At 64.5% G+C, this 57,671-nt stretch carries 50 protein-coding genes (2 of these 50 only partly in view); 18 read left to right on the forward strand and 32 right to left on the reverse strand.

All coding sequences use genetic code 11. The annotated features are described in order from the left end of the window. Positions 1–31: the 3' end of a hypothetical protein gene (locus tag LPB04_RS03260; protein ID WP_193687359.1), read on the forward strand. The gene continues 251 nt to the left of window position 1, outside the view; only the last 31 of its 282 coding nucleotides appear in the window; its start codon lies beyond the left edge, outside the window; it ends in the stop codon at positions 29–31. A gap of 3 nt (positions 32–34) precedes the next feature. Here LPB04_RS03260 and LPB04_RS03265 read toward each other — a convergent pair whose 3' ends face one another. Continuing rightward, complete coding sequence (locus LPB04_RS03265) at positions 35–2,446, reverse strand: sensor domain-containing protein (protein WP_227496602.1); 2,412 nt, start codon at positions 2,444–2,446, stop codon at positions 35–37. 238 nt (positions 2,447–2,684) lie between these two features. On the opposite strand from LPB04_RS03265, the gene LPB04_RS03270 reads away from it, so the two are divergent. The 3 genes from LPB04_RS03270 to LPB04_RS03280 all read left to right on the forward strand — a co-directional run bounded on the left by LPB04_RS03270 (position 2,685) and on the right by LPB04_RS03280 (position 6,601). Next, positions 2,685–3,083: a hypothetical protein gene (locus LPB04_RS03270; protein ID WP_193687361.1), complete on the forward strand. Its 399-nt coding sequence runs from the start codon at positions 2,685–2,687 to the stop codon at positions 3,081–3,083. A 96-nt stretch (positions 3,084–3,179) separates the two neighbouring features. Further along, a complete protein-coding gene (locus LPB04_RS03275) occupies positions 3,180–4,412 on the forward strand; it encodes an MFS transporter (RefSeq protein WP_193687362.1) in 1,233 nt (410 codons plus the stop codon). A 188-nt stretch (positions 4,413–4,600) separates the two neighbouring features. Continuing rightward, positions 4,601–6,601, forward strand: coding sequence for an MHYT domain-containing protein (locus LPB04_RS03280; protein ID WP_193687363.1), 2,001 nt, complete (start codon positions 4,601–4,603; stop codon positions 6,599–6,601). A 77-nt stretch (positions 6,602–6,678) separates the two neighbouring features. Here LPB04_RS03280 and LPB04_RS03285 read toward each other — a convergent pair whose 3' ends face one another. Continuing rightward, on the reverse strand, positions 6,679–8,196 hold the full coding sequence (locus LPB04_RS03285) for a coniferyl aldehyde dehydrogenase (protein WP_193687364.1): 1,518 nt from the start codon (positions 8,194–8,196) through the stop codon (positions 6,679–6,681). Positions 8,197–8,208: 12 nt separating this feature from the next. Beyond that, positions 8,209–9,441: an NADH:flavin oxidoreductase/NADH oxidase family protein gene (locus tag LPB04_RS03290; protein WP_193687365.1), complete on the reverse strand. Its 1,233-nt coding sequence runs from the start codon at positions 9,439–9,441 to the stop codon at positions 8,209–8,211. Positions 9,442–9,624: 183 nt separating this feature from the next. On the opposite strand from LPB04_RS03290, the gene LPB04_RS03295 reads away from it, so the two are divergent. The 4 genes from LPB04_RS03295 (at position 9,625) to LPB04_RS03310 (ending at position 13,720) form a co-directional block, all read left to right on the forward strand. After that, entirely contained in the window at positions 9,625–10,047 is a 423-nt protein-coding gene (locus tag LPB04_RS03295) for a MerR family transcriptional regulator (RefSeq protein ID WP_193687366.1), read from the forward strand. A gap of 167 nt (positions 10,048–10,214) precedes the next feature. Next, complete coding sequence (locus LPB04_RS03300; RefSeq protein ID WP_227496603.1) at positions 10,215–10,652, forward strand: hypothetical protein; 438 nt, start codon at positions 10,215–10,217, stop codon at positions 10,650–10,652. A gap of 158 nt (positions 10,653–10,810) precedes the next feature. Then, positions 10,811–11,275 carry a hypothetical protein gene (locus LPB04_RS03305; protein WP_193687368.1) on the forward strand — a complete coding sequence of 155 codons (465 nt, stop codon included), beginning with the start codon at positions 10,811–10,813 and terminating at the stop codon, positions 11,273–11,275. Positions 11,276–11,551: 276 nt separating this feature from the next. Next, positions 11,552–13,720 carry a putative bifunctional diguanylate cyclase/phosphodiesterase gene (locus tag LPB04_RS03310; RefSeq protein WP_193687369.1) on the forward strand — a complete coding sequence of 723 codons (2,169 nt, stop codon included), beginning with the start codon at positions 11,552–11,554 and terminating at the stop codon, positions 13,718–13,720. 66 nt (positions 13,721–13,786) lie between these two features. On the opposite strand, the gene LPB04_RS03315 is transcribed toward LPB04_RS03310, so the two are convergent. The 14 genes from LPB04_RS03315 to ssuE form a co-directional block, all read right to left on the reverse strand. Next, positions 13,787–14,560: an enoyl-CoA hydratase gene (locus LPB04_RS03315; RefSeq protein ID WP_193687370.1), complete on the reverse strand. Its 774-nt coding sequence runs from the start codon at positions 14,558–14,560 to the stop codon at positions 13,787–13,789. 156 nt (positions 14,561–14,716) lie between these two features. Beyond that, positions 14,717–15,913, reverse strand: coding sequence for an acetyl-CoA C-acyltransferase (locus LPB04_RS03320; protein ID WP_193687371.1), 1,197 nt, complete (start codon positions 15,911–15,913; stop codon positions 14,717–14,719). Between the two features lie 15 nt (positions 15,914–15,928). Continuing rightward, positions 15,929–18,325, reverse strand: a complete 2,397-nt coding sequence (locus LPB04_RS03325) for a 3-hydroxyacyl-CoA dehydrogenase/enoyl-CoA hydratase family protein (RefSeq protein ID WP_193687372.1) — start codon at positions 18,323–18,325, stop codon at positions 15,929–15,931. Positions 18,326–18,345: 20 nt separating this feature from the next. Continuing rightward, a complete protein-coding gene (locus tag LPB04_RS03330; protein ID WP_193687373.1) occupies positions 18,346–20,136 on the reverse strand; it encodes an acyl-CoA dehydrogenase C-terminal domain-containing protein in 1,791 nt (596 codons plus the stop codon). A gap of 65 nt (positions 20,137–20,201) precedes the next feature. After that, on the reverse strand, positions 20,202–20,813 hold the full coding sequence (locus LPB04_RS03335; RefSeq protein ID WP_193687374.1) for a TetR/AcrR family transcriptional regulator: 612 nt from the start codon (positions 20,811–20,813) through the stop codon (positions 20,202–20,204). 242 nt (positions 20,814–21,055) lie between these two features. Further along, positions 21,056–21,430, reverse strand: a complete 375-nt coding sequence (locus LPB04_RS03340; protein WP_193687375.1) for an RNA-binding S4 domain-containing protein — start codon at positions 21,428–21,430, stop codon at positions 21,056–21,058. A 13-nt stretch (positions 21,431–21,443) separates the two neighbouring features. Then, positions 21,444–22,604: a cardiolipin synthase ClsB gene (gene clsB, locus LPB04_RS03345; protein WP_193688842.1), complete on the reverse strand. Its 1,161-nt coding sequence runs from the start codon at positions 22,602–22,604 to the stop codon at positions 21,444–21,446. Between the two features lie 4 nt (positions 22,605–22,608). After that, entirely contained in the window at positions 22,609–23,421 is an 813-nt protein-coding gene (locus tag LPB04_RS03350; protein WP_193687376.1) for an endonuclease/exonuclease/phosphatase family protein, read from the reverse strand. A gap of 100 nt (positions 23,422–23,521) precedes the next feature. Then, entirely contained in the window at positions 23,522–23,725 is a 204-nt protein-coding gene (locus LPB04_RS03355) for a hypothetical protein (RefSeq protein ID WP_193687377.1), read from the reverse strand. 525 nt (positions 23,726–24,250) lie between these two features. Beyond that, complete coding sequence (locus tag LPB04_RS03360) at positions 24,251–25,003, reverse strand: ATP-binding cassette domain-containing protein (RefSeq protein ID WP_193687378.1); 753 nt, start codon at positions 25,001–25,003, stop codon at positions 24,251–24,253. Between the two features lie 19 nt (positions 25,004–25,022). Then, positions 25,023–25,808, reverse strand: a complete 786-nt coding sequence (ssuC, locus tag LPB04_RS03365; RefSeq protein WP_193687379.1) for an aliphatic sulfonate ABC transporter permease SsuC — start codon at positions 25,806–25,808, stop codon at positions 25,023–25,025. Further along, positions 25,808–26,959: an FMNH2-dependent alkanesulfonate monooxygenase gene (ssuD, locus tag LPB04_RS03370; protein ID WP_193687380.1), complete on the reverse strand. Its 1,152-nt coding sequence runs from the start codon at positions 26,957–26,959 to the stop codon at positions 25,808–25,810. The genes ssuC and ssuD overlap by 1 nt, the downstream gene beginning before the upstream one ends. A 10-nt stretch (positions 26,960–26,969) precedes the next feature. Then, positions 26,970–27,947, reverse strand: a complete 978-nt coding sequence (locus tag LPB04_RS03375; RefSeq protein WP_193687381.1) for a sulfonate ABC transporter substrate-binding protein — start codon at positions 27,945–27,947, stop codon at positions 26,970–26,972. A gap of 33 nt (positions 27,948–27,980) precedes the next feature. Beyond that, complete coding sequence (ssuE, locus tag LPB04_RS03380) at positions 27,981–28,532, reverse strand: NADPH-dependent FMN reductase (protein WP_193687382.1); 552 nt, start codon at positions 28,530–28,532, stop codon at positions 27,981–27,983. Positions 28,533–28,722: 190 nt separating this feature from the next. On the opposite strand from ssuE, the gene LPB04_RS03385 reads away from it, so the two are divergent. Genes LPB04_RS03385 through LPB04_RS03405 form a run of 5 tightly spaced genes read left to right on the forward strand, consistent with a single transcriptional unit; the run spans position 28,723 to position 33,649 of the window. Then, entirely contained in the window at positions 28,723–29,928 is a 1,206-nt protein-coding gene (locus tag LPB04_RS03385) for an acyl-CoA dehydrogenase family protein (protein ID WP_193687383.1), read from the forward strand. After that, on the forward strand, positions 29,928–30,740 hold the full coding sequence (locus LPB04_RS03390) for a methionine ABC transporter ATP-binding protein (RefSeq protein ID WP_193687384.1): 813 nt from the start codon (positions 29,928–29,930) through the stop codon (positions 30,738–30,740). The genes LPB04_RS03385 and LPB04_RS03390 overlap by 1 nt, the downstream gene beginning before the upstream one ends. Further along, entirely contained in the window at positions 30,733–31,395 is a 663-nt protein-coding gene (locus LPB04_RS03395) for a methionine ABC transporter permease (protein ID WP_193687385.1), read from the forward strand. The genes LPB04_RS03390 and LPB04_RS03395 overlap by 8 nt, the downstream gene beginning before the upstream one ends. A 29-nt stretch (positions 31,396–31,424) precedes the next feature. Continuing rightward, positions 31,425–32,249 (forward strand): MetQ/NlpA family ABC transporter substrate-binding protein, encoded by an 825-nt coding sequence (locus LPB04_RS03400; protein ID WP_193687386.1) that lies wholly within the window; start codon positions 31,425–31,427, stop codon positions 32,247–32,249. Further along, positions 32,246–33,649, forward strand: coding sequence for an LLM class flavin-dependent oxidoreductase (locus tag LPB04_RS03405; protein WP_193687387.1), 1,404 nt, complete (start codon positions 32,246–32,248; stop codon positions 33,647–33,649). Before LPB04_RS03400 ends, LPB04_RS03405 begins: the two co-directional genes overlap by 4 nt. On the opposite strand, the gene epsC is transcribed toward LPB04_RS03405, so the two are convergent. Then, positions 33,646–34,563: a serine O-acetyltransferase EpsC gene (gene epsC / locus LPB04_RS03410; RefSeq protein ID WP_193687388.1), complete on the reverse strand. Its 918-nt coding sequence runs from the start codon at positions 34,561–34,563 to the stop codon at positions 33,646–33,648. The two genes, LPB04_RS03405 and epsC, sit on opposite strands and share 4 nt — an antisense overlap. A gap of 478 nt (positions 34,564–35,041) precedes the next feature. Here epsC and LPB04_RS03415 point away from each other — a divergent pair, with 478 nt between their 5' ends. Then, positions 35,042–35,452, forward strand: coding sequence for a hypothetical protein (locus tag LPB04_RS03415; protein ID WP_193687389.1), 411 nt, complete (start codon positions 35,042–35,044; stop codon positions 35,450–35,452). Here LPB04_RS03415 and LPB04_RS03420 read toward each other — a convergent pair. The 10 genes from LPB04_RS03420 to ubiE form a co-directional block, all read right to left on the reverse strand. Beyond that, positions 35,449–38,166 (reverse strand): N-acetylmuramoyl-L-alanine amidase, encoded by a 2,718-nt coding sequence (locus tag LPB04_RS03420; protein WP_193687390.1) that lies wholly within the window; start codon positions 38,164–38,166, stop codon positions 35,449–35,451. The genes LPB04_RS03415 and LPB04_RS03420 overlap by 4 nt on opposite strands. A 164-nt stretch (positions 38,167–38,330) precedes the next feature. Continuing rightward, on the reverse strand, positions 38,331–38,795 hold the full coding sequence (nudB, locus tag LPB04_RS03425; RefSeq protein ID WP_193687391.1) for a dihydroneopterin triphosphate diphosphatase: 465 nt from the start codon (positions 38,793–38,795) through the stop codon (positions 38,331–38,333). A 100-nt stretch (positions 38,796–38,895) separates the two neighbouring features. Then, a complete protein-coding gene (aspS, locus tag LPB04_RS03430) occupies positions 38,896–40,689 on the reverse strand; it encodes an aspartate--tRNA ligase (RefSeq protein ID WP_193688843.1) in 1,794 nt (597 codons plus the stop codon). Between the two features lie 89 nt (positions 40,690–40,778). Beyond that, positions 40,779–41,366, reverse strand: coding sequence for a DUF502 domain-containing protein (locus LPB04_RS03435; protein WP_193687392.1), 588 nt, complete (start codon positions 41,364–41,366; stop codon positions 40,779–40,781). Between the two features lie 49 nt (positions 41,367–41,415). Further along, complete coding sequence (locus tag LPB04_RS03440) at positions 41,416–41,739, reverse strand: FmdB family zinc ribbon protein (RefSeq protein WP_193687393.1); 324 nt, start codon at positions 41,737–41,739, stop codon at positions 41,416–41,418. A gap of 439 nt (positions 41,740–42,178) precedes the next feature. Then, entirely contained in the window at positions 42,179–42,793 is a 615-nt protein-coding gene (locus tag LPB04_RS03445; RefSeq protein ID WP_193687394.1) for a methyltransferase domain-containing protein, read from the reverse strand. Next, positions 42,777–44,345, reverse strand: a complete 1,569-nt coding sequence (gene ubiB, locus LPB04_RS03450; RefSeq protein WP_407943894.1) for a ubiquinone biosynthesis regulatory protein kinase UbiB — start codon at positions 44,343–44,345, stop codon at positions 42,777–42,779. The genes LPB04_RS03445 and ubiB overlap by 17 nt, the downstream gene beginning before the upstream one ends. Positions 44,346–44,347: 2 nt before the next feature. Then, positions 44,348–45,013: a ubiquinone biosynthesis accessory factor UbiJ gene (locus tag LPB04_RS03455; protein WP_193687396.1), complete on the reverse strand. Its 666-nt coding sequence runs from the start codon at positions 45,011–45,013 to the stop codon at positions 44,348–44,350. A gap of 104 nt (positions 45,014–45,117) precedes the next feature. Further along, entirely contained in the window at positions 45,118–46,083 is a 966-nt protein-coding gene (locus LPB04_RS03460) for a Tim44 domain-containing protein (protein WP_193687397.1), read from the reverse strand. A 12-nt stretch (positions 46,084–46,095) separates the two neighbouring features. Beyond that, positions 46,096–46,830, reverse strand: coding sequence for a bifunctional demethylmenaquinone methyltransferase/2-methoxy-6-polyprenyl-1,4-benzoquinol methylase UbiE (ubiE, locus tag LPB04_RS03465; RefSeq protein ID WP_193687398.1), 735 nt, complete (start codon positions 46,828–46,830; stop codon positions 46,096–46,098). A 160-nt stretch (positions 46,831–46,990) separates the two neighbouring features. Between ubiE and LPB04_RS03470 the strand changes: the two genes are divergently transcribed. Together LPB04_RS03470 and LPB04_RS03475 are read left to right on the forward strand one after the other, a co-directional pair. Further along, positions 46,991–49,198, forward strand: coding sequence for a hybrid sensor histidine kinase/response regulator (locus tag LPB04_RS03470; RefSeq protein ID WP_193687399.1), 2,208 nt, complete (start codon positions 46,991–46,993; stop codon positions 49,196–49,198). A 232-nt stretch (positions 49,199–49,430) separates the two neighbouring features. After that, on the forward strand, positions 49,431–49,634 hold the full coding sequence (locus tag LPB04_RS03475) for a cold-shock protein (RefSeq protein ID WP_056345149.1): 204 nt from the start codon (positions 49,431–49,433) through the stop codon (positions 49,632–49,634). Positions 49,635–49,724: 90 nt separating this feature from the next. Here the strand turns inward: LPB04_RS03475 and LPB04_RS03480 are convergent, their stop codons facing one another. From LPB04_RS03480 to LPB04_RS03495, 4 genes are all read right to left on the reverse strand, one after another. After that, on the reverse strand, positions 49,725–50,150 hold the full coding sequence (locus LPB04_RS03480; RefSeq protein ID WP_193687400.1) for a gamma-butyrobetaine hydroxylase-like domain-containing protein: 426 nt from the start codon (positions 50,148–50,150) through the stop codon (positions 49,725–49,727). Positions 50,151–50,156: 6 nt separating this feature from the next. Next, complete coding sequence (locus tag LPB04_RS03485; RefSeq protein WP_193687401.1) at positions 50,157–50,588, reverse strand: HIT family protein; 432 nt, start codon at positions 50,586–50,588, stop codon at positions 50,157–50,159. Next, positions 50,585–54,595, reverse strand: a complete 4,011-nt coding sequence (locus LPB04_RS03490) for a DUF3683 domain-containing protein (RefSeq protein WP_193687402.1) — start codon at positions 54,593–54,595, stop codon at positions 50,585–50,587. Before LPB04_RS03490 ends, LPB04_RS03485 begins: the two co-directional genes overlap by 4 nt. Before the next feature lie 185 nt (positions 54,596–54,780). Further along, a complete protein-coding gene (locus LPB04_RS03495; protein WP_193687403.1) occupies positions 54,781–55,284 on the reverse strand; it encodes a YqaA family protein in 504 nt (167 codons plus the stop codon). A 181-nt stretch (positions 55,285–55,465) separates the two neighbouring features. Here LPB04_RS03495 and ilvA point away from each other — a divergent pair, with 181 nt between their 5' ends. Next, complete coding sequence (gene ilvA, locus LPB04_RS03500; protein ID WP_193687404.1) at positions 55,466–56,998, forward strand: threonine ammonia-lyase, biosynthetic; 1,533 nt, start codon at positions 55,466–55,468, stop codon at positions 56,996–56,998. 383 nt (positions 56,999–57,381) lie between these two features. After that, positions 57,382–57,671: the start of an NADPH-dependent 7-cyano-7-deazaguanine reductase QueF gene (queF, locus tag LPB04_RS03505; RefSeq protein WP_193687405.1), read on the forward strand. Its footprint extends 541 nt past the window's final position; the window shows 290 of its 831 coding nt (coding positions 1–290); the start codon lies at positions 57,382–57,384; its stop codon lies off the right edge, out of view.

Genomic DNA, 57,671 nt, shown 5'->3' on the forward strand with positions numbered 1-57,671 from the left:
ACGCGAACACGACGCCGGCGGCGCCCCCTGACGCCTAGCCTGCCGACAAGCGTTCGCGCAGGGCCGCCAGCGGCAAGGGCCGCGCGAAGTGATAACCCTGGGCCTCGTCGCAGTCGGCCGCGCGCAGGAATTCGACCACGTCGTCCGTCTCCACCCCTTCGGCCACCACGGCCAGTTTGAGGGCGTGCGCCATGTCGACGAAGGCCTTGACGAAGTCGAAGGCGCTGATGCGCTCGTCGTCCTGCAGCACGAAGGAGCGGTCGAGTTTGAGCACGTCGATCGGGAAGCTGCGCAGGTAAGCCAGGCCCGAATAGCCGGTGCCGAAGTCGTCGACCGCCAGTTTCACGCCCAGTTCGTGCAGCTCGCGCAGCATCAGCGCGGTGCGCTCGATATCGGCGATCAGCGCGCTTTCGGTCAGTTCCAGCTCCAGGCAATGCGGCGGGATGCCGGACTCCTGCAAGGTTTGCCGCACCTCGCCGACAAAGGTCGCATGCGCCAGCTGGCGCGCCGAGACGTTGACCGAGACGCGGATCTCGCGCTTGAACTCCGTCATCAGGCGCATCGTCTGCATGCAGGCTTCGTGCAGCACCCAGCGTCCGATCGGCGCGATCAGGCCGGTCTCCTCGGCGATCGGAATGAATTGCGCCGGCGAGACGAGGCCGCGCCCGGGATGGTTCCAGCGGATCAGGGCCTCCATGCCGACCATCTGCATGCTGCGCAGGTCGATGCGCGGCTGGTAGTGCAGTTCGAATTCACCGCGCGCCAGCGCAGGGCGCAGCGAGGTTTCCAGCGCCATCCGTTCGCGCGTGGCAAACGCCATCTCGGGCTCGAAGAAGCGGTAGCGGTTGCGCCCGGCCGCCTTGGCGCGGTACATGGCCGTATCCGCGGCCTGGAACAGCTGCTCCTTGCTGAGGCCGTCGAAGGGATACAGGCTGATGCCGATCGAGGCGCCGATGATCACATCCTGCCCGGCGATCGTGATCGGCGCGGTCAGCACGTCGAGCAGTTTTTCGGCGATGCGCGCGGCCGCGCCCTGGCCGCTGCTGCAGTGGGCCGCGATCACGAATTCGTCGCCGCCCAGGCGGGCGATGACGTCGCCCGGACGGATCACCCGGCGCAGGCGCGCCGCCACTTCGCACAGCAGGACATCGCCGAACTCGTGGCCGAAGGAGTCGTTGATTTCCTTGAAGCGGTCGAGGTCGAAGAACATCGCGGCCACCGTCGACTCGCGCGGGCAGGTATCGAGCAGGCGCTGCACGCGTTCGTTCAACAGCGCGCGGTTCGGCAGGCCGGTCAGCGTGTCGTGGGTGGCCAGTTCGCGCAGCCGGTTCTGGGTTTCCTCACGCTCGGTGACGTCGCGGATGATGGCCTGGTAATACTCCGCGCCGCCATCCTCGAAGCGCGAGATGTGCACGTCGGCCGGGAAGGTGCTGCCGTCCTTCCTGCGCTTGGTGATGCGCAGCAGCTGCGTTTGCCCCTCTTCCAGCGCCAGCGCTAGGCTGTCCGTATAGGTGTAGCCGCTGTCGATGTCGGGCACGCGCAGCCGCAGGAATTCTTCTTCGGTATAGCCGAAAACGCTGCACGCGCGGCCGTTGGCGGCGACGATGAACAGGTCGCGGTCGGCGATGACGATGCTGTCGGCCGCCTGCTGGAACAGGTTGCGGTAGCGCTGCTCGCTCTTCTTCAGCGCCTGCTCGGCGTGGTGCTTGAAGCTGATGTCGTGGAAGTACACGGACAGGCCATCCTCGCTCGGATAGGCGCGTACCTCGATCCAGACGCCGGACGGTTCCCAGAAGGTTTCGAAGGTACAGGCCTCGCCCGTTTCCATGGCGCGCTGATAATAGCCGAGCGAGGGAGAGTCGCGCAGGTCGGGCGCGACCGCGAGCAGGTCCTTGCCGATGCTGGCGTCCACGTCGACGTCGACGAAAGCGCCGGCCTTGCGGTTGGCATAGGTGATGCGCCAGTCGCGATCGACGGCGAAAAACGCGTCGCCGATGCTTTCCAGCATGACCTGCTGCAGCTGCCGCGATTTATCGAGTGCCTGGCGCGCCGCGTGCTGTTCGGTGACGTCGCGTCCCGTCGCATAGGTCACCTGGCTGAACGCGCACCAGCGCACCGAGACCGACATCATGATCACGCGACCGTCCTTGCGCACCCAGCGGCTCTGCAGGTCGTGCCGGATCGACATGCCTGCGCGCAGGTCCAGGCGCAAGGTCTCGAACAGCCCGCGCTCTTCGGCGCCCAGCAGCTCGGCGTAGCGGCGCCCCACCAGTTCCTCCGGACGGTAACCGAGGATGTCGAAGGTCGCCGCGTTCACGCGCAGGAAGCGGCCCTCGGCGTCGATGAGGGCGATCAGGTCGAGCGAATTCTCAATGAGTGCGGTGTTTTCTTCGGCCAGCCGTGCCAGGTCCGCCGTGGTTGTCTTGTCGTTCAATTCGAATCCCATGTGCTGCCGTGTCCGCCACTGAATGCGGCGAGCCGCTCAGGTTAGCGCACGCGCCCCGGAGACTAAATGGCATTCTGGTAACTGGCTGAAATATTCCTTTCTTTGTAGAAATTATGAGACGGTTTGCGTGGCGATGTAACAATTCTGATTGCCGGACACGCCTAACCAAGCGTGTTGGCAAGCGGGCGGGTGGCGGCGTAGACTGCTTCTCCAGATGGAATGCCGAGAGAGACAGCAAGTGCAAGCCGACAGACGAAGCGTTGAACGACCCAGGATCGCCCTGGCGGCCATCACGCGCGAGAGCGTGCGCGAACTGGTCGACACCGAAGCCGCCCACCTGCGCAATGCGGTGGCCCATGGCCGTAACCCTTACCAGGTGCGCCTCGACCAGCACGACCAGATCGTCGCCTACATGGCCACGCTCAATCCGCTCGACCTCGAACGCTTTTCCAGCCTGTACGAACAGGAAGCGGCCGCCGCGCGTGCCGCAGACGCCCGCCGCGACGAATGGCGCCCGATTTCCGGGCCGCTTGCCGTGCAGGCCGGGCAATCCGGCGAGATCATGCGCATCGGTCCCTGGGCAGTGGCGGCGGCCGGCGTGGTGGCGGCCATGGCGGCACTGATCCTCAAGCGCTAGCCTGCTCGTCTGCCGGTGCCGGCGGCCCAGTGGCAGACGGCCGATGCCGGAACGCGCTATGCTTCGGTTCGCGCATTTTTTTGGCAACGCCGAACCATGACAGCACCTCTCCCGAAAGCCGGCACGCCGGACGCCGCAGCTGCACCTTCCACTGCCGGGCAACAGCCGCACGGTTTCCTGCTGCCCATCGTCGGCGGCGCGGCGGTCGCCCACCTGCTCAACGACATGATCCAGGCGATGCTGCCTGCGATCTATCCTCTTCTTAAAACCAATTTCGCCCTGAACTTCGGGCAGATCGGCATCATCGCGCTCGTCTACCAGTTGACGGCATCGCTGCTGCAGCCCTGGATCGGCTTTTATACGGACAAGCATCCGAAACCCTGGCTGCTGCCCCTCGGAATGGTGATGACCCTGATCGGCATCGGGCTGCTGGCCACCGCCGGCAGCTATCCGATGCTGCTGGCCGCGGCCGCCACCATCGGCGTCGGTTCCGCCACCTTCCACCCGGAAACCTCGCGCATCGCGCGCCTCGCCTCGGGCGGCCGGTTCGGCACGGCGCAATCGACCTTCCAGGTCGGCGGCAACAGCGGCAGCGCCATCGGCCCGCTCGTCACGGCCGCCATCGTCATTCCCTACGGCCAGGCTGCTGTCGCCTGGTTCATGGTCGTCGCCCTGGCGGCGATCCTGCTGCTGTCGCGCCTGACGCGCTGGGTCATGCACCACGGCACAGCCAAGGCGAAAAGCCTCTCGCACGGCCACCATGAAGGCCTCGACCGCGCCGGCGTGATCCGCGCCGTGATCGTCATCTGCATCCTGATGTTCGCCAAATTCGTGTACATCGCCTCGTTCACGAACTATTTTACGTTTTACCTGATGGAGCGCTTCGGCCTCGGCGTCCAGCACAGCCAGATGTTCCTGTTCCTGTTCCTGGCGGCGGTGGCGGCCGGCACCTTTGCCGGCGGCCCCGTCGGCGACCGGATCGGCCGCAAGGCCGTGATCTGGATCTCCTTCCTCGGCGTCGCGCCTTTCGCGCTCGCGCTCCCCTATGCCAACCTGTTCTGGACGGCCGTGCTGGCCATCACGATCGGCCTGGTGATGTCGTCGGCCTTTGCGGCGCTCGTCGTCTATGCCCAGGAAGCGGTGCCGGGACGGGTCGGCATGGTCTCGGGCCTGATGTTCGGGCTCATGTTCGGCATCGGCGGCATCGGCGCCGCCTGCCTCGGCAAGCTGGCCGACACCTATGGCATCGTCTGGGTGTACGGCGTGATTTCCTTCCTGCCGCTGCTGGGCCTGGCGACGGCCTTCCTGCCCACTACCCGGAAGAAATAGACTGGACGGTGCAGGCGGAACAGCAGCCTTTACCCTGGCGCTGTTGCATCCCCGCGCCAGATTGCATCACAGCACGAATTGCCGATAGGAAATCTACTGCGGCCTGAGCCGTCGCCGTGTAGACTTGCTCCCTTGTCTTCATTTCCAACCTGGCGGGCAGTTTTGCCCGCTGAGCTATCGGGTTTGCCATGTCTCTTGGCCATTACGAACCGACACTGGTCATGGTGTCGATCCTGGTCGCGGTTTACGCATCGTACACGGCGCTGAGCCTGGCCGAGCGCGTGCGCCATTCGCACGGCCGCGCCACCTACTGGTGGATGGCGGGCGGCGCCTTTGCCATGGGTACCGGCATCTGGGCCATGCACTTCATCGGCATGCAGGCCTACCGCCTGCCTTTCCCGGTCGGCTACGACACCGGCATCACCTTCATTTCCTGGCTGCTGCCGGTGCTGGCCTCGGTGCTGGCCCTGTCGCAGATCAGCCGCCCGGCGCCACGGGCCTCCCATTTCGCGCTCAGCGCGGTGCTGATGGGCATCGGCATCAATGCCATGCATTACACCGGCATGGCGGCCATGCGCATGCGTCCCGGCATCGAATACGACCCGCTGCTGTTTGCCTTGTCGGTCCTGATCGCCATCGGCGCCTCGGCCGGCGCCCTCTGGCTCGCCTTCCACCTGCGCCATCGCATGCAGCACGCCGGACTGGCCCAGTTCGCGGCCGCGCTGGTGATGGGCGGCGCCATCGTCGGCATGCACTACACGGGCATGGAAGCGGCCCATTTCTCGCCGGGCAGCATCTGCCTGGAAGCCGACGTCGGCATCAGCCAGGATTTGCTGGCCGGGATGGTGACGGTGACCGCCCTGCTGCTGCTGACGATCGCCACCCTGGTCGCCGTCTACGACTCGCGCCTGGAAGACCGCTCGCGCATCCTGGCCGCGTCGCTCGCCACCTCGGCCGAACGCCAGACCCTGTACCTGCATGAACAAAAGGCGCGCGTGGAAGCCGAGCGCCTGTCCGACATGAAGGACGAATTCCTCTCCACCCTCTCGCACGAACTGCGCACGCCTTTGAACGCCATGCTCGGCTGGGCGCAGTTGCTGATGGACGGCGGCAAGGACGAAAAGATGCTCAAGCGCGGCCTGCAGACCATCGAGCGCAATGCGCGCGCGCAGTCGCAGCTGATTGAAGACATGCTCGACATGAGCCGCCTGATCGCCGGCAAGATCCGGATCGAGGTCGACCGCACCTGGCCGTCCGACTTCATCAGCGCCGCGGTCGAGACTGTGCGTCCGGTCGCCCTGGCCAAGGGCGTGCGCCTGGAAATGCTGATCGAAAGCCATGCCGGCCCGCTCGCGGCCGACGCCGGCCGCCTGCAGCAGGTGATGACGAATTTGCTGTCGAACGCGATCAAGTTCACGCCCGGCGGCGGCGCGGTGCGCGTCAGCTCGAAGCGCGCAGGAGACACGATCGTCATCGAGGTCACCGACACCGGCATCGGCATCAAGCCGGAGTTCATGCCCTACGTGTTCGACCGCTTCCGCCAGGCCGATTCCTCGTCCACGCGGCGCCACGGCGGCCTCGGCCTGGGCCTGTCGATCGCCCAGCAGCTGGTCGAACTGCAGGGCGGGCGCCTCAGCGCGGCCAGCCCCGGCGAGGGCGAAGGCGCGACCTTCACGCTGACCATGCCGCTCTCGAGCCAGGACGACACCCCGGCCGCGCCCGACTGCCTGCTCAAGCCGCACGACCTCGACGCCGTACGCGCCAGCAGCGGGGCCCTGGCCGGGCTGACGATCCTGGTAGTCGACGACGAGCGCGATTCGCTCGACATCGTGCACTACGTGCTGGCCGACATGGCCGCCACCATCGTCACCGCCTCGACCGCCTACGAAGCCCTGCAGATGATCGACCGCCTGAAGCCGGACCTGATGGTGAGCGACATCGGCATGCCGGGCATGGACGGCCTGGAACTGATCCGCCGCGTGCGCGCATCGAACAACCCGCAGGTGGCCGCCGTGCGCGCCCTTGCGCTGACCGCCTTCTCGCGCCGCGAAGACCGCCTGCGCTCGCTGGAAGCGGGTTTCGACGAATACCTGTCGAAGCCGGTGGCGCCGGCGGAACTGGTGCGCGCGGTGCTGACCTTGTGCGACAGCGCGCTGCACAGGCCGGCGCCGCAGCCGAAGCGGGTCTAGCCGGACGGCCGTCAAGAGGCTGTCATATTCCGGAGCGAAGATAGCCCTGTTCGCAAGAACACGGCAGCGTCGCTGCCCTACCGGCGCCGGCGGTCGGGAAACATACCGGCACCAGATTCCCCCTCCGTCACCTGGCGGGGCGCCGGCCGCTGCCGGCCCTTGCCGCCGCGGCCCAGGTACAGCGCCAGCATCCTGTCGGCAATGCGTCCGAAAGGGGCATGCAGCAGCCGTGCGAGACTCCAGCGTCCTTGCGCATAGACTCCCTTCCCATGGCTCATGGCCCTGAAGCCCTCGATGCCGTGATAGGCGCCGATGCCGCTCGGCCCCACTCCGCCGAAGGGCAAGTCGTCCTGCGCAACATGCATCAAGGTATTGTTGATGCCGACATTGCCTGAAGTCGTGCGCCGCAACAGGCTCCTGCAATTGCTGTCGTCCGGGCCGAAATAATAGAGTGCGAGCGGCCGCGGACGCGCGTTCACGTAGTCGACGACCTCGTCCAGGGTACGGTAGGAGAGCACCGGCAGGATGGGGCCGAATATCTCTTCTCGCATGATGTTCATGCTGTCGTCGACGTTCAGGACCAACGTCGGCGCGAGCGTCCGAATGCGCCTGGCCGCGCTGGCGGGATCGACCCCTGCTTCGATCACGGTGGCGCCCTTGTCCCGGGCATCGTCCAGCAGCCCGCGCAGCCGCGCGAGGTGGCGCTCGCTGACGATCGAGGTGTAGTCGGCGGCGGTCGGGCCCTCGGGATAGAAGGCGGACACCGCATCCTGGTAGCGCGCGACGAACTGCGCCAAATCGTCCACATGCACCATGGCGTAATCCGGCGCCACACAGGTTTGCCCGGCATTCGACAATTTGCCGAACACCAGGCTCGACACCGTACGCGCGTCGCACTGCCCCGGCGCGACGACTGCCGGGCTCTTGCCGCCGAGTTCGAGCGTGACCGGCACCAGGTTGTCGCTCGCGGCCTTCATGACCTTGCGCCCCACTTCCGTGCTCCCGGTAAAGACCAGATGATCGAAGGCCAGGCCGCTGAACTGCGCCCCGACCTCGGGGCCGCCCAGCACCACCGCCACTTCGTCCGTCGCGAAACCAGTAGCCAGCATCCGCTTCATCAGTTCGCTCGTGCGCGGCGTCAGTTCGGACGGCTTGATCATGGCGCGGTTTCCCGCGGCCAGCGCGGTTGCGAGCGGGATCATCGCCAGCGAGAAGGGATAGTTCCAGGGCGCCATGATGCCGATCACGCCTTTGGGCTGGTACGTCACATAAGCGCGGCCCGGCCGGTACGACAGGGCGACGTGCCTGCGCTCGGCCTGCATGAAGCGGCGCAGGTGGCGCAGCAGGTAATCGATGGCCCCGACCACCCCCATCAGCTCCATGAGACCGGTCTCATGGCGGGACCGGTGTCCGAAGTCGAGGCTGATCGCGCTCTCGAGTTCGGTCCGGTAATCGAGGACCAGGGCGCGCAGCCGCTTCAGGCTGTCCTTGCGTTCGGCGAGCGTGGGCGGCCCCTCCGCGAGAAAGGCGCTGCGCTGGCGCAGCAGCGTCATGTGCATCAGCTCCTCAGGGAGTATTTTGGGCATTGCGGTCATGGAAACTCCTGTTCAAGTCGCCTGGCGCCCGATCCAGCGGCGGTAGCGGCGCGTTTTAATCATCGTGTCGAGCTGCTGTTCGATGAAGGCAAATGCCGGCCCGACGCCGGGGTTCGTCGACTTCCCTTTGCTCAGGCGGCGCATCTGGTGCTTGACCATCGCCATGTAGGCCAGCGATGCCAATACCTTGCTCTTCCATGCGATCGCACGCAGCATCGGCGCGCTGGACTTGCCCGCTTGCCATTCGCGCGGCAGGTTCGGGTTCAGGGCCAGCGCGGTGCCGATCCCGACCATGGCGACGCCGCTGTCCAGCACCTGCTCGGCAACGGGCATGCGGCGAATCCCGCCGGTGACCATGACCGGCATGCGGGCGACCGCGGCGATGTCCCGGGCGAACTCGAGAAAATACGCTTCCCGCGCCAGGGTGCGGCCGTCGCGCGCCTGGCCGTGCATGGCCGGCGCCTCGTAGCTGCCGCCGGAAATCTCGATCAGGTCGACGCCGAGCGGATTGAGCAGCGAGACGACTTGCCTGGCGTCCTCGGGACTGAAACCGCCGCGCTGGAAGTCCGCCGAGTTGAGCTTGACCGAGAGCGCAAAGGCCGGACCGACGCGGCCGCGGATGTCCTTGACGATGTCGACCAGCAGGCGCGCCCGGTTCTCGAGCGCGCCGCCCCAGCGGTCGGTACGCCGGTTCGTGATCGGCGACAGGAACTGGCTGACCAGGTAGCCATGGGCCGCATGCACCTGCACCCCATTGAAACCGGCTTGTTCGGCCAGCACCGCCGCGTTGACGAAGCGCTCCCTGACTTCCTTGATCTCGCGCTCCGTCATTTCACGAGGCGCCGTAAACTGCTTCGAGAAATTCCCCATGTCCATAGGAACGGCAGAAGGAGCGACCGTATCCTGGCCCAGGGCGGCCGGCATCTGGCGCCCCGGGTGATTAATCTGCATCCAGATCTGGGCGCCGCGGGCGCGGGCAAATTCGGCCCAGCGCTGGAAGCGCGCCTGGTGTTCCCCGGATTCGAGCACGACGCCACCGGGTCCGGTCATGGCACGGCGATCGACCATGACGTTTCCGGTGATCATCAAGCCGACCCCGCCCTCGGCCCAGGTCCGGTACAGGCGGATCAAGTCGTCGGAGGGCGCATGGTCGGCATCGGCCAGGTTTTCCTCCATCGCCGCCTTAGCGAATCGATTCGGGATAACGGTGCCGTTTGGCAAAGTCAGTGGGGAAAATGGGTTCATTCGATGCTCCTTGTGTGCAATATGGAGCATCCTAAGGTTCAAGTGAACTTGAAGGTCAAGCGAAAAATTATTGTGTCGCGTAATCTCCACGCGACGCACTTCGCCGACCCTGTTGACATTCAAGTTAACTTCACGTGTAGAGTCGGCATGCACCGTTTTTCCGTTTTTCCCCACGAGACCCCCATGAAAATCAGCGAGCTCGCCAAACGTACCGGCCTCACCCCATCGACGATCCGCTTCTACGAATCGAAAGGATTGTTGAAATCGGTAGGCCGCCTGTCCAACGGTTACCGGGAGTATCCGCTCGAAGCCGTCGCCATCCTGTCGATCATCATCAATGCCCAACAGACCGGCTTTACGCTCGACGAAATCAGGCAGGTACTGCCTGCCAACTCCACCAACTGGCGGCATGACGAGCTGGTCGCCATGCTGACGAAGAAACTGGAGGACATCGAATCGATGGAGCTGCGGCTGGCGCAAAACAAGGCGCATCTGCGCACCCTCATCGAGCTCATCAACTCGAAACCGGACGACATGGCCTGCGAGGAGAATGCGGCCAGGGTCATGGACACGGTCGGCATTCCAGACCAGAAAAAACTTTCCTGAATTTTTCGCTTGACCTTCAAGTTTGCTTGAAGCCTAGGATCGCGTCCAGGGTGAACGATGGTGCCGCCTGGCGGCACACGACGACACCCGCGCACCATGAGTGAGGGGCCTTGGCCACCTCATGGAATCCACTGAAATCTTCATATCGATCGAATCCTCCCCTTTCCGTGATCCAGGCCGCGGCGCCGGAGCTGGACCTGGGCTGGTTCAGGACGCTTCCCAAGACCAGGGTCGATGTCGGCTTCGAGACGTATTCGCCCAATTTTGCCTTTGCCATTGCCGATAGCGGGACGGGCAAGACCGACGTCGTCTTCGAGGGCCGCAAACTGCCCGATCTGTCGAACGAGGTCACGCTCGTCAAAAACAGTTTTATCAATACCGATCGACAGGATCGACTGACTTCCGGCTACGCCGTTTCCCGCCAACTTCAGCATGCGTCGAGCAAGGAGAAAGAGGCCGTCACGCTGAGGCTGGGAGAGGGAAGCTTGTCGGCCTATATCAAGGCGCTGAAGCTGGGGAAGATGCTGAAGTACGAATATGTTCCTGATTTCCAGAGTGCCTTGTATGCACCGGCACCGCTGGCTCTTGCTTCTGAAGGGAAGTAGTTCGACTGGGCAGCGGACGCGCACTGCCTGTCGCGCCGCCTGGCGCCACTCCGTACGATATCGAACCGAAGCACGCGGCGCGGCGGGGTAATGTCGCAAGACAACCCCGGCAGTGCGGGCACCGCCGCCGTCGATTCAACTTTTACAGGAGAGCGTTCATGCAACGACAGATCGCCGCCATGGTAGGCGGAGTCATCGCGGGAGTGGTGACGAGCGCAGTGATGTTTGCGGGCCGCAAGAGCGGCGTATTGACCAAGACGCTGGACCGGGATGCCGTCGACTGGATCGACGACAAGACGGGTTCGCGCGCGGTGATCGGCGACACCGGCACCAGCGTCGTCGAGTTCGTCAATCACCTGGGCGCCTCGGCCGCCTTCGGTGCGGGCTACGCCAAGATCCAGGATCTCGCGCCTTCGGTCTCGCCGGTCGCACTCGGTGCGCTGTACGGCACGGCGCTGTACGCCGTCAACATCGGCGCCATCGCACCGGTGCTCGGCATCACGCAAGGCGAGATCAAAGCGGGCCCGCGCAAGGCCGGCGAGCGCTGGGCGATCCACGTGCTGCAGGCGGTGGTGACCGCCGTCGTCGCGGATCGCCTGAGCTCCGCTAGCACGGATTACTAGCCCCCAGGGCAGACCTGCCTGCGTACATGGGCGTTGGTGCCGGAAAGATTTCTTTTCGGGGTCAGGTTTTGTCACGCGGCAGTTTTGCCCCTTTTTGTTTCCTGGAACATCGCGCCTTTCGGTAGCACGATTCAGGCGTGCCTTGCCTTGTCTCTCCTATCCACTGCGGGTAGACTGGGGACGAGACATCAATGACTACGCTGCAATTGCGCTCGACCGAGTCAGGCATCGCGGCTCACTTCCTGCCGCCGATCGATCACCGATGCCGGAGCGCCCATGAATCTCATGCTGAACGAACCGGGACAGATGCAGTTGGTCCCCCTCGCATTTCTGCTGGCAGCGGCAATTTCCGCTTATACGGCCATGCAGGCTCTGCTCGTTGTCTTCTCCGGCTATCGTCGTGGCCTGTACAGTTTTTACGCTGCGATGAGTATCGCCGTAACGCTTTTGTTCCTGGTCGATCACCGCTTCTATATGGCAGACGCGCCCGCGGTCACGGCCCGGCTCACGCAGTGGCGCGTGGCGTTTGCGCTGGCATTTTATCCGGCCCTGTTTGGATTCATCGCGATCTATACCGGACAGGAACGCTACCGCCGCTGGCTGTTGCTGATGACGATCGCCAGCGCCGGTCTCGTCGCCCTCAATTTCGCCATGCCCTATAGCTTGCGCTTCGACTCCCTGGATAGCGTACGAGTGCAATCGATGCCCTGGGGGGAAACTTTCGCACTGCGTTATGGGAGCATCAGTCGCTGGAATATCGTTTCCAGGTGCCTGACGACGACGGTCCTGCTATGGGGCCTGGCCAGGTCCGCCCATCTCTACCGGCATGGCGCCCGACGCGCTGCAATCCTGCTGGGCCTGGCGCTACTGGCCATGCTGGCGGCGTCGGTATCGAGTTTGCTGGTCGACCTTGGGCGTGTCCAGTTTCTCTATTTGGGCGGCATTGCCTACTTCGGGCTGATCCTGTTCATGAACTTCTCGCTGGGAATGGATCTGCACGAAATGAACCGTGCATTGGAAAGGACTTCCAAACAGCTGCAGCACCAAATCACGCTACGCGAAAGGACCGAAGAATATATCCGGCAAATCGGCTTTCGCGACAGCCTGACCGGGCTCCCCAACCGCGCCAAGCTGGACGAACAGCTCGATCTGGTGTTGCGACAGGAAACCGGCAGCAAGCACGGCGCGCTGATCATGCTTGGCCTGGACGACTTCAAGACCATCAACAATGTGCTTGGACATGACGTGGGCGACACCGTCCTACAGCTGGTGGCACAGAGGCTGGGAGCTTCCGACATAGAAGGCGGATTACTTACTCGCTATGGTGGAGACGAATTCAGTTTCCTGTTTCCCGATCTTGCCTTCGATACACGCGAGCCGACGGAGGTGGCATGCGACATTGCAAGTCGCTGCCTGCATATCTTGTCCCAACCATTCGCGTTCAATGACAGGACGCTTGACGTTGGGGCATGTGCCGGCATTTCGGTATTCGCCTACCCCTCCCCGTTGGCAAAGAAGCCTCTGCAATGCGCGGAAATGGCGCTGGCGCGTGCCAAGTCCGCCGGGCGCGGCAGCATCCAGCTATATGAATCCGGGATGCAGACCGAACTGGCAGAGAAGCACGAGCTCGAGCGCGACATGCGCATTGGCCTGAAGCGAGGCGAATTCCAACTCTATTACCAGCCTCAAGTGGATTTTCAGGGCAATGTCCTCGGTGCCGAAGCATTGCTGCGCTGGCGGCATCCCGGCAAAGGGTTCGTTTCGCCCGCTGTCTTCATCCCGATCGCGGAACGGAGCGGCTTCGTTCACGACCTGGGAACATGGGTGTTACAGCAGGCGTGTGAACAGGTTGGACAGCTGGCCCGAAACGTCCCGGCCTTTGACGGCCACATTTCCGTGAATATCAGTAACTGGCAAATCAACCAGAGAGGTTTCGATAGCCACGTCCAGGACATCCTCGCGAACGCCGGGGCGGACGCCTCCCGCCTGACGCTTGAAATAACGGAAAGCCTGTTCATCCACGACCTGAACGACGCCATCGCGCGGATTAACGCCTTGCGCGCTCTCGGCTTACGCTTCAGCATCGATGACTTCGGCACCGGGTATGCGTCCTTGTCCTACCTGCGCCGGCTGCCGATCGATGAACTAAAAATCGACCAGAGCTTCGTCAAGAACCTGGGCATGAACGCCCGCGATACCGACCTGGTCGAGACGATCGTCCGCATTGCGCGCCACATGGACATGCAGGTGGTCGCAGAGGGTGTTGAAAACGAGACGCAACGCGCCACGCTGGCGAAGATGAATATCTGGGCGCTGCAGGGCTATTACATCGCGCGGCCGATGGACAAGGACGCGTTTCTGGCCTGGCTCACCGAACGCCGCGAAACAGTCTCACCGCCCGGCAGCAGCATCCCTGCTGGCGCCAGGTCCGACATTCGGACATGACCTCCGCCTCACTGCAGCGCTACAGTTGAGTGCGTGTCCGAATGTCATCCCTGTCCCTGATTTTGCTCAATCGAACTTCGAAAAGTCCGGCTTGCGCTTCTGGAAGAAAGCCGTGAACGCTTCCTTCGCCTCGGCACCGACCAGCATGGCGCCGAACTGCTTGTTTTCGACATTCATCGTCTCAGCGACGATGGCCGCGCGCGGACGGCGCATCAGGGCCTTGGTGGCGCGGATCGAGGCGGCAGGCAGCGCCACCAGTTTCATCGCCTGGCCCTGCGCGAAGGCGAGCAGCTCGGCGGCCGGAAGCACTTTGGCAACGATGCCCATCTCGAAGGCTTCCTGCGCCGTAAACGCTTCGCCCAGCATCAGCTTCTCGGCGGCGCGGGTGTAGCCGGCGGCTTGCGCGACGAGCAGGGACGAGGCGAATTCCGGGCACAGGCCGAGCTGGGTAAACGGCATCGAGAACCTGGCGTTGTCGGCGCAATAGACCAGGTCGCAGTGCATCAGCATCGTGGTGCCGATGCCGACCGCGGCGCCGGCGACGGCGGCGACGACCGGCTTGGTGCAGCCCTCCAGCGCTTTCATGAACTGGAAGACCGGACGGTCTTCGGTCATGGCGCCGTCGCCGGCGTTGTTCAGGAAGTCGTCGAGGTCGTTACCGGCGGTGAAAATCTCTGGCTTGCCGGTGATGAGGACGGCGCGTACTTGCGGGTCCTGCTCGGCGTCGAGGAGCGCCTCGGCCATGGTCGAATACATGGCGCCGGTGATGGCGTTCTTGCGCTCGAGGCGGTCGAATTCGATGGTCAGAACACCGTTGGTTTTGGTCGTTTGAATGCTCATGATGTTTTTGTCTCCCGGGTTTTCAGAAGCACGAAAACGCGTGGGCACAAGTGCCCACCCTACGTTACGCGACGGCCGTAGGGTGGGCACTCGTGCCCACGCGGTGATACGTGCCGGCCGCATCAACGAACACGCTGACACGGCCACTGTTCACAATTAAACGCGCTCGATGATACCGGCCGCGCCCATGCCGGCACCGACGCACATCGTCACCATGCCGTATTTCAGGTTATTGCGGCGCAGTGCGTGCACGACGGTCGCGGCGCGGATGGCACCGGTTGCGCCCAGCGGGTGGCCGAGGGCGATCGCGCCGCCCATCGGGTTGACCTTGCTGGTGTCCAGGCCGAGGTCGCGGATCACGGCCAATGCCTGCGCGGCAAAGGCTTCGTTCAGTTCGATCCAGTCCAGCTGGTCCTGGGTGATGCCGGCGGCGGCCAGCGCCGCAGGAATCGCGACCTTCGGGCCGATGCCCATGATCTCCGGCGGCACGCCGCGCACGGCGAACGAGGAGAATTTAGCGAGCGGAGTCAGGTTGTGCTCGCGCAGGATCTTCTCGCTGACGACGATCAGGGCGCCGGCGCCGTCCGACATCTGCGACGAGGTCGCGGCGGTGACGGTGCCTTTCGCCGCGAAGACGGGCTTGAGCTTGGCCATGCCTTCCGGGCTGGCGTCGGCGCGCGGGCCTTCGTCGAGGTCGACGGTGCGGCGCTTGACCGAGATCTCGCCGGTCGCCAGGTTCGGCGTGCGGGTGATGATCTCGACCGGGGTGATCTCGTCCTTGAACAGGCCTGCCTGCTGGGCCGCGATGGCGCGGCGGTGCGATTCCAGGCCGAATGCGTCCTGGTCTTCGCGCGACACTTTCCACTGCTGGGCGACCTTCTCTGCGGTCAGGCCCATGCCGTAGGCCAGGCCCACGTTCTCGTCCTTAAAGGTGTCCATGTTGATCGACGGGTGGTGGCCCATCATCGGCACCATCGACATCGATTCGACACCGCCGGCGATCATCACGTCGGCTTCGCCGACGCGGATGCGGTCGGCCGCCATCGCCAGGGCGGTGATGCCCGAGGCGCAGTAGCGGTTGACGGTCACGCCGCCGACCGTGTTCGGCAGGCCGGCCAGCACCACCGAATTACGGGCGATATTAAAACCCTGCTCCGCTTCCGGGAACGAGCAGCCGACGATGGCGTCGACGATCAGTGCCGGGTCCAGGTTCGGCACGGCGGCCATCGCACCGCGGATCGCGGCGACCAGCAGGTCGTCCGGACGGGTGGTCTTGAACATGCCGCGTGGCGCCTTGCCGATCGGGGTGCGGGTCGCTGCGACGATGTATGCGTCTTGAAGTTGTTTGCTCATGTCATTCGTCCTTGATTAGTTCCGCACTGGCTTGCCGGTCTGCATCATGCCCATGATCCGCTCTTGCGTCTTCGGGTTGTTCAGCAGTTCGATGAAGGCTTTACGTTCCATGTCGAGCAGCCACTGCTCCGACACCACGCTGCCCTGGTCGACGTCGCCGCCGGTCACGATCTCGGCGATCATGTCGCCCAGCTTGTAGTCGTGGGCCGAGATGAAGCCGCCGTCACGCATGTTGACCAGCTGGCCGCGGATCGTCGCCCAGCCGTAGCGGCCGGTCACGGTCACAGGGCGCTGCAGCGGTGCGCGGTAGCCGGCGTCGAACATCGCGCGCGCCTGGACCTTCGCCACGTGCAGCAGCTCGTAGGCGTTGAAGACGATGATGTCGTCTTCCTTCAGGTAACCCATTGCCTTCGCTTCCAGTGCCGACTTCGACACCTGCGCGGTGGCGGCGTTGGTGAAACCGGTCTTCAGGAATTGCAGGATGTCGTTGCCCTTGGCTTCCGTGAAGGCGCGCACTGCCGCTTCCTTCAGGCCGCCGCCGGCCGGCACCAGGCCGACGCCAACTTCGACCAGGCCGATATAGGACTCGATCGAGGCGACACGCTTCGACGCGTGCAGGGCCATCTCGCAGCCGCCGCCCAGCGCCAGGCCGGCGACAGCCGCCACGACCGGCACGTTCGAGTACTTCATCTGCATGAAGGTGTCCTGCAGTTCCTTGACGATCGGGTCCATCGCTTTCGCGCCGCCGGCCATGAAGGCAGGCAGGGCCGATTGCAGGTCCGCGCCGGCCGAGAAGGCGCCGCCTTCGGTGGCGTCGGTATTCCAGATCACCAGGCCCTTGAAGTTCTTCTCGGCCTCTGCGAGACCGCGCTTCAGGCCCTGGATCACGCCGTCGCCGATGACGTGCATCTTGGTCTTGAGCGAAATGATCAGGACCTCGTCGCCGGTGTGCCACAGGCGCACCGAGTCGTCCTCGAACACGGTGGTGCCGGCGGTTTTCGCGTCGGTGACGCCTGCGCCCAGCACCGGTGCACGGAAGGCCTGGCGCTCGTACACGGCCAGGGTCGAGCGCGGCACATAGCTGTTCGATGCGGCCGAGTACGAACCCTCGACGGTGTGCACGCCCTTCTCGGCGACTTGTCCCTCGAAGACCCATGCTGGCAGCGGGGTGTTGGTCAGCGCCTTGCCGCTATCGATGTCTTCCTTGACCCACTGCGCGATCTGGGTCCAGCCGGCGGCTTGCCAGGTCTCGAACGGACCGACGCTCCAGCCGAAGCCCCAGCGCATCGCGAAGTCGATGTCGCGCGCGTTGTCGGCGATGGTGTCGAGGTGCACTGCGATGTAGTGGAAGGCGTCGCGGTAGATCGCCCACAGGAACTGCGCCTGCGGGTTGGTCGATTCGCGCAGCGCCTTGAACTTCTTGACCGGGTCCTTTTCCTTCAGGATGCGCGCGACGATGTCGGCTGCCTTGCCGCCGCCTGCGACGTATTCGCCGGTCGCAAAATCGAGGCGCTGGATGTCCTTGCCGACTTTCTTGTAGAAGCCGCCGCCGCTCTTCTGGCCCAGGGCGCCCTTCTCGATCAGTTTCGACAGGACTTCAGGCGTCTTGTACACGCTGAAGAACGGATCGTCCTGCAGGGTGTCCTGCATGGTCTTGATCACGTGGCCCATCGTGTCCAGGCCGACGACATCGGCGGTACGGAAGGTGCCCGACTTCGCGCGGCCCAGCTTGGCGCCGGTCAAGTCGTCGACCACGTCCACCGACAGGCCGAATTTTTCGGCTTCGTGGATGGTGGCCAGCATGCCGAAGATGCCGACGCGGTTGGCGATGAAGTTCGGCGTGTCCTTGGCGCGCACGACGCCTTTACCGAGGGTCGATGTCAGGAAGGTCTCGAGCTGGTCGAGGATTTCCGGATTGGTCGACGTGGTCGGGATCAGCTCGACCAGGTGCATGTAGCGCGGCGGGTTGAAGAAGTGGACGCCGCAGAAGCGCGCCTTCAGGTTCTCATCGAAACCTTCGGCCAGCTTGTTGATCGACAGGCCCGAGGTGTTCGAGGCGAAGATCGCGTTTTGGGCGATGTGCGGCGCGACCTTGGCGTACAGGTCGTGCTTCCAGTCCATGCGCTCGGCGATCGCTTCGATGATCAGGTCGCAGCCGGCCAGCACGTCGAGGTTGTCTTCGTAGTTGGCGACTTCGATCAGCGATGCGTCATCCTTGTTGCCCAGCGGGGCCGGCGACAGTTTTTTGAGGTTCTCGATGGCGCGCAGCACGATGCCGTTCTTCGGGCCTTCCTTGGCCGGCAGGTCGAACAGCACGACAGGCACCTTGGCGTTGACGCAGTGCGCAGCGATCTGCGCGCCCATCACGCCCGCGCCCAGCACGGCGACTTTCTTGACGGTGAAATTGGTCATGGTTTTTATCCCTTGCGTTCTTAGAACAGGTCGGCGTCGAGCGCCATCAGGTTGGCGGAACCCGAGCGTGCCTGGCGGATCAGCATCGCGGTTTCCGGGTACAGGCGGGCAAAGTAGAAGCGCGCGGTGGCCAGCTTCGATGCATAGAACTTGTCATCGGAATCCTGCTTGGACAGCGCGATCTTCGCCATCTGCGCGAAGAAGTACGAGAACACCATGTGGCCCACGACGCGCAGGTAAGGCACGGCAGCGGCGCCGACTTCGTCCTGGTTCGTGAATGCCTTCATGCCGATTTCCATGGTCAGCTTGCCGACCTTGTCGCCGAGTTCGCCCAGCGGGGTCACGAATTCGGACATCGCCTCGTCGAGGCCGTTCTCTTCGACGAATGCCTTGATCTTCTCGCCGAAGGCGCGCAGCTTGGCGCCGTTGTCCATCAGGATCTTACGGCCCAGCAGGTCCAGCGACTGGATGGTGTTGGTGCCTTCGTAGATCATGTTGATGCGCGCATCGCGCACATATTGCTCCATGCCCCACTCGCTGATGTAGCCGTGGCCGCCGTAGACCTGCATCGCTTCCGAGGTGGCGATCCAGCCGTTGTCGGTGATGAAGGCTTTAACGATCGGGGTCAGCAGCGCGACTTCGCCGGCGGCTTCCTTGCGGACATCTTCGTCCGGGTGGTTCAGTTCGCGGTCGATCTGCAGCGCGACATACGAGCACACTGCACGCGCGCCTTCGGCGTAGGCTTTAGCAGTGAGTAACATGCGGCGCACGTCCGGGTGCACGATGATCGGGTCGGCTGGCTTGTCCGGTGCCTTCGGGCCCGACAGGCTGCGCATCTGGATGCGGTCCTTGGCGTAGACCAGGGCGTTCTGGTAAGCGACTTCGGTCAGGCCGAGCGACTGCATGCCGACGCCGAGGCGGGCGGCGTTCATGAACACGAACATCGCGTTCAGGCCTTTATGCGGCTGGCCGATCAGGGTGCCGACGGCGCCGTCCAGGTTCATCTGGCAGGTGGCGTTGCCGTGGATGCCCATCTTTTCTTCGATGGCGCCGCAGAAGATCGGGTTGCGTTCGCCCAGCGAGCCGTCCGCGTTCGGCAGGAATTTCGGCACCAGGAACAGCGAGATGCCTTTCGAACCTTCCGGTGCGTCCGGCAGGCGCGCCAGCACCAGATGGATGATGTTTTCGGCAACGTCGTGTTCGCCGGCGGAAATGAAAATCTTGGAGCCGGTGATTTTATAGGTGCCGTCGCCCTGCGGCTCGGCCTTCGAGCGCAAGAGGCCCAGGTCGGTACCGCAATGCGCTTCGGTCAGGCACATGGTGCCGGTCCACTCGCCCGAGACCAGCTTCGGCAGGTAGAACTGCTTCTGCTCGTCCGTGCCGTGTTCCTTCAGGCACTCGTAGGCGCCGTGCGACAGGCCCGGGTACATGGTCCAGGCCTGGTTGGCCGAGTTCAGCATTTCGTAGAACGAATTGTTCAGCGAAACCGGCAGACCCTGGCCGCCGTATTCCGGATCGCAGGCCAGCGCCGCCCAGCCGCCTTCGACGTACTGTTTATAGGCTTCCTTGAAACCCTTCGGGGTGGTCACGGTCTTGGTGGCGGCGTCGAAATGGCAGCCTTCGCGGTCGCCCGAGTGGTTCAGCGGGAACAGCACTTCCTGGGTGAACTTCGCGCCTTCTTCCAGCACCTGGTTGATGATGTCGGCGTCGATTTCCTGGTAGGCGGGCAGGTTCTTGAATTCTTCGGTGACGTTGAGGAATTCATGCAGCACAAACTGCATATCCCGGATTGGCGCGACGTACTGACCCATGGTGTTCTCCTGATGAAGGTGAGATTTGTTTGTAACTGAAGAGCGGGCGGCGAGGCCGGCCGCATTTAATCTGAATGCTTGCTGTGAACCGGATTGCGGTAATTCTCGATCAGCCGGGCGAAGCCGCGGTTGGCGCGGTCGAGCGCGCCGGGGACGCGCAGGAAACGTGCGTCGTGGTGCAGGGCCAGGATCAGCCCGTACATCTCGTAGACCAGTTGCTGCGGGTCGGCGCCCGTTTGCAGGTCGCCGCAGTCGATGCTTTGCTGCACGGCGCGCAGCAGTGCGCCCTGCCAGGCACGCACCATCGCTACCAGCGATTCGCGGATCGGGCCTGGCCGGTCATCGTACTCCACCGCGCCGCTGATATAAATGCAACCCGATGCGATTTCGACCGATACCCGCTTGACCCAGCGTGCAAACATCGATTCCAGGCGCGGCAAGCCGCGTGCTTCCTTGACGCTTGGGAAAAACACTTCCTGTTCGAAACGGTGGTGGTAGAGCTTGAGCACTTCCATCTGCAAATCTTCGCGCGAACCGAAGTGGGCAAACACGCCCGACTTGCTCATGTTCATGCGATCCGCGAGCAAGCCGATGGTCAGGCCTTCGAGGCCATTACGGCTGGCCAGCTCGAGCGCGACGTCGAGAATCGCCGCCCGCGTCTGCTCGCCCTTGCGCATGAATTTTGCTGAAGTGTTGATACGTTTCCCCTGGGTGAATCGAAAAATCCGAACGCTCGTACTATTATCTATCAGGCGTGGAATGTCAAACGGGAACTTAGAGGTGGGGTTCTAGTAGCATCGGCCCTCCGTGCCGATGCTACAGTAGGGTGGGCACTCCGTGCCCACGCGAACGGTCGAACCATGTTGGCTTCGCTTTGGGCGCCGCCGATGACATCACGTTCCGCGTGGGCATGCCCACCCTACTCGCTGGCCCGCGAAATCGCCCGGCGGTCCCGCTTGGTCGGCCTGCCCTTGATCGTACTGCCCGGCTCCGGAAACAACCTTCTCGCCTCCGAATCGTTCTCGCGGCGCTGGATGCTCTCCTCGGTCTCCCGGTACAACTCGCGCGCGATCGGCGCCGCGCCGCGTTGATCGGAAATCCCGAGCACCACCACTTCCCAGCGATCCGAACCATTGTCGATGGCAATCTTGTCGTCGACCTTGACGGCGCGCGCCGGCTTCACCGGTTCGCCGGCAATGCGCACCCGCCCGCGCTCGACGGCATCGGCCGCCATTGAACGGGTTTTGAAAAAACGCGCGGCCCACAGCCACTTGTCGATGCGTACGTTATCCATGTCTGGCTCTTCCTTATGCGTAACCGATAGCAAAAATGCGCATGGTCAGTTTATAGAGAAGGTAAGCCATTTCATAGCGCACGCGGCGCACCCATCCGATGCCCTCGAAGTCCTCCATGCGCACCACTTCGCCGTCGGCAATGCCGCGCTCGATGTGGGTACGCACGGCGCGCGCAAAGGCGGCGTTTTTCACGACGATATTCGCTTCCTGGTTCAGGAACAGGGACAGTCCGTCGCAATTGCTGGAGCCGACCGTCGCCCAGTCGTCGTCGACCACGGCGATCTTCGCGTGCAACTGCGTCTTGCGGTATTCCACGACGTCGATGCCGTCCGCGAGCAGCTTCGGATAGAAGGAACGCGCGACGGCATCCTGCATCTTGAATTCGCCGACACCGATCAGGAGCGTCACTTGTACGCCGCGCCTTGCGGCCTGGGCCAGGGCCTCGCGGAACTTGCGGCCCGGCGCGAAATACGGATTGGCCAGCAGCACGCTTTTCCTGGCCTGGCCGATCGCTTGTAAATAGGCGCGCTGGATGGTCCTCCGGTTGCGCAGGTTGTCGCGCACGACAAAGGCAGCGCGCATCGGGCGCGCGCCTTCGGTGGGCGGCGCTCGCCGCGTCTCGCGGAACAGCTCGATGCGGCTGAGCAGATCGAGGCGTCCGGCGCGCATCCATTGCGCCTGCGCTTCAAAGTGGATCTGGGCCAGCAGCGGCCCGCGTACCTGCACCGCGAAATCCCAGCGCGGGGCGGACAAGGGCCGGTAGGGCTCGTAGTCGCACAGCATGTCGTCGTTGATGTTGATGCCGCCGACAAAGGCAATTTCGCCGTCGACCACCGTGATCTTGCGGTGGGTGCGGGCGATGCCACGCTTGAACCAGGGGTTGAAGACGCGGTACTGGACGCCGGCCTGGGCAAAGGCTTCGGCGCGGCGGCAGCAGGCGCGGTGGCCGGTGCCGAACCAGTCGACCAGCACCCGCACCTTGACGCCGCGCCCGGCTGCGCGAATCAGCGCCGCTTCGATGCCGCGCGCGACGGCGTCCTCGGCAAAGATATAGGTTTCGAACAGGATGTCGTGCCGGGCGGCGTCGATCGCGGCGATCATCGCCGGGAACAGCTGTTGTCCGGTTTCCAGCAGGGTGATGTCGTTGTTCGCTACATAGGTAACGCTGCGCATCGCTTCAGGCCAGCTGCAATTCGGCGACGATGGGCGCATGGTCCGACAGCTTGGCCCAGATCGGGCCGGCCATCACCTGGGCGTTGTCGACCTTGAAGCCGCGCACATAGATGCGGTCGAGGCGGAACCAGGGCAGCGCGGCCGGGAAGGTGCGTGCCGGCGCCAGTCTCGGCTGGCGGCCGGCCCAGCCGCGCACCATGTCGCCCAGCGCCGATTTCGGCCCGAGTTCGTCGAACACCTCGACCACGCCGAGCGCATTGCGCAGGCGCTCGCTGAGGGTATTGCGCCAGTCGTTGAAATCGCCGGCGATGAGGACCGGCTCGCCGTTCGGCGCCGACTTGTTGACCGCTTCGATCAGCTGTTCGGTCTGGCGCCCGCGCCCGCCTTCGAACAGGCCGAGGTGGACGACATAGCAATGCACCTTGCCCGCCGGCGTTTCCAGCACGCAGTGCAGGATGCCGCGCTGCTCGTAGGCGTGGTCGGAGACGTCGTGGTTATGCGAGTTTTCGATCGGAAAACAGCTGAGCAGGGCATTGCCATGGTGGCCGTGGTCGTAGACGGCGTTCATGCCATAGGCGGAGTGATGCGACTCGCCGGCAAAGTATTCGTATTGCGCGGCTTCCGGCCAGATGCGGGTCTCGCGTTTATGCTGGCCGTAGCGTGCGTGATGGCGGTCGTGCCGCCCTTGCACTTCCTGCAGGAAAACGATATCGGCGTGAAACTCGGCAATCGCCTTCTTAAGCGCAAGCACCCGGGGGGTACTGCGCAGCGAGGAGACACCCTTATGGATATTGTAGGTAGCGACACGAATCTTCATGGGAACATTCTAACCCCATCAGTCCGTGTTCATTTTTATAACGTTTCCAATCGTGCGGCACGGGGTGCAGCCTTCTGGGAGCCACGACCCCGTGTGCAGCTTATTCAAATGCGGGAGCTGCTTCCCAATGCTGGCGCAACGCGGCATTGCGCGGCGCGGCCAGATTCTCTGCCTCGGACAGAGGAACGGAAACCAGACGCGGGCCGCTCAGGCGCAGTCCGCAGAGCAGGTCGATGTAGAAGCAATCATCGTCTACGCTCACTGCCTTCACTTTTTCCTCGTGCTTCGGTTCGAATTGTTCCATGTATTTTCTCCCAGAATCCGTTGGTTGGACGTGTTGCAGTTTAAAAACTTCGCTCGACGCGAATTGCTGACGATAGGGGACGAGCTCCCTCTTGTCAAACGCGGATTCTATTGTGCGCTACCTAACATAGCGAATTTCCTTCAGTAATTTTTCCCCGTGGAACTTGTTTCAATATGTAACAGGAAATGTTTCCATATATAATTTGTTTAAGCCAAGAGCATATTTGTATCAATTTGTATGCATGTTAGCCGGGTTTTCCGGGCAGTCTGACGAACTTTCACTGAGTCATTAATGACTATTGGTACCGAATGAACAGAATTTTTTCATTCAGACAATTTTTTGTACGTCTTCGTGAGGTAGTCGTGTAGGACAAAAGGAAGGGTACTGTTGTATTTGCGCCTACAGATAAAAAATTCCTTGACAAGGAATAAACTGCCTTATGATTTACTTAACGGAACAAAAATCGGCAACCTGAGATAGTGGAAAGCCTGAAGCTTGCCACCTGTCAATAAAACAGCTGTCGATCTAGGTCGGCGCACCCAATACCCGTCCCAGCAGTTCGCGTTCGAGCGCACCGAAAGCGGCACTCCCACGCTCACGTGGCCGGGACAAGTTGACCCGGATATCGTGCGCGACCCGCCCCTCTTCGAGCACCAGCACCCGGTCCGCCAGCACCAGCGCCTCCTGGACATCGTGGGTAACGAGCACGGCGCTGAAGCCGTGGCGCAGCCAGAGCGACTCGATCAATTGCTGCATTCCGATCCGGGTCAGCGCATCGAGGGCGCCCAGCGGTTCGTCCAGCAGCAGGATGCCGGGCGCGTGGACCAGGGCCCGGGCCAGGGCGACGCGCTGGCGCTGCCCGCCGGAAAGGACCGCAGGCCACTCGTCGGCACGCGCTTCCAGGCCTACCTGCGCCAGCGCCGCGCGCGCCGCATCGCGCCCGTCGCGCCCGGCCAGTCCCAGCGCGACATTGTCGAGTACGCTCTTCCAGGGCAGCAGCCTGGCCTCCTGGAACATCAGGCGCAGTGCATCGGCGCGCCCGGCGCCGTCGATCGCCACCGTGCCGCCGTCTGCCTGCTCGAGCCCGGCGACGAGGCGCAACAAGGTGCTTTTGCCGCAGCCGCTGCGCCCGACCAGGGCCACGAATTCGCCCGGAGCAATGCGCAGGTCGATGCCGTCGAGCACGTTGCGCCCGGCATAGCGCTTGGTCAGCCCGCGCAAGGCGACGGCGTCGCTGGCAGCGGCGACCCGCTGCGTTTCTTCGCTTGTGATCCGCATATGTCCTCGTTAACAGTAATCAAAGGTAAGCCGGATTCCAGCGCAGGAAATGGCGTTCGAGCAACCGCGCGCCGACGTCGGCGGCCTTGCCCAGCAGCGCGTACAGCAGGATGCCGACCAGCACCACGTCGGTCTGCAGGAATTCGCGCGCATTCATGGTCATGTAGCCGATCCCCTGCTGGGCCGAAATCGTCTCGGCCACGATCAGCAGCACCCAGACCAGGCCGAGCGCGAAGCGGATGCCGACCAGGATAGCGGGCAGCGCCGCCGGCAGGATCACGTCGCGGTACAGCGTCCAGCCCGACAACCCGTAGCTGCGTGCCATTTCGATCAGGCCGGCGTCGGCCGAGCGCACCCCGTGAAAGGTATTTAAATAGACGGGGAAGAACACCCCCACCGCCAGCAGGAAGAGCTTGGCGGTCTCGTCGATGCCGAACCAGAGGATCAATAAGGGCACCAGCGCCAGTGCCGGGATGTTGCGCAGCATTTGCAGGCTGGTGTCGAGCAGGGTTTCGGCGCGCCGCGAACTGCCGTTCAACAGACCCAGCAGCAGACCGGCGCCGGCGCCGATGGCAAAGCCGGCCCCGGCGCGCCACAGGCTGGTGCGCAGGTGGATCCAGAGTTCGCCCGAGACCGTCAAAGTCCAGAAGGCGCGCAGCACCGCCAGCGGCTCGGGCAGGATGCGGCTCGAGAGCCAGCCGGCCTGCGCCGCGACCTGCCAGGCCAGCACCAGCAAGGCCGGCAAGGCCCAGGGCGCCAGCAGCCCGGTTAGCCCACGCGGCGCCGGGTTTGCTCCGGCCGCCATCACGCCGCCTTCTTCGGCACGATGTCGCTGGCCATCATCTCGCCGAACGGCCCGGTGATCGATTGCTCGCCGCCCGTTTTTCCTTTGCCGAGCAGCGGGAACACCAGCTCGGCGAAGCGGTACGACTCTTCCAGGTGCGGGTAGCCGGACAAGATGAACGTCTCGATGCCGAGGTCCGCGTACTCGCGCATGCGGGCCGCTACCGTTTCCGGGTCGCCCACCAATGCGGTGCCGGCGCCGCCGCGCACCAGGCCCACGCCCGCCCACAGGTTGGGTGAGACCTCCAGCTTGTCGCGCCGCCCGCCGTGCAGGGCCGCCATGCGCTGCTGGCCGACCGAATCCATCTTCGCGAACGCGGCCTGCGCCTTGGCGATGACTTCGTCGTCCAGGTGGCTGATGAGTTCATCGGCGGCGCGCCAGGCTTCTTCATTGGTCTCGCGCACGATCACGTGAAGGCGGATGCCGAAGCGCAGCGTACGGCCGTGTTTCGCGGCGCGGGCGCGGATGTCGGCCAGCTTTTCCGCCACCGCCGCCGGCGGCTCGCCCCAGGTCAGATAGACGTCCATCTGTTCGGCCGCCAGTTGGTGCGCCGGCTCGGACGAGCCGCCGAAGTACAGCGGCGGATGCGGCGTCTGCAGCGGCGGATACAAGGTCTTCGCGCCCTTCACCTGGATATGCTTGCCCTCGAAATCGTAGCCGGCCGCCCCGCCCTCGCCTGCCAGACTGGCGCGCCAGACGCGGATGAATTCGTCGGAGATGGCGTAACGCTTCGCATGGTCGGCGAACAGGCCGTCCGCTTCCAGTTCTCCCTGGTCGCCGCCGGTGACGACGTTGATCAACAGGCGCCCGTTCGACAGGCGGTCGAAGGTCGCGGCCTGGCGCACGGCGAGACCCGGCGTCGACAGGCCGGGGCGGATCGCGACCAGAAATTTCAGTTGGCGGGTAGCGCCGATCAGCGAGGCCGCGACGATCCAGGGGTCTTCGCAGGAGCGCCCGGTCGGCAGCAGCACGCCGTCGTAGCCAAGGGTGTCGGCGGCGACGGCGATCTGGCGCAGGTAGTCGGCATCGACCGCGCGCGCGCCCTTCGCCGTGCCGAGATAACGGCTGTCGCCGTGGGTGGGGAGGAACCAGAAGATGTTGGGGGTGGACATGGTGTTTCCTTCAGAGCGGCGCCGCAGGCAGGGCCTCGGCCACATTCAGCGGTTTCGGGATCAGTTTCAGGTTGTGGAAGGCGTCGGCGATGCGCTGCTGCTCGCGCACGACCTCCGGCGAGATCTTCCTGACGCCATACGCATAGCGGCGCCCCGCCAGCTCGACGACGTTCGGCGGCAGGCCGGTCTGGGCGGCGAGAATCCGGGCCACCTCGGCCGGATTCTCCCGGCCCCAGTCGTCGACCTTCGCGATCTCTTCCAACAGGATGCGCGTCAGCGCCGGCTGCTGCTCGACGAAGCCGCGCGCGGCCAGATAGAACTGGTGGTTCGAGACCAGGCCGCGGCCGTCGGCCAGCACGCGCGCGCCCAACTGCTGCTCGGCGGCGGCCAGGAAGGGATCCCAGATCACCCAGGCGTCGACACTGCCGCGCTCGAAGGCGGCGCGCGCTTCGGCCGGCGGCAGGTAGATCGGCTGGATTTCGGCCCAGGGCACGCCCGCCTTTTCCAGGGCCCGCACTAACAGGAAGTGCACGTTCGAGCCCTTGTTCAGCACGATCTTCCTGCCGCGCAGGTCGGCCAGCGTGCGCAAGGCGGAGCCCTTCGGCACCACGATCGCTTCGCTGCCTGGCGAGGGCGGCTCGTGGCCGACATATACCAGGCGCGCGCCGGCAGCCTGGGCGAAGATCGGCGGCGCCTCGCCGACGGTACCGAAATCGATGCTGCCGACGTTCAGGCCCTCCAGCAGCACGGGGCCGGCCGGGAATTCGGTCCATCTGACGGCGATCTTCTGCGCGGCCAGGCGCTGCTCCAGCGTGCCGCGTCCCTTGAGCAGGGTGAGCGTCCCGTACTTCTGGTAGCCGATGCGCACTTCCTTCGGCGCCTGGGCCAATGCGCGGCCGGGCAGGCCGGCGGCCGCACCGGATGCGATTGCGGCCGCCAGCAGGCCGAGGGTACGGCGGCGCGCCGGCCGCGATGGGTGATCGTGCATGGTGTTCTCTCTTATATGAATGGGCGATGAAATTCAGGCCGCGAGCGCGGCGGCGTGCCGGGTGCCGAGTTCGGCGCCGAGCTGTTCGATACCGAGCGCCACGCGCGCGGCGATGCCGGGTGCCGGCGCCAGGCTGCCGTCGGGATGGCGTCCGAGCTGGTCGGAGGTGGCATAGATGCTCGGCAGGATCGAGCGCGGCGCCATCGACGCCAGCACCGGGCGCAGCGCGTAGTCGAGCGCCAGCATGTGCGACTGGCTGCCTCCCGTCGCCAGCGGCAGCACCAGCTTGCCGGCCAGGCCATCCTGCGGCAGCAGGTCGAGCACCGCTTTCAGCAGGCCGCTGTAGGCCGCCTTGTAGACCGGCGTGGCCACGACCAGCACCTCGGCCTGCGCCACCAGGTGCAGCAGGCGGGCGATACCGGGCTCGCCGCAGTCGGCCGCCAGCAAGGCCTGGGGATCGAGTTCACGCGCTTCGATCCGGGTGATGCGCCGGCCGAAGGGGGCCAGCTGGTTGCCGACGTGCTGCAGCAGGCGCGAGGTCGAGGAGTTCGGGGATGGGCTTCCGCCCAACAGGATGATGCTCATGGTGTTGTCCATTCGTTCACAGATGAGGACAGCCTAGAGCGGTCCGGGACGAAAGGACACGAATCGTTTTGCACATCCATATGCGTCCGGCGTTTTAAGGTTTTGCGCATATCGACGGGCGGATTTCTTCGTTCACGCGGCGCACACGCCGATGCACACTGTTTGTCATTCACTCATCAAGGCCCATCCGATGTCTTCCTCCGTCCTTCCGTTGCGCACTCCTGATTCCGGCAGATTCGCCGATCCGCTGGCCGTGGCGGCACAGCTGGCAGAACAATTCGCCGCCACTGCCGTCGAGCGCGACCGCGCCGGCGGCCACGCTGCCCACGAACGCAGCCTGATCCGCGACAGCGGCCTGCTGACGCTGTCGATTCCAACGGAATTCGGCGGCCAAGGCGCACCCTGGTCGACCGTCTACGCGGTGATCCGCAGCCTGGCCCGCGCCGACAGCGCCCTCGCCCACGTGTTCGGCTTCCACCACCTGCAGCTGGCCGGCATCGCGCTGTACGGCAGCGCGGTCCAGCAGCGCAACCTGTACAGCGCCAGCGTGCAGCAGGGGCTGTTCTGGGGGAATGCATTGAATCCCCTCGACCGCAGGACGACGGCGCGTGCCATCCCCGGCGGCTACGTCCTCGACGGCGTCAAAAGTTTCGCTTCCGGTTCGGTCGGTGCCGACTGGCTGACGATCTCCGCCTGGGACAACGAGGCTGGCGCCGCCCTGATCGCGGTGCTGCCCGCCGCCCAGCCGGGCGTGCAGGTCGAAGCCGACTGGGACGCCTTCGGCCAGCGCCAGACCGACAGCGGCAACGTCAGTTTCGAAAAGGTGTATTTGCCCGCGGCGCTGGTTTTGCAGGCACCGGGACAAACGCCCACCGCCCAGGCCACGCTGCGCTCGCAGGTGGCGCAACTGGTCATGACCAACCTGTATCTCGGCATCGCGCTGGGCGCCTTCGAGGCGGCGCGCGAATATACGCTGACCCAGGCCCGCCCCTGGTTCGCATCCGGCGTCGACGAAGCCACGCGCGACCCGTTTATCCAGCACCGCTACGGCGACCTGTGGCTCAAACTGCGCCCGGCAACCCTGCTGGCCGACCATGCGGCGCAGCTGCTCGACGCCGCATTCGCGAAGGGCGCGGCATTGACGGCGCGCGAACGCGGCGAGGTCGCGGTGGCCGGCGCCGAAGCGAAGGTACTGGCGCACCGCGCGGCCATCGAGATCGGCAACGAGATGTTCGAACTGACCGGCGCCCGCTCGACCTCGGCCCGTTTCGGTTTTGATCGCTTCTGGCGCAATGCGCGCGTGCATACGCTGCACGATCCGGTCGACTATAAATTGCGCGACCTCGGGCGCTACGCGCTGGAAGGCCGCCTGCCCGACCCGACCCCGTATTCGTGATGAACGCGCCCCTTCCTCCTCCCGCCGTCGCGATCCGGCTCGACGATGTGGCACGCAGCTTCGCCCTGCCCGGCGGCGGCACCTTCGCGGCCGTGCGCGGCGTGACGCTCGAAGTGCGCGCAGGCGAGATTGTCGGCCTGGTCGGCCGCAGCGGCGCCGGCAAGTCGACCCTGCTGCGCCTGATGAATCTGTTGGAACGCCCGGACCGCGGCAGCGTCACCGTCGACGGCGCCGAGCTGACGCGGCTCGGCAAGCGCGAACTGCGCAATGCGCGGCGGCGCATCGGCATGATCTTCCAGCAGTTTAATTTGCTGCAGAACGCGACGGTGTTCGAGAACGTCGCCTTCCCGCTGCGCATCCACGATGCGATGAACGCGCCGCGCCTGAAGGCGCGCGTCGAGGAGTGCCTGGCGCTGGTCGGCCTGGCGGACCGCGCGGCCAGCTACCCGGCCCAGCTCTCGGGCGGCCAGAAACAGCGCGTGGCGATCGCGCGCGCCCTGGCCAGCCAGCCGGCGGTGCTGCTGTGCGACGAGCCGACTTCGGCACTCGATCCTGAGACGACGCGCGAACTGCTGGAAACGCTGCGCGACATCAACCGCCAGCTGGGCGTCACCATCGTCATCGTCAGCCACGAACTGCAGGTACTCGGCACCCTGTGCGACCGCGTCGCCGTGATCGAACACGGGATCGTGGCCGAGGAGTTTTCGCTGGACGACCACAGCGCGCCGCGCAAGACCGCGCTGGGACGCGAACTGGCTTATTACGGCACCGAGGCCTTCGCGGCCGCCGCCTGGGGAGATGCACATGCCTGACCAACTCGTCGCCATCCTGCCGGAACTCTGGACCGCCTTCCTGCAGACGGCGCTCATGCTCGGCATCGGTTTGATCGCCGCGCTCGTCATCGGCGGCCCGCTCGGCGTGCTGCTGTTCCTGTTCTCCGACGGCCAGGCGCTGCACAACCGCAAGCTGGCGCTGGTGCTGGGCTGGTTCGTGAACACGGTGCGTTCCTTCCCCTTCATCATCCTGATGGTGGCGCTGGTGCCGATCACGCGCAGCCTGGCGGGCACCTCGATCGGGCCGCTCGCGGCCGCGGTGCCGCTGTCGTTTGCCGCCATCCCCTATTTCGCGCGCCTGGTCGAGCAGAACCTGCGCGACGTGCCGCGCGGCGTGATCGAGGCGGCGCAGGCGATGGGCGCCTCGGAACTGCAAATCGTGCTGCGCGTGCTGCTGCCCGAAGCGCGCGCCGCCCTGGTGCTCTCGCTCACCGTGCTGGCGATCAGCTTCCTCTCCTACTCGGCGGTTGCCGGCGTGGTGGGCGGCGGCGGCATCGGAGACCTGGCGATCCGCTACGGCTACTACCGCTTCGAAACCGACGTCATGGTGTTGACGGTCGTGATCCTGGTCGCGCTGGTGCAGCTGATCCAGCTGACCGGCACCCGCCTGGCGCGCCGCCTCGACAAACGCTGAATTCACTCACTACCGAAAGGACTACCCGCATGCGCCCTCCCCGCCGTACCTTGTTCGCCGCCCTGCTCGGCCTGAGCTTGGTCTTCAGTGCCCAGGCACGCGACCCGAAGGAAGTCGTCATCGGCACCAGCGCCGGTCCCTACGCCGACCAGGTCCGCCTCGGCATCAAGCCGATCCTGGAACGCCAGGGTTACAAGGTCAAGCTGGTCGAATTCAACGACTACATCCAGCCGAACTTCGCCCTGGCCGAAGGCGCGCTCGACGCCAACGTGTTCCAGCACATCGTCTACCTGACGCGCTTCGCGGAACAGCACAAGCTGGCCTTGTCGGAACTCGTGAAAATCCCGACGGCGCCGATCGCGATCTACAGCCACAAGCACAAGTCGCTCGACGAAGTACGCGCCGGCACCACGGTGGCGCTGCCGAACGACCCGACCAACCAGGCGCGCGCCCTGGTCATGCTCGATCAGCTCGGGTGGGTCAGGCTGAAACCCGGTATCGACCCGATCAAGGCCTCGGAAAAGGACATCGCCGCCAACCTCAAACAGATCAAGCTGCTGCCGCTGGAGGCAGCCCAGTTGCCGCGTTCGCTGCAGGATGCCGACTACGCTTTCGTGAACGGCAATTTCGCGCTCGCCTCCGGCCTCAAGCTGCGCGACGCGCTGCGCCGCGAGACCATCTCGCCGAGCTACGCCAACCTGGTCGCCGTGCGCACGGCCGACCGCGACAAGCCCTTCGCGCGCGACATCGCGGCCGCCTACCGCTCGCGCGAATTCCTCGAGGTGACGAACCGCCTGTTTGCGGATTACGCCAAGACCGACTACCAGCTGGCGCTGGAGAAGAGCGCACAATGAGCACCCTCAGGCCGATCCGCTTCAACGCCTTCCAGATGAACACGGCGAGCCACCAGTCGCCGGGACTGTGGCGCCATCCGCGCAGCGCCGCGTCCTACCTCGACGCCGCGTACTGGGTCGAGCTGGCGCAGCTGCTGGAAGCGGGCGGCTTCGACGCGCTCTTCCTGGCCGACGTGCTGGGCGCCTACGACGTGTATGCCGGCAGCGCCGACGCGGCGTTAAGACACGGCGTGCAGCTGCCGCTGAACGATCCGCTGGCGCTGGTGCCGCTGATCGCCGGGGCCACCACGCGCCTGGGCATCGGCGTGACGGCCGCCGTCAGCTACGAGCACCCGTACACCTTCGCGCGGCGCATGTCGACGCTCGACCACCTGAGCGGCGGACGGGTCGGCTGGAACATCGTCACCGGCTACCTCGACAGCGCCGCACGCAACCTCGGCCAGCAGCACCAGCTCGGGCACGACGCGAGATATGACCTGGCCGACGAATTTCTGGAGGTCGTCTATAAATTGTGGGAGAAGAGCTGGGAAGACGGCGCCGTGCTGCGCGACCGTGAACGCGGCATCTACACCGATCCGGCGCGGGTGCATCCGATCGATCACCAGGGAACGCACTACACGGTGCCCGGCATCCACCTGTGCGAGCCGTCTCCCCAGCGCACGCCTTTCCTGTACCAGGCCGGCGCTTCGCCGCGCGGACTGGCGTTCGCGGCGCGCCATGCGGAAGCGACTTTCGTCAGCGGACCGACGCCGGGCATCGTGAAACGCTATGTCGACAGCGCGCGCGCCGCCACCCGCGCCGCCGGGCGCGACGGCGATGCCCTGCTGGTGTATGCCCAGGCGCTGATCGTCACCGGCGCCACCGCGGAGGAAGCGCAGGCGCGCCTGCGCGACTACCGGCAGCACATCGACATCGAGGCCGCATTGACCCTGCTCTCGGGCTGGACCGGCGTCGATTTTTCGCGCTACGCATTGGACGACACCATCGACTACATCGACACCGATGCCGGCCGCTCGGCGCTCGCTTCGCTCAGCGTGGCCGATCCGGATAAACGCTGGACCGTGCGCGAAGCGGCGCAGTTCATCGGCCTCGGCGGCCGCGGACCGGTGCTGGCCGGCGATGCGGCGCAGGTGGCCGACCAACTGGAGACCTGGCTCGACGTGACCGGCATCGACGGTTTTAATCTTGCCTACGCGCTGCCGCATGAAGACATGCGCAATGTCGTCGAACTGGTCGTGCCCGAGCTGCAGCGGCGCGGGCGTTACCGGGTCGACAGCGGCGGCGCCACGTTGCGCGAACGCCTGCTCGGCGCCGGTCCGCGCCTGCATCAGACGCACCCGGGCCGCCAGGTGCGGATCGACGGGCCTGGCTCCCTTGCTTCGCTGCGCCCCGCAGCCTAGTCGTTGCACATCTTCGCCTGCGTCACGTTACTGCCCGGCGCCACGCTCTGCGTCAGCCAGACGTTGCCGCCGATGGTCGAGCCGGCGCCGACCGTGATGCGGCCGAGGATGGTGGCGCCGGCATAGATGACGACGTCGTCCTCGACGATCGGATGGCGCGGCGCGCCTTTGACCAGCGCCCCGGTCGCATCAAGCGGGAAGCGGCGTGCGCCCAATGTCACGGCCTGGTACAGGCGCACGTGCTTGCCGATGATGGCGGTCTCTCCGATGACGACGCCGGTGCCGTGGTCGATGAAGAAGCTGGCGCCGATCTGGGCGGCCGGGTGGATGTCGATGCCGGTCAGCGTGTGGGCGATGTCGGCCGCCAATCGCGCCAGGAAGGGCGCGCCGAGACGGTGCAGGCAATGCGCCAGGCGGTGGTAGAGGACGGCGATCGTGCCCGGATAGCAGAGCATGATTTCGGCGACCGAGCTGGCGGCCGGGTCGCCGGCCAGCGCCGCCTGCACGTCGGACACGAGTAAGGCGCGGATTTCGGGCAGGCTGGCGGCGAAGCGGCGCGTGATCGCCCGCGCCCGCTCGGCCAGTTCGGCCTCGGCGATGTCCTCCATTCCCGGAGTGAAGCGCAGTGCGCGCCGCACCTGTTCGACCAGGCGGTCGAGCGCGACATTTAAAGTGTCGCCGACGAAATAATCGATGCTCTCGTCGTTCAGGTCGGGACGGCCGTAATGGGTCGGAAACAGCGCCGCCGACACGCCTTCGATCACCTGGCGCAGCACGGTGCGCGAAGGCAGTTCGCGCACGCGCCCCTGGTGACGGATGTTGTGGGTCGATTCGCGCGAGGTGCGCAGCGCGTCGATGATGGGGCCGAGGTGCCAATGGCTGGAGCCGGCCTGCTCCGTGTCGTAGTTATCCATTCGACCAGATTACTCCAGGCGCCGGAGAAAACGAACGATTTTAAATACAGTTATTTATATGCGGCGGCCGCTTTCCAGCAGCCTGTTCCGCTTACGATGAGAAGGATTAATCTATTGCCGCCAATAAACTTCCGACCTACACTGCCGATTAGCCACTTGCTCTCGAAGATAAAGAAAGGAAGAAAATGCCGGCAAATCAAATGGCAGAGCATTATCTTGGCCCAGCAAGTCATCAGTACCGGCTTTTTCGAAGGCATCGATCACTACAAGCCGGTTGGTTTGCTGGACAAGTACCTGGACCGGTCGGCCTGACGGGACCGGCAATTCGAGAACCAACGCCCGCTGATACAGATTGAAACTTCTCTTACAGCGCCATCAACAGCTTTCGAAGCCATTCGCTGACACACTGTGGGCGTACGTACAGAGCGGGCACTAGCGGCACGCTAGCATCGACTCATCACTGAATCGGAGAACAACCATGCGATTTACTAACCAATCCATCATGCGCATCGCCGCCGTCCTGGCCCTGACCGCCGCTTCCACCTCGGCGTTCGCCCAGAGTGCCGAGTATCGCCGTGGCTACGAAGACGGTTTTGCCGCCGGCCAGCGCGCCGCCCGCGATGACGGCGGCCGCGGCTACGGCCGCAACCGCCTGCATATCGAAGAAGCGACTTATGGCGCGCGCGGCGCGATGTGCGACGCGCGCCAGGCCGTTCGCCAGGAAGTCGAGCGAGGCGGCGCCATCATCACCGCCAACAATCAGTTGTGCGGCGATCCGATCCGTAACGTCGAGAAGCGCCTGAGCATCGTCTACCGTTGCGGCGACGACGAACCGGTACGGGTGGTCGCGCGCGAAAACGAAACCCTGCGCCTGAGCTGCCGCCGTTAAGCATCCGCGCCCTCTCGACCGCGCGCGCGGCGCAAGGCTGCGTCGATCCGCTCGTCGAGCGCGCGGTCGGGCCCGATCCACTGTTCGGGCGCCGTTCCTGCGCTGCGGGCGGACAGGCGCAGCAGCACCGGGCGGTGGTCGGAGAAGCGCTTGAGGTAGTCGACCTGGCTCTTCTCCCTGGCGAGGATGAAGAAGTCCTGCGGCCCGTAGAGCCGCGACATGTTCGGCGACAGGAACACATGGTCGATGAGCGAGTGCGGGCTCTTGAGGTAGCTCACCGCCCCGGCCGCCTCGTCTTGTGCCGACAAGGGCTTGAAGTCGGCTTTGATGAGCGGGTCGAAATCCCCGCTCGCGAGTTCGGCATTGAAGTCGCCGCCCAGCACCCAGTCCTGGTCGGCATCGTGCCGCTCGATCATCTCCTTGACGGCACGCGCGAGGATCTGCGACGCCATGCGCCGGCGCTTCCAGCCCTCGGCCATCGCCTTGAGATGGAGCGGCACCAGGTTGAAATCGACGCCGTCGCCCGCATCCGAGCGTGCGCGGAAGCGAAATAGCGCCGGGTAGCGGTCGAAGATCTTGCCCGGCTTCGGCGCCACTTGCGACTCCGCCTCGAAGTCGCCGCTACGGAGACGAAACAGCGCGTCGATCCCGGCCGGCCAGGCGAGCTGCTCGCCGTCCACCGTGCCCGGGTTCCAGAGAACGGCGGTTGTCTGCTTCGACTCCGGCGAGTCGGGTTCGGAATGGAGGTAGCGCATTGGCAGCCCGAACTTGCGCTCGATGGTCTCTGCCAGCGCAGCCGTCGCCGGCGGCGAGGTCTCGACGAGTGCCCAGAGGTCGAGGCCAAGGTCGACGATCATGGTAGCGATCTCGTCGACCTTTTCGTCGTAGCGGTTGGCGAACCACTCGATGTTCCAGAAGCCGATGTCGATGTCCTGCGTGGTCGCGTTATACAGGTCGACCACCCGCTCGGCGCCAGGCTGGGCGGCGTCCACCTGGCGCCCGGCGGCGCCGAAGAAACCGCTGAGCGTGTCGGACCCGTACACTTCGCCCAGGATCACGTCGATCATGGCGTTCGCTTCGCGGCCGCGGCGTGCCTCCAGGTCGAGCGCGATGGCGGCCAGCTTAATGCCTTCGTTGACGTATTCCGGCCTGAGTCCGTCCGAGTCCTGGATGCCATCGCGGTTAGGTTGCGACGCATGATGGAGGGCGATGAGCCGGCCGCTGCGGTCGAACACGGGCGCGCCTGACGAGCCGGGCTCGGTATCGCTCGTATAGTGGAGGACGGCACCGTCGGGGCGAGCCGTGACGATGTCCGTGTCGTCGAGTGAAACGCGCTTGGGACGGCCACTCGGGTGATGGATGATGAAGGCCCGCTCCTCGGGCTGGATCGCGAAGGCCACCCGCTCCATGCGGATGAGCGCGCCATCGGCCAGCTGCACGTCTTCTATCCCGACGAAACTGTAATCGAGCCCGTCCTTGATCGGACTGGTCACGAACAGCCGGTCGGGGCGCAACCGATAGCGCCGTCCCGGCGCCGGCTCGGTCTTGCGCCCGCTCGCGAGCGCCTGGGCGCTCAGTTCGTAGTCGAAGGCGACTTCCGCAGCTTCGGCCACCTCCGGCGAGTTCAGCACGTGGTGATTGGTAAGCAGGATGTTGGGCGCCACCAGGAAGCCGGTGCCACTCCAGCGGCCGCGGCGGCCGAGAAAGTCGACTCCCTCGGTACGGACGATACCGACCGCCTGGCGCTGCCTGGCGAGCCGCTCAAGGAAGGCGGCCTCGAGCGACTCATCGCGGCCGATGATGATCTCCGGCCGGATGCCATCGCTGTCCGGCGGGCAGAGCCGTTCCTTGCGCCAGCCGCGCAACATCGCGCCGAGATCCTCGACGCCGGCCGCGCTGTTGATCGCGCGCTCGCGCGGGTTGGCGAGGAAGCCGATTGACAGGGACAGATCGCCGCCGTACGTCTCCCCGGCGGGACGCGGCGCGCCCGCGGGGTCCATCCGCGCCACCTCGCCCTGAGGGGCGCGTTCGCTCGTCTGCGCATCGTCGAGTTGAATCACGTCGTAGCCGTCCTGGGGTTCCGCTTCGGGCCTGGTGCGAGGGGTAGCGGTCGCGGCGAGCAGCTCGGGCCTGGCCATGCGTCCGTCAGCGACCAGCCATCCCTTGACGGCCCCGGCGAGCGCGGCGGCGATCTTGTCCTTGTAGGCGTCGGTCTCGAGGCGCGCCTCCTCGGCTGCGACGTCCATGAAGCTCACCTCGACGAGGCAGGCCGCTGTCGTGGCCGCGTGTTGTTCGGGTCGCAGCACGCCGAAGCCACTCGACTTCACTCCGCGATCCTTGAGCCCGGTCGCCTTGCAGACAGCCGTCTGCACGAGCGTGGCCAATGCCTTCGAGTCGCTCGAGGCCGACCTGTGGTGCCAGGTTTCGGTGCCTTGCGCCGAGTGGTCGAAGCCATTGAAATGGATCGAGACGAAGGCGTCCGCCCGCGCTTGCCGGGCGATGTCGGCGCGCGCTTTCAGGCCGAGGTTGCGATCGGCGTCGCGCGTCAGCCGGGCCTCGACGTCCGACCCATTGAGTGCCTTGCACACGCGGCGCGCGAGGTCGAGGGTGAGGTCCTTCTCGAGCAGCCCCATCGGCCCCTCGGCGTGGTTCGCGTCCGAACCTCCGACCTCGCTGGTCCCGCCGTGCCCGGGATCGATAACCGCAATCGCCATGCCGCCCTCCTGTCGGTGAACGTCATTCACACACCGGCTCGCGCTGAAAGCCGACAGCTTGATGATGTGTTAGACACCGCTGAGAAGCAGAGTTCAACCGCCAGCATGGCAGCGCAGCGCCAGGGGAGGACGTCCGCGCATCTGGCCGACAAATTCCGGCCTTGTCAGGTGTCGGCCCCACCCGATCGCGCATGCCTGGGCAACTGCAGAATGGCTTCCGCATTCGACGACGAAAAACAGCGGTCCGCCGCTTCCAGCAAGGGGAGCCAGGCGTGGCGCAGGTGTTCGCGCGGGCTCAGGATAATCGGGATATCGCGCGGCACGCAGACTGAAAACACGTGCTCGGTGTTGTGGGTGACGCCGGGCGCGTAGCGATGGCGCCAGGTCGGATAGATCTCGTAGATGTTCGACAGGTTCCAGTCCTGCAGGCGGATGCGCTCGCCGTCGGCCACGATCCCGGTTTCCTCGAACAGTTCGCGCGTAGCGGTGGTCAGCAGCGGCTCGTCCAGCGCGTCGAGCGAGCCGGTAACGGACTGCCAGAAGCCGGGCCGGTCGGCGCGCTCGATCAGCAGCACTTCCATTTCACGCGTGTGGATCACGACGAGGACCGATTCAGGAATCTTGTGCACGCGGGACTTCTCCGTGGGAAAACTAAAAGCGAAAATAAAAGGGCCGGCGCATCGTCGATGCGCCGGCCCCTATTCTACCCAGCCATACGGCCGAGCGTGATTACCCGACTTTCGGCTCGTTGCGCAGGCGGATGTGCAGTTCCTTGAGTTGCTTCTCGTCGACTTCGGACGGCGCGTTGGTCAGCAGGTCTTGCGCGCGCTGGGTCTTCGGGAAGGCGATCACGTCGCGGATCGATTCCGAACCCGTCATCAGCGTGACCAGGCGGTCCAGGCCGAAGGCCAGGCCACCGTGCGGCGGCGCGCCGTATTGCAGGGCGTCGAGCAGGAAGCCGAACTTCAGCTGCGCTTCTTCGGCGTCGATCTTCAGGGCGCGGAAGACCTTGCTCTGCACTTCTTCGCGGTGGATACGGATCGAGCCGCCGCCCATTTCCCAGCCGTTCAGGACCATGTCGTAGGCCTTGGCGATGCAGGCGCCCGGATTGGTTTCCAGCATGTCTTCATGGCCGTCTTTCGGGGCCGTGAACGGGTGGTGGGTCGCGGTCCAGCGGTTCGACTCTTCGTCGTGCTCGAACATCGGGAAGTCGATCACCCACAGCGGGCTCCAGGTGTCTTCGAACAGGCCGGCCTTCTTGCCGAATTCCGAGTGGCCGATTTTCACGCGCAGGGCGCCGATGGCGTCGTTGACGACCTTGGCTTTATCCGCACCGAAGAAGATCAGGTCGCCGTCCTGCGCGCCCGTCAGTTCCAGGATCTGGGCCAGCACCTCGTCCGAGATGTTTTTCACGATCGGCGACTGCAGGCCTTCGCGGCCCTTGGCCTTCTCGTTGACCTTGATGTAGGCCAGGCCCTTGGCGCCGTAGATGGCGACGAACTGGGTGTAGGCGTCGATTTCCGAACGCGGCATCGAGCCGCCTTGCGGCACGCGCAGGCCGACGACACGGCCGCCGGTCATGTTGGCGGCGCTGTTGAAAACCTTGAACTCGACCGACTTCATCAGCTCGGTCAGTTCGGTGAATTCCAGCTTGACGCGCATGTCCGGCTTGTCCGAGCCGTACATGCCCATGGCGGTGGCGAAGTCCATGACCGGGAACGGGTTCGGCAGCTCGATGTCGGCGGCGTTCTTGAAGACGACACGCATCATGTCTTCGAACAGGTCACGGATTTCCTGTTCGGTCAGGAAGGAGGTTTCGCAGTCGATCTGCGTGAATTCCGGCTGGCGGTCGGCGCGCAGGTCTTCGTCGCGGAAGCACTTGGTGATCTGGTAGTAACGGTCGAAGTTGGCGACCATCAGCAGCTGCTTGAACAGCTGCGGCGACTGCGGCAGCGCGAAGAAGTTGCCCGGATTGACGCGCGAAGGGACCAGGTAGTCGCGCGCGCCTTCCGGGGTCGACTTGGTCAGCATCGGGGTCTCGATGTCGATGAAGCCCAGGTTGTCGAGGTATTTACGCACTTCCATCGACACTTTATAACGCAGGCGCAGGTTGCGCTGCATCTGGCCGCGGCGCAGGTCGAGCACGCGGTGGGTCAGGCGGGTCGTTTCCGACAGGTTGTCGTCGTCCAGCTGGAACGGCACCGGCACCGAGGCGTTCAGCACTTCGACCGAGGTGGCGTTGATTTCGATCTTGCCCGACTTCAGGTTGGCATTGGCGGTCCCTTCCAGGCGGTTGGTCACGGTGCCGGTGATGCGCAGGCAGTACTCGTTGCGCACGTGCTCGGCGGCCTTGAACACATCGGCATTGTCCGGATGGCAGACGACCTGCACCAGGCCTTCGCGGTCGCGCAGGTCGATGAAGATGACGCCACCGTGGTCGCGGCGGCGGTGTACCCAGCCGCACAGGCTGACGGTTTGGCCCAGCAGTTCTTCGGTGACGAGGCCGCAATAGTTGGTACGCATGGAGGACATATTTTCTCTATTCCAAGTTGGTGTATCGGTTGCCGCCAGCAGCGGCTTTGATTTTGCTTATTGTAGTCCGCTCGGGAGGCTTATTCGGGTGCTACCACGCCCATCGACACGATGTACTTCAGCGCAGCATCGACCGTCATGTTCAGCTCGACGACTTTGCTGCGTTCCATCATCAGGAAAAAGCCCGAGGTCGGGTTCGGGGTGGTCGGCACGTAGACGCTGACGTACTCGCCGACCAGGTGATTCTTGACGTCGCCGCCGGGAATGCCGGTGAGGAAGGCGATCGTCCAGGAATCGGCGTGCGGATACGGGATCAGCACGGCCTGGCGGAAGGCGTTGCCGGAAGACGAAAACAGGGTATCGGACACCTGCTTCACGCTGCCGTAGAGCGAGCTGACGACCGGGATGCGTTTCAGCAGCCGTTCGCCGATGCGCACGATGTACTTGCCGACCAGGTTATTCGTCAGCAGGCCGGTGACGAAGACGATCGCCAGCGTCAGGATCGCCCCGATACCGGGGATGTCGAAGCCGATCAGGGTGCGCGGCTGCCAGCGCTGCGGGACGAACATCAGCGACTGGTCGAGGGTGCCGATGACCATGCTCAGCACCCAGGCGGTGATCGCCAGGGGCACGAGGATCAGTAAGCCGGTCAGGAAATATTTGCGCATCGAATTCTCATTATTCTTATTGCTGCGGCGCGGGGGCCGCAGGGTGGCGTCAGGACGCGCTCGGCTCGCTCTTCGCAGGCGTTGCCGGTGCCGGGGTGGCCGCCGCGCTGCTGCCGGTCGAGGCGCTTTCCGCAGTCGGGGCGGCGGTAGCTGCACCGGCGGCAGGCGCGGTGCCGGTAGGCGGCGCTTTGCCGCCGCGGAAGTCGGTGACATACCAGCCGGTGCCCTTGAGCTGGAAACCGGCGGCGGTGACCTGCTTCTTGAACGCATCCTTGCCGCACGACAGGCAGGTCGTCAGGACCGGGTCGGAAATTTTTTGCAGTACATCTTTGGAAAAACCGCATTCATCGCAGCGGTAAGCGTAAATCGGCATTGTGATACTCCGCAAAAATCTTCAAAACCCTGAATTATAAAGGTTTTAGCGGGCTCTGACGGATTGATGGCCCCGCCGGGCATACACTGGATTGCCCACGAAAGCAGCAACTCCGCGAACTGTTGTTTTTAATCAGCATTTCAGCCAATTCATTTGCCCAAAATCAACTCAGCTGTTTAAATAGCATCTTCGACAGCGCAAGCTGCCGCCGGGCGTCAAGCCAGCGGGACTAGGTCCAAGAAACAGAAGTTGGCGCGATGTCTCATCGCCGCCTGGCCGTACAAGAATGCTGCAGTTACCAGCCCGCGTATGCGGGCATTTTTTTTGCCTTGCTTACCGGGCTGTGCATGCGTTGTACCGCGTGGGCACGGAGTGCCCACCCTACAAGGGCGAGGCCGCGAAGTTGTAGGGTGGGCACCCTGTGCCCACGCGGTCACACTCAACGCCGGCGCCACACCATCCAGCGCTCCTGTCCGGCAAAGACGGGCAGCGAATCGACGACCTCCCCTTCTTCCACCAGTTCGAAATCGGGCGCTAATAAAGCTTCCAGCTCCGTGCGCGCGATGCCGAACGGCGGTCCCTTCGGAGAGTGGCCGAAAAAGAAGAAGCCGGCCAGCTCCCCGCCCGGCGCCAGCAGGTCGGCCCAGCGCGCCGCCACGTGCGGCCGCATGGCGGGCGGCAGTGCACACAGGAAGGCACGCTCGTAGATCAGGTCGAGCGGACGCGCCGCCTGCCAGGCGAAGAAATCGGCTTCCACCACGCGCGGCGCCCAGGGCCCGACCAGCCGGCGTGCGCGCAGCACGGCGGCCGGCGAGAAATCGATGGCAGTGGCTTCCCACCCGGCTTCGGAAAAACAGACAAGTTCGTAGCCATTGCCGCAGCCGGGGATCAGCACCGTGCGCGGCGTCTTGTTGCGCCCCACGAAATCGCGCAGCGCCTGCGGCACCCCGCCCAGGTCCCAGGGCGTGAATGCGCCTTCAAACCGTTCGTCCCAGAAGTCCGGGCTCAGCGGATCGCGGCTTTTAAAAGTCGGAATGTCAGAGGTGCTGGCCATAGCGCGCGAACAGGGCGGCGAAGATGATGCCCGATGCAATGCCCCCGGCCAGCCAGGCGACAAAACCGATCAGGCGGTTGGTGCGGCGCTGTTCCAGCACCAGCATGGTCAACAGATCCTGGGTGGCCGCGTGCGGTTGCGCATGCTGTTCGAGCGCGCGGTGCGCCAGGCGCGGCAGTTGCGGGAAGATGTGGGCGTAGCGCGGCGCCTCGGCCTTTAAACGCTCGACCAGGCCGCGCCAGCCGACCTGCTCGCCCATCCAGCGCTCCAGATACGGCTTCGCGGTCTTCCACAGGTCGAGGTCCGGGTCGAGCTGGCGGCCGAGTCCCTCGATGTTGAGCAGGGTCTTTTGCAGCAGCACCAGTTGCGGCTGGACCTCGACATTGAAGCGGCGCGAGGTCTGGAACAGGCGCAGCAGGATCTGGCCGAAGGAAATGTCCTTCAATGGACGGTCGAAGATCGGCTCGCAGCAGGCGCGCACGGCTGATTCGAGTTCGTCGACGCGGGTATTGCGCGGCGCCCAGCCCGATTCGATGTGGGCCTCGGCCACCCGCTTGTAGTCGCGCCGGAAGAAGGCGAGGAAATTCTGCGACAGGTAATCCTTGTCGAAATCGTTCAGCGTGCCGACGATGCCGAAGTCGAGCGCGATGTAGCGGCCGAAGGTGGCCGGATCGATGGACACCAGAATGTTGCCGGGATGCATGTCCGCATGAAAAAAGCCGTCCCGAAAAACTTGCGTGAAAAAGATCTCGACGCCGTCGCTCGACAGCTTTTTCAGGTCGACCCCTTCGGCCGCCAGGCGGTCGATCTGCGACACCGGGATGCCGTTCATGCGCTCCATGACGATCACGCTGCTGGAGCAATAGTCCCAGTACATTTCCGGGACCATCAGCAATTCCGAATCCGCGAAATTGCGGCGCAGCTGGGCGGCGTTGGCGGCCTCGCGCATCAGGTCGAGTTCGTCGTGCAGGTATTTGTCGAACTCGGCCACGACTTCGCGCGGTTTGAGCCTGCGGCTTTCGGCCCAGACGCGCTCGATCAGGCCGGTGGCCATGTACATCAATGCGATGTCTTCGTCGATGGTCTTCTTCATGCCGGGACGCAGCACCTTGATCGCCACTTCCTTGCCGTTCTTGAGGGTCGCGAAGTGGACCTGGGCGATCGAGGCCGAGGCGACCGGAACCGGATCGAAACTGGCAAACAATTGATCGGGATGCGCGCCGAGCGAGGCCGTGATCTGGGCGATGGCCTGGTCGGATGGGAAGGGTGGGACCCGGTCCTGCAGCCGCGACAATTCGTCCGCGATATCGGGCGGCATCAGGTCGCGCCGGGTCGACAGCACCTGGCCGAATTTAATGAAAATCGGCCCGAGTTCCTCGAGGGCGAGGCGCAGCCGGATCCCGCGCGGGGTCGTGATCCGTTTGCGCCAGAAGAACATACCGCTGACGAAGCGCGCGGTGCGCGGCGCGTCGAAGCCGGACATTGCAATTTCATCGAGGCCGTACTTGGTTGCGACCGTGAAGATTTTAAGCAGGCGCAGGAATTTCAATATCATCAGCTGTCCAGGGTGGGGTCCCCGCTCGGGCGGGTTGTCGGAATGGGGGCTTGCTTGAGCAGTTGTTCCAGCCGGGCAACGCGCTTGGCCGTGCGTTCGACATCGTCGCGCAGGCGCACCACGTCGGCACCGAAGGCATCGACCTCGCCGGGACGGATCAGCACCGGCCGTTCCTCGACCAGGAATTCGGCCAGGTTCTCGGCCAGGCGCCGTCCGGTGGCATTCACGTTGGCAAAGGCGCTGCGAACACCGCCGGCCAGGCGGTTCGCGCCGATCGGGCCGAACAGGCGCTCCAGGTCGTGCTCGGGCTCCCAGCGCAGGCTGCGGCTGAGCTGGGAAATCGTGTTGGCGAACTCGGCATCGCCCTCGATGCGCACATAGGAAAAGGCGCGCTCGCGGTTCTGCGCGATCAGCGGCAGGTCGGCCAGCTTGACGTGGATGGTGACGTTCGGCACCGCATCAGGGAGCCCCGCTTCGAGCAGGCCGTCGGCGCCCACGCGCAGGCGCAATGCCAGATGGCCGGTATCGATGACGGCGATCTTGCCGGCGTGGCGCTGCAGGGACGCGCGTGCCCAGGCCTCGTCAGCCAGCAAGTGGTTGATCGTGGCGACGGCGGAGGCGCTCAAGGCGCGTTGCGGCGACAAAAATAAGGGGCTCGGTGACATAAAATGGGTCGCTAAAAAACAAAACCGCCCGTTGTGACGCGGGCGGCTTCGATCTTACCAGTTTGCCGGGGTCAAACCCGGGCGCACGGGAAACTTTACAGAAATCACGCCAGCTGCTGGATACCAGCCAACACCCAACCAGTATTGCCCGACAGCGGCTTTTCCATGTTCCAGACTTCAGCCATGGGCTCGGCCGGCGCGTTCGGGGCGGTGCGGATCATGGCGTTGAACTGGACGCTGGCCAGGTAGTCGGTGGCCGTCGTTTCGATGCCGAGCAGCTGGGCCTCGATCGAGACGACATCCGTGAAATCGGCATTCGCGCCGCGTTCGGCGATCTGCATTTTCAGTTCGGCGAACACTTCCGGCGTCGTGAATTCGCGCAGGTCGGCGACATCACCCTTGTCCCAGGCGGCCTGCATCCGGATGAAGGAGGATTTCGCATGGCGCAGGAAGGCCTCGGTGTCGAAGTCGGCCGGCACGCCCCACGGGGTGTGCGCGGCAGGGCCGGCCTTGTTCAGCGAGACGCCCGATGTTGGCTGGGAATTGCCGAACGACTGAGGCTGGTATGGCTGCTGCAGGCCCGAACCGATTTCCGGCGTCATGCCGGCCGGCACCGGCTGGTTGAAATCGCCGCCCTGGAACTGGGCATTGGCCGGCGTGTCCTTGCGGCGGAACATGCGGACGATGAACATCACGGCAAAGGCGAGCAGGGCCAGCATCAGGAGGGTCGACAGCATCGAGGCCATCGCGCCGCCGATACCGAGGTGCGAGAACAGCGCGCCCAGGCCGAGGCCGAGCAGCGCGCCGCCCAGCAGGCCTTTCCACATGCTCGGACGCTGCGGCTGCATGCCGCGCGCACCGGCGGCACCGGCCATCGGCGCGGCCGGCGCAGGCTGGGCAGCCTGGCGATTCATCGGCGTCATCGGCGCAGGTGCCGGGGCCGGCATCTGGCGCACGGTCTGCGACTGGCGGCCGATCGAACGGCGCCCGCCCATCGGACGCGCAATCGCCTCGGAAATCATGGCGGTAGCGGTCAGCGCCAGCACCATCGTGACCAGGAATTTTTTCATGCGAATGTCCCCTTAAAGTTTGATACCGGTGTGCAGTGCCGCCACACCCGCCGTCAGGTTGAAGTACTGCACGCGCTCCAGCCCTGCCGTTTCCATCATGCCCTTCAGCGTTTCCTGGTCCGGGTGCATGCGGATCGATTCGGCCAGGTAACGGTAGCTTTCGCTGTCGCCTGCGATGCGCTGACCCAGCCATGGCAGCACCGAGAACGAATACACGTCGTACGGCTTTTGCAGCGGCGCCGCCACTTTCGAGAACTCCAGCACCAGCAGCTTGCCGCCCGGTTTCAGGACGCGGCGCATTTCCGCCAGCGCCTGGTCCTTGTGCGTCATGTTGCGCAGGCCAAAGGCAACGCTGACCCGGTCGAAATAATTGTCCGGGAAAGGCAGCTTTTCGGCGTCACACAGCAAGGTGGGGGTGACCAGACCCTTATTCAATAGACGGTCGCGGCCCACGCGCAGCATCGACTCGTTGATGTCGGTGAGCCAGACTTCCCCGCTCGGCCCCGCCTGCTTCGCGAAAGCCTTCGACAAGTCGCCGGTACCGCCGGCGATGTCGAGCACCTTGAAGCCCGGACGCACGCCCGCCTGGGCAATGGTAAAAGTCTTCCAGAGCCGGTGCAGGCCGCCGGACATGAGGTCGTTCATCACGTCGTATTTCGATGCGACCGAATGGAATACCTTGGCGACCTCGTGGACCTTCTCGTCCTCGGAAACGGTTTTATAGCCGAAATGGGTTTGGTTGGTCATAGGGCGTTGGCTGTTTGATCTTGCCACATTATACAAGCGCGCCCGCCATGGGGCGCCCGCCGCGGCCGCGGGTGGGCGCAAGCATTGGTGCGACAGCACATTGTTAGCTCTTGTATAATCTCTCCCCTCACCTTTTTTTCCTATTGGCAACAATAATTTCATGCGAACCAGGACCCGTTTCCTGCTGCTTGTGCTGTCGATCCTGGTTCCTTCCTTCATTGCGGCGGCGCTCGCCGTCGCCTATGTCTACCACGACGCCCAGCAAGCGCAGAACCGCAGCATGGCCGAGACCGCGCGTGCGATGGCGCTGCTGATCGACAACGAAATCGGCACCCGGGAAACGCTGCTGCGCGCACTGGCCGGCTCCCCGGCCCTGCAGGACGGCCGCCTTGACACCTTCCACGAACACGCGCGCCGGGTCGCGCCCCCGCCGGCCTCGGCGGTGGTGCTGTTCGACCTCGACGGCCGTCCCCTGCTCAACAGCCGCCTGTCCTACGGCGAGCCGCTGCCGCTGCGCGGCGCATCGAATATCGGCCAGCTGATGGGGCGCTACGGCGCCGACCGCACCCTGGTCTCCGACCTGTTCAGGTCGAAACTGACGGGGCGTTACGATTTCGCGGTGCAGGTGCCGGTCAAGTCGGGCGAGCGCATCCGCTACCTGCTGTCCGTGGGGGTCAACGCCGGCACGCTGGACCGCCTGCTGCAGCGCCAGCGCCTGCCGCAGGCCTGGCTCGCCACCATCGTCGACCGCAACGGCATCGTCGTCGCCCGTTCGCGCACGCCGGAACTGTATGTGGGCAAGCCGGTGCGTGCGGCCACGCTGGAGCGCCTGGCGCGCCCGGGCGACCAGATGTTCGAATCGCGCTCGCTCGACGGCGTCGAATCGCGCGTGTTCGCCAGCACCGTGCCGGCATCCGACTGGAAAATCCTGCTCAGCGTCCCGCGCAGCGAGTTGCGGGAAGCGCCGCTGCGCGCGGCCGCCCTGCTCGGCGGCGTCATGGCGCTGCTGCTGATCGCGGGCCTGGTCGCCGCCCGCCGTTTCGCCAACCGCGCCATCGCCCCGATCGAAGCGCTCGGACAGAGTGCGAAAGCGCTCGGCGACGGCGCCGAGGTGCGCTACGCCGCCGCCGGCTGGGCCGAGCTCGACAGCGTGGCGCAGCACCTGGCCGAGGCCAGCACCCGCATCCGCCATGGCCAGACGGAGATGGAAGCGCGCGTCGCCGCCGCGATCGCCGCCACCGAGCGCGCCCAGAGCGCGCTCCTGAAGAACCAGAAGCTGGAAGCGCTCGGACGCCTCACCGGCGGCATCGCCCACGAGTACAACAACCTGCTGCAGACGCTCACCACGGCGCTGCAACTGGCCGCCTTCTCCACGCGCGAGGAAAAGGTCAAGGGCCTGATCCAGACCTGCCAGCGCACGGTGGCGCGCGCCACCACCCTTACCGGCCAGCTCGGTTCCTTCGGCCGCCTGCAGGAAGCGCGCCTGATCACGGTCGACGTCTGCGAGCAGCTGCGCAGCGCCGTCCAGCTGATGAAGGGTTCGCTGCGCGGCGACGTCGCGGTCGAGGTGCATTGCGAGGATGGCGTCTGGCCGGTGACGCTCGAGCCGCTGCAGTTCGACGTGGCCTTGCTGAACCTGGCCCTGAACGCGCGCGACGCCATGCCGAACGGCGGCTTGCTGCGCCTGGAAGCGCGCAACATCAGCATCGACGGCGCCCACGACAGCCTGGCCCGGGGCGACTACGTCCAGGTCAGCATGGTCGACAGCGGCAGCGGCATGACGCCCGCGGTCATGGCACGCGCCCTCGACCCCTTCTTCACGACGAAACCGCCGGGCCAGGGAACGGGCCTGGGCCTGCCGCAGGCCTATGCTTTCGCCACCCAGGCCGGCGGTACGCTCACCCTCGACAGCATTCCCGGCATCGGCACCCGCGTCGACCTTTACCTGGCGCGCGCCCGCGCGGACGTGGCGGCCGCTCCCGGGATCGACGAGCGCGCGGCTCCGGCGCAGGGCAGCGGCACCATCCTGTTCGTGGAAGACGATAACCTGGTGCGCGAAGCGGTCATGCGCGCCTTGACCGAGAGCGGTTTCGAGGTGATGACGGCCGAGGACGGCGAAGCGGCCCTGCGCCTGCTCGAAGGCGGCCCGCGTCCGGACGCCGTGTTTTCCGACATCGTCATGCCGGGCCAGGTCAGCGGCGTCGACCTGGCCGGCATCCTGCGCCAGCGCTATCCGGGCCTGCCGGTCATCCTCGCCACCGGCTACACCGAACAGCAGGTCGACGTGCCCGGCGTGCAGGTACTGGCCAAACCGTATGCGATCGAACAGCTGGTGGCTGTGCTGTCAAAAGCGACGGCGAAGGCCTGATTCGCTGAGTTCCGACAACGTTCCTTGCGTAGTTGCATTAATTCACGCGCTAAGCACGGATGGCCTGTCGTTTCTCGCCAACTGGACCTTAAATACGGCATTTAATTGTGCTTCACACGCGCGAAACTGTGCCTATAATAATATCGCTTTGTTAAGACAGTCGCTGGTGGTCATTCGTGGTTTCCCGACAAGCCGAAACAAGGCACATTAAAATAACTTTTGGGGAATTAAAATGACGACTGGCACTGTTAAGTGGTTCAACGATGCAAAAGGTTTTGGTTTCATCACGCCTGACGGCGGCGGTGAAGACCTGTTCGCGCACTTCTCGGCAATCAACACCCCGGGCTTCAAGTCCCTGGCCGAAAACCAGCGCGTGAGCTTCGAGATCACCACCGGCCCGAAGGGCAAACAAGCTGCCAACATCCAGCCACAGTGATGTTCGGATCGCGCGGCCCCGGCTGACGCGGTGTCGACAATAAAAAAGCGCCTTCGCAGGCGCTTTTTTTATGGCTGAGGCCGGCGTGGCCTAATGGCTGTGCCCGCTGCCGCAGACGCCGCCGCGCACCAGCGCACCCGGCAGTACCGTGCCCGGCTCGCGGCCGCTATCTCCCTCGAAGCCGGCCGCGTGCAGGCGGTTCAGATAGTCCTGCCACAGGGCATCGTGCTCATTGCCCAGCTTGTACAAATAATCCCAGGTAAAGATGCCGCTCTCGTGGCCGTCGGTGAACAGCGGTTTGACGGCGTAGTTGCCGACCGGCTCGACACCCTTGATGCCGACCTCGCGCTTGCCCACTTGCAGGGTTTCCTGGCCGGGGCCGTGCCCCTTCACTTCGGCCGACGGCGAGTAGACGCGCATCAGTTCGAAAGGAATCGAGAAGGCGCGGCCGTCGTCAAAGGCGATGTCGAGCAGGCGGGACTTCTGGTGGACGGTCAGTTCGGTTGGAATCGGCATGATTTTTTAAACTTTGTTAAACCGCCGCGCGATCGCGTCGGCCAATTGCGGCAACAATGCGCGCCGTGCATCGAGCACGGCGGCATCCGTTTCGCGCACCGCCGCCGCCCACACGGGAGCAGGGAAGTGCGCATCGTCAGTGTAGCGCGGGATCACATGCCAGTGCAGGTGCGGTACGACATTGCCCAGGCTTGCGACGTTGATTTTAGAAGGCGCCATCACCTCGCGGATCGCCTCTTCCACTTCATGGACCGCTTCGTTGAGCAGCAGCCGGTCCGCGCGTGACAGGTCGCTCATCTCGCGCACGTGCTTGCGCCAGATGACCCGGCAGAAGCCCGGATAATTGGCGTCGTCGACGATGATGACCGCGAACTTGTCGTTCGCGGCAACGGTCGGCACGCTCAATGCGCACAGCTCGCAGGCCTGCTCAGTCGTCATACCAGCACCCGCTCGATGCCGCCATTGTTGGCGCGCGCGACGTAATCCGGCAGCCAGTTCTCGCCCAGCAGGTGCTTCGCGATCTCGACGACGATGTAGTCGCTCGACGTGTTCGCATCATTGTTGTAGCGCGACAGGCCCTGCAGGCAGGACGGGCAGCTGGTCAGGATCTTGACTTCGCCCTCGAAGCCGTCTTCGCGCAGTTTCGCCGCACCCTTCTCCATCTCGCTCTCCTTGCGGTAGCGGACCTGGGTCGCGATGTCCGGACGCGACACGGCAAAGGTGCCGGACTCGCCGCAGCAGCGGTCGTTCTTTTCGATTTTCACGTTGTCGAAGGTGGAGACCAGCTCGTTCACGGTCTTGACCGCATCCTGGATCTTCATCGGCGTGTGGCAAGGGTCGTGGTACATGTAGCGCGTGCCCTCGACTCCTTCGAGCTTGACGCCCTTCTCCAGCAGGTATTCATGGATGTCCATGATGCGGCAGCCCGGGAAGATCTTGTCGAACTCGTAGGTCGCCAGCTGGTCGTAACAGGTGCCGCACGAGACCAGCACCGTCTTGATGTCGAGGTAGTTCAGGGTGTTCGCCATGCGGTGGAACAGCACCCGGTTATCCGTCATCATCTTGTCGGCCTTGTCGTACTGGCCGGCGCCGCGCTGCGGATAGCCGCAGCACAGGTAACCCGGCGGCAGCACGGTCTGTACGCCCACTTCCCACAACATCGCTTGAGTTGCGAGACCGACTTGCGAGAACAGGCGCTCGGAACCGCAGCCCGGGAAGTAGAACACCGCTTCGCTGTCGGCATTGGTCGCCTTCGGGTTGCGGATGATCGGGATGACTTTATCGTCCTCGATATCGAGCAGCGCGCGCGCCGTCTTCTTCGGCAAATTCCCCGGCATCTTCTTGTTGATGAAGTGGATCACCTGCTCGCGCACCGGCGCTTTACCGGTGGTCGGCGGCGGTGCGGCGGTCTGCTCCTTCGCGAATTTCTTGAGGATGCTGTTACCCAGGCGCTGGGCCTTGTAACCGACGCCGACCATGGCCGCGCGGGTGGCGTTGATCGTGGTCGGATCGGTCGCGTTCAGGAAGAACATGGCGGCGCGATTGGCCGGCTTGAAGCTGCGCTTGTCCATCTTGCGCAGCAGGTTACGCATGTTCATCGAGACGTCGCCGAAGTCGATGTTGACCGGGCATGGCGTCACGCACTTATGGCACACGGTGCAGTGGTCGGACACGTCCTCGAACTCTTCCCAGTGGCGGATCGAGACGCCGCGGCGGGTCTGTTCTTCGTAGAGGAAGGCTTCGATCAGGGCCGAGGTCGCGAGGATCTTGTCGCGCGGCGAGTACAGCAAATTCGACTGCGGCACGTGGGTCGTGCAGACCGGCTTGCATTTGCCGCAGCGCAGGCAGTCCTTGATCGAATTGGCGATCTCGCCGATGTCGCTCTGCTGCATGATCAGCGATTCGTGGCCCATCAGGCCGAAAGACGGCGTGTAGGCGTTGCGCAGGTCGGCGTGGGCTTCTTTCAGATTGAGCAGCTTGCCCTTGTTGAAGCGGCCCTCCGGGTCGACGCGCAGTTTGTAGTCGCGGAATTCCTGGATCTCGTCGTCCGTCAGGAATTCGAGCTTGGTGATGCCGATGCCGTGTTCGCCCGAAATCACCCCATCCAATGAACGCGCCAGCTTCATGATGCGCTCGACGGCTTTATGGGCGTCCTGCAGCATCGCGTAGTCGTCCGAGTTCACCGGCAGGTTCGTGTGCACGTTGCCGTCGCCGGCGTGCATGTGCAGGGCCACGAAGACGCGCGAGCGTAATACCCGCTTGTGGATCGCGGTCGTCTCGTCGAGGATGCATTTGTAGGCTGCGCCATTGAAAATCTGGCGCAGCGGCGCGCGCAGGTCCTGCTTCCAGGAGATGCGCAGCGTGTGGTCCTGCACCACGTCGAACAGGGTCGCATCCGGCTGGTTGCCGATGCGCAGGTCGAAGGTGCTCGACAGGTGGCCGAGGCCCAGTTCATCGAGCTGGTGGTGCACATCGACCAGGCGCTGGTCGAGGTTGGCCAGCACATAGTTCCAGCGCGCCTGCACGGCTTCGACCAGGGCCACGGCCTGCTCCGGACGGTCGCCCATGATCTCGTCGCGCGCGACCGTGTCGCCGGTGGCGTCGTCGCTCTTCTCGAGCGGCAGGTGGCCGCCCGACAGATAGGTATGCAGTTCGCCGGCCAGCTGCAGTTTGTTCTTGATCGACAGCTCGACGTTGATGCGCTCGATGCCGTCGGTGTACTCGCCCATCCGGTTCAGCGGAATGACGACGTCTTCGTTGATTTTAAAGGCGTTGGTGTGGCGGGCAATCGCCGCGGTGCGGGCGCGATCGAGCCAGAATTTTTTGCGGGCTTCGGCGCTGACGGCTACAAAACCTTCGCCGACGCGGGTGTTCGCGATGCGCACCACTTCCGAGGCGGCCATCGCGACGGCGTTCTCGTCGTCGCCAACGATATCTCCAAATAACGCCATTTTCGGCAGCGTGCCGCGCTTCGATTTGGTGGCATACCCTACCGCGCGCAGGTAGCGTTCGTCCAGGTGCTCCAGGCCGGCGAGACGCAGGGTCTCGAATTCCGGCTTGCCGTTTTTCGGCAGCGAATCGAGGTAGTCCTTGATCTCGACGATCGACGGAATCGCATCGCGCGCCTGGCCGAAGAATTCCAGCGCCACGGTGCGCGTAAACTTCGGCATCTTGTGCAGGATCCAGCGCCCCGAGGTGATCAAACCATCGGTGCCCTCTTTCTGGATGCCCGGCAGGCCCGAGAGGAATTTGTCGGTGACGTCCTTACCCAAGCCCTCCTTGCGGAACTTGCGGCCCTCGATGGTCAGCGTCTCGGTGCGGAAGGGTGCGCCCTTCGGCGCGCCCTTTACTGCCGGGTGGGTCCATTCCAGTTTAAAGACGGCGGTCGGGGCGTCGTGGATCTTGCCCAGGTTGTGTTCCAGGCGCGTGACTTCCAGCCAGTCGCCGTTCGGGTCGACCATGCGCCACGAGGCCAGGTTATCCAGCGCCGTGCCCCACAGGACGGCCTTCTTGCCGCCCGCGTTCATCGCGATATTGCCGCCGATGCAGGACGCGTGGGCCGAGGTCGGGTCGACCGCGAACACGAAGCCGGCCTTCTCGGCCGCCTGCGAGACGCGCTGGGTGACGACGCCGGCGCCGGTATGGATGGTCGCGTACTCACGGTCCACGCCGGGCAGGCGCGTCATCTCGACTTCGCCCAGGCCGATCAGCTTTTCCGTGTTGATCACGGCCGACATGGCGGTCAGGGGAATGGCGCCGCCGGTGTAGCCGGTGCCGCCGCCGCGCGGGATGATGGTCAGCCCGAGTTCGATGCAGCCTTTCACCAGGCCCGCCATCTCTTCCTCGCTGTCCGGGACCAGCACCAGGAACGGGTATTCGACGCGCCAGTCGGTGGCGTCGGTGACGTGCGACACGCGGTGCATGCCGTCGAAGCGGATATTGCGTTTATCGGTATAGGCGCCGAGGACGGATTTCGCCTTCTTGCGCAGGTCGTACATGTCGCGGAACTCGCGGCCGAAGTCGTCGACGGCCTTGCGCGCGGCGGCCAGCAGCTGCTCGACGGCGGCGCTGCGCGCGGCCACCGCTGCGGCATCGCCACCGTCCGTCGTGTCGACCGTCAGGCGGCGTTTATCGACTTCGGCCAGGCGGTGATGCAGGGCGTCGATCAGCTTCTGGCGGCGCTTCGGGTTGTCCAGCATGTCGTCCTGCAGGTAGGGATTTCTCCGTACCACCCAGATGTCGCCCAGCACCTCGTAGAGCATGCGCGCGGAGCGCCCGGTCTGGCGTGCGCCGCGCAGCTGGTCGAGCAGCTCCCACGATGCTTCGCCGAGCAGGCGGATCACGATTTCGCGGTCCGAGAACGAGGTGTAGTTATAAGGAATTTCGCGCAGGCGCGCCGGTGCGTTATCGGCGAGCAGGGTCTGGATGTTGACTGGGGCGTTCATGGATGAGATCGATGTTTGGACTGGCCCGAAGGACAATCATTTTAGCTTATTGCGCCGCACAACGCTGGGCCGAGACAATTTCCTGCCGAGGTGGGAAGCAACAAAATGCGTATAGACGACTTCGAACGCAAATTAGATTCGCAAAAACATCCTCTCAGGCATCGAAAGTAAGCCTGCGAGCCGGATCAGCCGGTGAAGCGCGTCATCATGTCCCCCACCCTGCGCCAGGCGTCGTCCGGCACATACAGCAGCACCGCCGTCATGGTGAGATATCTCCCGAACTTCCCGATCGCCATGTACATCACGGAGGACCAGAACGGCAAATGCAGCCAGCCGGCCAGCGTACAGAGCGGATCGCCGATTCCCGGCACCCAGGACAGCAGCATGGTTTTCGAGCCGTACTTCGCCAGCCAGCCGAACCAGCGGCTCTGGCGTTCGCGGGCAAAGGCGATCTTGGCCCGATAGCCGATCAGGTAGTCGACCGCACCGCCCAGGGTGTTGCCGATGGTGGCGACGATGATCGCCGGCCAGAACATGGCCTCGTTCGCCTTCACGACGGCGAATACGGCCGGCTCGGAACCGAGCGGCACCAGGGTGGCGGAGACGAATGCGATGAGAAAGACCGACGTGAGCCCGACTGTGGGAGCGGCGAGGACCTTGAGCAGCCAGAGGACAGCGGTTTCGATCATCAGTGAAGGTTCGGCAATTGGAGAGGTCCATTATAATGAGGAAAACACATCGCCCCGACACGATACGCCGTGCCCGCTACCCGGGAGGGCGTGTCGCACTGCAGCTTAGGTCACCCGCCAAGGTTTTCAGTCTCGCGTCACAGGAACCAGGATACTGGCCACGCACTCTCCTTTCTTGATCATGACAACCGACTATTTGAAAAAAATCCTGACCGCGCGCGTCTACGACGTCGCCCAGGAAACGCCGCTCGAACTCGCGCCCACCCTGTCGCAGCGCTTCGGCAACCGCATCTATTTCAAGCGCGAAGACATGCAGAGCGTGTTCAGTTTTAAACTGCGCGGCGCCTACAACAAGATGGCGCACCTGTCGCAGGAGGCCCTGAAGCGCGGCGTGATCTGCGCCTCGGCCGGCAACCACGCGCAAGGCGTGGCCCTGTCCGCCGCCCGCCTCGGCTGCCGTGCGCTAATCGTGATGCCGACCACGACACCGCAGGTGAAAATCGACGCGGTCAAATCGCGCGGCGGCAATGCGGTCGAGGTCGTGCTGCACGGCGACTCCTACACCGACGCCTACAACCACGCGATCACGCTCGAGCGCGAGCAGAAGCTGACCTTCGTCCACCCCTTCGACGACCCGGACGTGATTGCCGGCCAGGGCACGATCGGCATGGAGATCCTGCGCCAGCATTCGAGCCCGATCCACGCGATCTTCGTCGCCATCGGCGGCGGCGGCCTGATCTCGGGCATCGGCGCTTATGTGAAAGCGGTGCGCCCGGACATCAAGATCATCGGCGTGCAGTCGATCGATTCGGACGCGATGGCGAAAAGTTTGAAGGCGGGCGAGCGCATCACGCTGCCCGACGTCGGCCTGTTCTCGGACGGCACCGCGGTGCGCCTGGTGGGCGAAGAGACCTTCCGCGTGGCGCAGCAAGTCGTGGACGAGATCATCCTGGTCGACACCGATGCGATCTGCGCCGCGATCCAGGACGTGTTCCAGGACACCCGTTCCATCCTGGAGCCGGCCGGCGCGCTGGCGATCGCAGGCGCCAAGGCCTATATCGAACGCTCGCAGATGGCGCGCCAGCCGGTGAAGAACGAGTCCCTGGTGGCGGTCGCCTGCGGCGCCAACATGAATTTTGATCGCCTGCGTTTCGTTGCCGAGCGCGCCGAGCTGGGCGAAGCGAGGGAGGCCGTGTTCGCGGTGACCATTCCCGAGCAGCGCGGCAGTTTCAAGCGTTTCTGCTCGCTGGTCGGTCCGCGCAACGTCACCGAGTTTACGTACCGGATCAGCGATGCGCGCCAGGCGCACGTGTTCGTGGGCGTGCAGGTCGGCAGCCGCGGCGAATCGAGCCTGCTGGCCCACACCTTCGAGCAGCACGATTTCGCCACGCTCGACCTCACCCACGACGAACTGGCCAAGCTGCACATCCGCCACCTGGTCGGCGGCAAAAGCGCACTGGCCCAGGACGAGCTGCTGTACCGCTTCGAATTCCCCGAGCGTCCGGGTGCGCTGATGCGCTTCCTCGACAGCATGGCGCCGAACTGGAATATCTCGCTGTTCCATTACCGGAACCAGGGGGGCGACGTGGGCCGCATCCTGGTCGGCCTGCAGGTGCCGAGCGGGGAGATGGACGAGTTCCGGCAGTTCCTGGCGACGCTGGGGTACCGGTATTGGGACGAGACGGCGAATCCGGTTTATAAACTGTTCTTGTGATTGCCTTGTGATAGCGGCCGGTGACACGTACGTAACGCGTGGGCTCGGAGAGCCCACCCTACGTTACGCCACAGCTGCGGGCGTTGTCGTTGACCGCTGCGCACCGTCGTAACGCGTGGGCTCGGGGAGCCCGCCCTACGTTACGCCACAGCCGCGGGCGTTGTCGTTGACCGCTGCGCACCGTCGTAACGCGTGGGCTCGGGGAGCCCACCCTACGTTACGCCACAGCCGCGGGCGTTGTCCTTGACCGCTGCGCACCGTAGGGTGGGCTCTCCGAGCCCACGCGTCATGCGGCTGCCGCACCGCAGACCAGACACACACCCATCCGCGGAAAGGTGTACGATACGCCGCTTTGCCGCCGCCGGGCCCATCGAGACGAGATCATGCACAACACCCCCGATCAATCGCCACTTGGAAAATCTTCCGCCTACCAGACCCAGTACGCACCGGAGCTGCTGTTCCCGATTCCGCGCCAGCAAAAGCGCGAGGAACTGGCGATCACCGGTACCTTGCCCTTCTTCGGCCTGGACATCTGGAATGCCTACGAATTGTCGTGGCTGAACATGCGCGGCAAGCCGCAGGTGGCGATCGCGACCATCAGCGCGCCGGCCGATTCGCCGAACATCGTCGAATCGAAGTCGTTCAAGCTCTACCTCAATTCCTTCAACCAGAC

Origin of the sequence: Massilia litorea, assembly GCF_015101885.1 — a bacterium.
GTDB classification, from domain to species: Bacteria; Pseudomonadota; Gammaproteobacteria; order Burkholderiales; family Burkholderiaceae_D; genus Telluria; species Telluria litorea.

Bases quoted from the DNA above. Each gene is read 5' to 3' on its own strand.
- LPB04_RS03480 (WP_193687400.1), bottom strand. From the start codon at position 50,150: ATGCCGATTCCAACCGAACTGACCGTCCACCAGAAGTCCCGCCTGCTC.
- LPB04_RS03295 (WP_193687366.1), top strand. From the start codon at position 9,625: ATGAAAATCAGCGAGCTCGCCAAACGTACCGGCCTCACCCCATCGACG.
- ubiE (WP_193687398.1), bottom strand. From the start codon at position 46,830: ATGACCAACCAAACCCATTTCGGCTATAAAACCGTTTCCGAGGACGAG.
- ssuD (WP_193687380.1), bottom strand. From the start codon at position 26,959: ATGTCCACCCCCAACATCTTCTGGTTCCTCCCCACCCACGGCGACAGC.
- LPB04_RS03335 (WP_193687374.1), bottom strand. From the start codon at position 20,813: ATGCGCAAGGGCGAGCAGACGCGGGCGGCGATTCTCGACGTCGCGCTC.
- LPB04_RS03395 (WP_193687385.1), top strand. From the start codon at position 30,733: ATGCCTGACCAACTCGTCGCCATCCTGCCGGAACTCTGGACCGCCTTC.
- LPB04_RS03475 (WP_056345149.1), top strand. From the start codon at position 49,431: ATGACGACTGGCACTGTTAAGTGGTTCAACGATGCAAAAGGTTTTGGT.
- LPB04_RS03455 (WP_193687396.1), bottom strand. From the start codon at position 45,013: ATGTCACCGAGCCCCTTATTTTTGTCGCCGCAACGCGCCTTGAGCGCC.
- LPB04_RS03305 (WP_193687368.1), top strand. From the start codon at position 10,811: ATGCAACGACAGATCGCCGCCATGGTAGGCGGAGTCATCGCGGGAGTG.
- LPB04_RS03385 (WP_193687383.1), top strand. From the start codon at position 28,723: ATGTCTTCCTCCGTCCTTCCGTTGCGCACTCCTGATTCCGGCAGATTC.
- LPB04_RS03265 (WP_227496602.1), bottom strand. From the start codon at position 2,446: ATGGGATTCGAATTGAACGACAAGACAACCACGGCGGACCTGGCACGG.
- ssuE (WP_193687382.1), bottom strand. From the start codon at position 28,532: ATGAGCATCATCCTGTTGGGCGGAAGCCCATCCCCGAACTCCTCGACC.
- aspS (WP_193688843.1), bottom strand. From the start codon at position 40,689: ATGCGTACCAACTATTGCGGCCTCGTCACCGAAGAACTGCTGGGCCAA.
- LPB04_RS03340 (WP_193687375.1), bottom strand. From the start codon at position 21,430: ATGGATAACGTACGCATCGACAAGTGGCTGTGGGCCGCGCGTTTTTTC.
- LPB04_RS03415 (WP_193687389.1), top strand. From the start codon at position 35,042: ATGCGATTTACTAACCAATCCATCATGCGCATCGCCGCCGTCCTGGCC.
- LPB04_RS03280 (WP_193687363.1), top strand. From the start codon at position 4,601: ATGTCTCTTGGCCATTACGAACCGACACTGGTCATGGTGTCGATCCTG.
- LPB04_RS03485 (WP_193687401.1), bottom strand. From the start codon at position 50,588: ATGACGACTGAGCAGGCCTGCGAGCTGTGCGCATTGAGCGTGCCGACC.
- LPB04_RS03360 (WP_193687378.1), bottom strand. From the start codon at position 25,003: ATGCGGATCACAAGCGAAGAAACGCAGCGGGTCGCCGCTGCCAGCGAC.
- ilvA (WP_193687404.1), top strand. From the start codon at position 55,466: ATGACAACCGACTATTTGAAAAAAATCCTGACCGCGCGCGTCTACGAC.
- clsB (WP_193688842.1), bottom strand. From the start codon at position 22,604: ATGCGCAGCGTTACCTATGTAGCGAACAACGACATCACCCTGCTGGAA.
- LPB04_RS03405 (WP_193687387.1), top strand. From the start codon at position 32,246: ATGAGCACCCTCAGGCCGATCCGCTTCAACGCCTTCCAGATGAACACG.
- LPB04_RS03290 (WP_193687365.1), bottom strand. From the start codon at position 9,441: ATGAACCCATTTTCCCCACTGACTTTGCCAAACGGCACCGTTATCCCG.
- LPB04_RS03445 (WP_193687394.1), bottom strand. From the start codon at position 42,793: ATGGCCAGCACCTCTGACATTCCGACTTTTAAAAGCCGCGATCCGCTG.
- ssuC (WP_193687379.1), bottom strand. From the start codon at position 25,808: ATGGCGGCCGGAGCAAACCCGGCGCCGCGTGGGCTAACCGGGCTGCTG.
- LPB04_RS03310 (WP_193687369.1), top strand. From the start codon at position 11,552: ATGAATCTCATGCTGAACGAACCGGGACAGATGCAGTTGGTCCCCCTC.
- LPB04_RS03330 (WP_193687373.1), bottom strand. From the start codon at position 20,136: ATGGGTCAGTACGTCGCGCCAATCCGGGATATGCAGTTTGTGCTGCAT.
- LPB04_RS03490 (WP_193687402.1), bottom strand. From the start codon at position 54,595: ATGAACGCCCCAGTCAACATCCAGACCCTGCTCGCCGATAACGCACCG.
- LPB04_RS03285 (WP_193687364.1), bottom strand. From the start codon at position 8,196: ATGACCGCAATGCCCAAAATACTCCCTGAGGAGCTGATGCACATGACG.
- LPB04_RS03440 (WP_193687393.1), bottom strand. From the start codon at position 41,739: ATGCCGATTTACGCTTACCGCTGCGATGAATGCGGTTTTTCCAAAGAT.
- LPB04_RS03400 (WP_193687386.1), top strand. From the start codon at position 31,425: ATGCGCCCTCCCCGCCGTACCTTGTTCGCCGCCCTGCTCGGCCTGAGC.
- LPB04_RS03375 (WP_193687381.1), bottom strand. From the start codon at position 27,947: ATGCACGATCACCCATCGCGGCCGGCGCGCCGCCGTACCCTCGGCCTG.
- LPB04_RS03420 (WP_193687390.1), bottom strand. From the start codon at position 38,166: ATGGCGATTGCGGTTATCGATCCCGGGCACGGCGGGACCAGCGAGGTC.
- LPB04_RS03315 (WP_193687370.1), bottom strand. From the start codon at position 14,560: ATGAGCATTCAAACGACCAAAACCAACGGTGTTCTGACCATCGAATTC.
- LPB04_RS03460 (WP_193687397.1), bottom strand. From the start codon at position 46,083: ATGAAAAAATTCCTGGTCACGATGGTGCTGGCGCTGACCGCTACCGCC.
- LPB04_RS03325 (WP_193687372.1), bottom strand. From the start codon at position 18,325: ATGACCAATTTCACCGTCAAGAAAGTCGCCGTGCTGGGCGCGGGCGTG.
- LPB04_RS03275 (WP_193687362.1), top strand. From the start codon at position 3,180: ATGACAGCACCTCTCCCGAAAGCCGGCACGCCGGACGCCGCAGCTGCA.
- LPB04_RS03320 (WP_193687371.1), bottom strand. From the start codon at position 15,913: ATGAGCAAACAACTTCAAGACGCATACATCGTCGCAGCGACCCGCACC.
- LPB04_RS03390 (WP_193687384.1), top strand. From the start codon at position 29,928: ATGAACGCGCCCCTTCCTCCTCCCGCCGTCGCGATCCGGCTCGACGAT.
- LPB04_RS03435 (WP_193687392.1), bottom strand. From the start codon at position 41,366: ATGCGCAAATATTTCCTGACCGGCTTACTGATCCTCGTGCCCCTGGCG.
- LPB04_RS03350 (WP_193687376.1), bottom strand. From the start codon at position 23,421: ATGAAGATTCGTGTCGCTACCTACAATATCCATAAGGGTGTCTCCTCG.
- epsC (WP_193687388.1), bottom strand. From the start codon at position 34,563: ATGGATAACTACGACACGGAGCAGGCCGGCTCCAGCCATTGGCACCTC.
- LPB04_RS03470 (WP_193687399.1), top strand. From the start codon at position 46,991: ATGCGAACCAGGACCCGTTTCCTGCTGCTTGTGCTGTCGATCCTGGTT.
- LPB04_RS03495 (WP_193687403.1), bottom strand. From the start codon at position 55,284: ATGATCGAAACCGCTGTCCTCTGGCTGCTCAAGGTCCTCGCCGCTCCC.
- LPB04_RS03355 (WP_193687377.1), bottom strand. From the start codon at position 23,725: ATGGAACAATTCGAACCGAAGCACGAGGAAAAAGTGAAGGCAGTGAGC.